The sequence below is a fragment of the Burkholderia sp. Bp8998 genome, from assembly GCF_003854235.1.
Lineage (GTDB): Bacteria > Pseudomonadota > Gammaproteobacteria > Burkholderiales > Burkholderiaceae > Burkholderia.
This window is the reverse complement of record NZ_QTQF01000005.1, coordinates 57672-113428: the sequence shown is the minus strand read 5'-3', so window position 1 is coordinate 113428 and position 55757 is coordinate 57672. Positions and strand designations below refer to the sequence as shown.

At 66.9% G+C, this 55757-nt stretch carries 53 protein-coding genes and 6 pseudogenes (2 of these 59 cut by a window edge); 28 read left to right on the top strand and 31 right to left on the bottom strand.

Annotated features, from left to right (window positions below; translation table 11 throughout):
- The 4 genes from DIE06_RS08105 to DIE06_RS08090 form a co-directional block, all read right to left on the bottom strand.
- A protein-coding gene (locus tag DIE06_RS08105; protein WP_124660948.1) for an ABC transporter permease crosses the window boundary here: on the bottom strand, window positions 1-337 show its beginning. The gene continues 551 nt to the left of window position 1, outside the view; 337 of the gene's 888 nt are visible here — the first part of the coding sequence; it begins with the start codon at window positions 335-337; its stop codon lies beyond the left edge, outside the window.
- Window positions 334-1350: an ABC transporter ATP-binding protein gene (locus DIE06_RS08100; RefSeq protein WP_124660947.1), complete on the bottom strand. Its 1017-nt coding sequence runs from the start codon at window positions 1348-1350 to the stop codon at window positions 334-336. Before DIE06_RS08100 ends, DIE06_RS08105 begins: the two co-directional genes overlap by 4 nt.
- A gap of 67 nt (window positions 1351-1417) precedes the next feature.
- Window positions 1418-2473 carry an ABC transporter substrate-binding protein gene (locus DIE06_RS08095; protein WP_124497661.1) on the bottom strand — a complete coding sequence of 352 codons (1056 nt, stop codon included), beginning with the start codon at window positions 2471-2473 and terminating at the stop codon, window positions 1418-1420.
- Between the two features lie 44 nt (window positions 2474-2517).
- Window positions 2518-3444 (bottom strand): TauD/TfdA family dioxygenase, encoded by a 927-nt coding sequence (locus tag DIE06_RS08090; RefSeq protein WP_124660946.1) that lies wholly within the window; start codon window positions 3442-3444, stop codon window positions 2518-2520.
- 393 nt (window positions 3445-3837) lie between these two features.
- Here DIE06_RS08090 and DIE06_RS08085 point away from each other — a divergent pair, with 393 nt between their 5' ends.
- Window positions 3838-6036: an ATP-binding protein gene (locus tag DIE06_RS08085; protein WP_124660945.1), complete on the top strand. Its 2199-nt coding sequence runs from the start codon at window positions 3838-3840 to the stop codon at window positions 6034-6036.
- A gap of 118 nt (window positions 6037-6154) precedes the next feature.
- Here the strand turns inward: DIE06_RS08085 and DIE06_RS08075 are convergent, their stop codons facing one another.
- A complete protein-coding gene (locus tag DIE06_RS08075; RefSeq protein WP_124660944.1) occupies window positions 6155-6865 on the bottom strand; it encodes an MgtC/SapB family protein in 711 nt (236 codons plus the stop codon).
- 310 nt (window positions 6866-7175) lie between these two features.
- Here DIE06_RS08075 and DIE06_RS08070 point away from each other — a divergent pair, with 310 nt between their 5' ends.
- The 3 genes from DIE06_RS08070 to DIE06_RS08060 all read left to right on the top strand — a co-directional run bounded on the left by DIE06_RS08070 (window position 7176) and on the right by DIE06_RS08060 (window position 10927).
- Window positions 7176-7460, top strand: coding sequence for a helix-turn-helix transcriptional regulator (locus DIE06_RS08070; RefSeq protein WP_124660943.1), 285 nt, complete (start codon window positions 7176-7178; stop codon window positions 7458-7460).
- Entirely contained in the window at window positions 7450-8766 is a 1317-nt protein-coding gene (locus DIE06_RS08065; protein ID WP_124660942.1) for a HipA domain-containing protein, read from the top strand. The genes DIE06_RS08070 and DIE06_RS08065 overlap by 11 nt, the downstream gene beginning before the upstream one ends.
- Window positions 8767-8986: 220 nt before the next feature.
- Window positions 8987-10927 carry an ATP-binding protein gene (locus DIE06_RS08060; RefSeq protein ID WP_124660941.1) on the top strand — a complete coding sequence of 647 codons (1941 nt, stop codon included), beginning with the start codon at window positions 8987-8989 and terminating at the stop codon, window positions 10925-10927.
- A gap of 281 nt (window positions 10928-11208) precedes the next feature.
- Here DIE06_RS08060 and DIE06_RS08055 read toward each other — a convergent pair whose 3' ends face one another.
- The 3 genes from DIE06_RS08055 to DIE06_RS08045 form a co-directional block, all read right to left on the bottom strand.
- Window positions 11209-11631, bottom strand: a complete 423-nt coding sequence (locus tag DIE06_RS08055) for an amino acid-binding protein (RefSeq protein WP_124660940.1) — start codon at window positions 11629-11631, stop codon at window positions 11209-11211.
- Window positions 11632-11726: 95 nt separating this feature from the next.
- The gene (locus DIE06_RS38925) at window positions 11727-12206 is read right to left on the bottom strand and encodes a GNAT family N-acetyltransferase (protein ID WP_260433555.1); all 480 of its coding nucleotides are present in this window, start codon (window positions 12204-12206) and stop codon (window positions 11727-11729) included.
- Window positions 12207-12404: 198 nt separating this feature from the next.
- Complete coding sequence (locus DIE06_RS08045) at window positions 12405-12851, bottom strand: hypothetical protein (protein WP_124660939.1); 447 nt, start codon at window positions 12849-12851, stop codon at window positions 12405-12407.
- Window positions 12852-13013: 162 nt separating this feature from the next.
- On the opposite strand from DIE06_RS08045, the pseudogene DIE06_RS39525 reads away from it, so the two are divergent.
- Window positions 13014-13103: pseudogene (locus tag DIE06_RS39525) on the top strand (spermidine synthase); the annotation flags it as partial.
- 123 nt (window positions 13104-13226) lie between these two features.
- On the opposite strand, the pseudogene DIE06_RS38920 reads toward DIE06_RS39525, so the two are convergent.
- Window positions 13227-13331, bottom strand: a pseudogene (locus DIE06_RS38920) (CopG family transcriptional regulator); the annotation flags it as partial.
- A 16-nt stretch (window positions 13332-13347) separates the two neighbouring features.
- Window positions 13348-14115 (bottom strand): YoaK family protein, encoded by a 768-nt coding sequence (locus DIE06_RS08025; RefSeq protein WP_124660937.1) that lies wholly within the window; start codon window positions 14113-14115, stop codon window positions 13348-13350.
- Between the two features lie 245 nt (window positions 14116-14360).
- Between DIE06_RS08025 and hyfB the strand changes: the two genes are divergently transcribed.
- The 7 genes from hyfB (at window position 14361) to DIE06_RS07990 (ending at window position 21900) form a co-directional block, all read left to right on the top strand.
- A complete protein-coding gene (gene hyfB, locus DIE06_RS08020; RefSeq protein ID WP_124660936.1) occupies window positions 14361-16367 on the top strand; it encodes a hydrogenase 4 subunit B in 2007 nt (668 codons plus the stop codon).
- Window positions 16361-17311: a respiratory chain complex I subunit 1 family protein gene (locus DIE06_RS08015; RefSeq protein ID WP_124660935.1), complete on the top strand. Its 951-nt coding sequence runs from the start codon at window positions 16361-16363 to the stop codon at window positions 17309-17311. Before hyfB ends, DIE06_RS08015 begins: the two co-directional genes overlap by 7 nt.
- Complete coding sequence (locus DIE06_RS08010) at window positions 17312-17971, top strand: formate hydrogenlyase (RefSeq protein WP_124612091.1); 660 nt, start codon at window positions 17312-17314, stop codon at window positions 17969-17971. It abuts the gene before it with no gap.
- Window positions 17964-19427 carry a hydrogenase 4 subunit F gene (locus DIE06_RS08005; protein WP_124660934.1) on the top strand — a complete coding sequence of 488 codons (1464 nt, stop codon included), beginning with the start codon at window positions 17964-17966 and terminating at the stop codon, window positions 19425-19427. Before DIE06_RS08010 ends, DIE06_RS08005 begins: the two co-directional genes overlap by 8 nt.
- A gap of 3 nt (window positions 19428-19430) precedes the next feature.
- Window positions 19431-20993, top strand: coding sequence for an NADH-quinone oxidoreductase subunit C (locus DIE06_RS08000; RefSeq protein WP_124660933.1), 1563 nt, complete (start codon window positions 19431-19433; stop codon window positions 20991-20993).
- A complete protein-coding gene (locus tag DIE06_RS07995; protein WP_124661067.1) occupies window positions 20993-21508 on the top strand; it encodes an NADH-quinone oxidoreductase subunit B family protein in 516 nt (171 codons plus the stop codon). Before DIE06_RS08000 ends, DIE06_RS07995 begins: the two co-directional genes overlap by 1 nt.
- Window positions 21509-21702: 194 nt before the next feature.
- Window positions 21703-21900 carry a DUF2970 domain-containing protein gene (locus DIE06_RS07990; RefSeq protein ID WP_124660932.1) on the top strand — a complete coding sequence of 66 codons (198 nt, stop codon included), beginning with the start codon at window positions 21703-21705 and terminating at the stop codon, window positions 21898-21900.
- 24 nt (window positions 21901-21924) lie between these two features.
- On the opposite strand, the gene DIE06_RS07985 is transcribed toward DIE06_RS07990, so the two are convergent.
- Both DIE06_RS07985 and DIE06_RS07980 read right to left on the bottom strand, forming a co-directional pair.
- On the bottom strand, window positions 21925-22137 hold the full coding sequence (locus DIE06_RS07985; protein ID WP_044843449.1) for a DUF2909 domain-containing protein: 213 nt from the start codon (window positions 22135-22137) through the stop codon (window positions 21925-21927).
- Window positions 22134-22484 (bottom strand): hypothetical protein, encoded by a 351-nt coding sequence (locus tag DIE06_RS07980; protein ID WP_124660931.1) that lies wholly within the window; start codon window positions 22482-22484, stop codon window positions 22134-22136. Before DIE06_RS07980 ends, DIE06_RS07985 begins: the two co-directional genes overlap by 4 nt.
- Window positions 22485-22872: 388 nt before the next feature.
- On the opposite strand from DIE06_RS07980, the gene DIE06_RS07975 reads away from it, so the two are divergent.
- Window positions 22873-23058, top strand: coding sequence for a ribbon-helix-helix protein, CopG family (locus DIE06_RS07975; RefSeq protein WP_057927010.1), 186 nt, complete (start codon window positions 22873-22875; stop codon window positions 23056-23058).
- A gap of 23 nt (window positions 23059-23081) precedes the next feature.
- On the opposite strand, the gene DIE06_RS07970 is transcribed toward DIE06_RS07975, so the two are convergent.
- Window positions 23082-23918: a spermidine synthase gene (locus DIE06_RS07970; RefSeq protein ID WP_124660930.1), complete on the bottom strand. Its 837-nt coding sequence runs from the start codon at window positions 23916-23918 to the stop codon at window positions 23082-23084.
- Between the two features lie 46 nt (window positions 23919-23964).
- A complete protein-coding gene (locus DIE06_RS07965) occupies window positions 23965-24309 on the bottom strand; it encodes a zinc ribbon domain-containing protein YjdM (protein WP_044843445.1) in 345 nt (114 codons plus the stop codon).
- Between the two features lie 308 nt (window positions 24310-24617).
- Between DIE06_RS07965 and DIE06_RS07960 the strand changes: the two genes are divergently transcribed.
- The 3 genes from DIE06_RS07960 (at window position 24618) to DIE06_RS07950 (ending at window position 25997) form a co-directional block, all read left to right on the top strand.
- Complete coding sequence (locus tag DIE06_RS07960) at window positions 24618-24938, top strand: HPr family phosphocarrier protein (protein ID WP_409364490.1); 321 nt, start codon at window positions 24618-24620, stop codon at window positions 24936-24938.
- Window positions 24939-25003: 65 nt separating this feature from the next.
- Window positions 25004-25225, top strand: coding sequence for a hypothetical protein (locus tag DIE06_RS07955; protein ID WP_124660929.1), 222 nt, complete (start codon window positions 25004-25006; stop codon window positions 25223-25225).
- Window positions 25226-25442: 217 nt separating this feature from the next.
- Window positions 25443-25997, top strand: a complete 555-nt coding sequence (locus DIE06_RS07950) for a GNAT family N-acetyltransferase (RefSeq protein ID WP_260433553.1) — start codon at window positions 25443-25445, stop codon at window positions 25995-25997.
- Between the two features lie 37 nt (window positions 25998-26034).
- Here DIE06_RS07950 and DIE06_RS38210 read toward each other — a convergent pair.
- A pseudogene (locus tag DIE06_RS38210) lies at window positions 26035-26361 on the bottom strand (RND transporter); the annotation flags it as partial.
- A gap of 615 nt (window positions 26362-26976) precedes the next feature.
- Between DIE06_RS38210 and DIE06_RS07940 the strand changes: the two are divergent.
- Complete coding sequence (locus DIE06_RS07940; RefSeq protein WP_124660927.1) at window positions 26977-27183, top strand: hypothetical protein; 207 nt, start codon at window positions 26977-26979, stop codon at window positions 27181-27183.
- Window positions 27184-27450: 267 nt separating this feature from the next.
- Here the strand turns inward: DIE06_RS07940 and DIE06_RS07935 are convergent, their stop codons facing one another.
- Together DIE06_RS07935 and DIE06_RS07930 are read right to left on the bottom strand one after the other, a co-directional pair.
- Entirely contained in the window at window positions 27451-27936 is a 486-nt protein-coding gene (locus DIE06_RS07935; protein ID WP_124660926.1) for a DUF1641 domain-containing protein, read from the bottom strand.
- A 113-nt stretch (window positions 27937-28049) separates the two neighbouring features.
- Window positions 28050-28532, bottom strand: a complete 483-nt coding sequence (locus tag DIE06_RS07930; protein WP_124660925.1) for a BON domain-containing protein — start codon at window positions 28530-28532, stop codon at window positions 28050-28052.
- A gap of 462 nt (window positions 28533-28994) precedes the next feature.
- Here DIE06_RS07930 and DIE06_RS07925 point away from each other — a divergent pair.
- A pseudogene (locus DIE06_RS07925) lies at window positions 28995-29563 on the top strand (thiamine pyrophosphate-dependent enzyme); the annotation flags it as partial.
- Window positions 29564-29647: 84 nt separating this feature from the next.
- Here DIE06_RS07925 and DIE06_RS07920 read toward each other — a convergent pair.
- Together DIE06_RS07920 and DIE06_RS07915 are read right to left on the bottom strand one after the other, a co-directional pair.
- The gene (locus tag DIE06_RS07920) at window positions 29648-31426 is read right to left on the bottom strand and encodes a glycoside hydrolase family 15 protein (protein WP_124660924.1); all 1779 of its coding nucleotides are present in this window, start codon (window positions 31424-31426) and stop codon (window positions 29648-29650) included.
- A gap of 41 nt (window positions 31427-31467) precedes the next feature.
- Window positions 31468-31554: pseudogene (locus tag DIE06_RS07915) on the bottom strand (short-chain dehydrogenase); the annotation flags it as partial.
- A gap of 256 nt (window positions 31555-31810) precedes the next feature.
- On the opposite strand from DIE06_RS07915, the gene coxB reads away from it, so the two are divergent.
- From coxB to DIE06_RS07895, 4 genes are read left to right on the top strand one after another with little or no spacing between them, the layout of a single operon-like run.
- A complete protein-coding gene (gene coxB, locus DIE06_RS07910) occupies window positions 31811-32854 on the top strand; it encodes a cytochrome c oxidase subunit II (RefSeq protein WP_409364489.1) in 1044 nt (347 codons plus the stop codon).
- A 13-nt stretch (window positions 32855-32867) separates the two neighbouring features.
- Window positions 32868-35507 (top strand): cytochrome c oxidase subunit I, encoded by a 2640-nt coding sequence (gene ctaD, locus DIE06_RS07905; protein WP_124661064.1) that lies wholly within the window; start codon window positions 32868-32870, stop codon window positions 35505-35507.
- Window positions 35504-35905, top strand: a complete 402-nt coding sequence (locus DIE06_RS07900) for a cytochrome C oxidase subunit I (RefSeq protein ID WP_124660922.1) — start codon at window positions 35504-35506, stop codon at window positions 35903-35905. Before ctaD ends, DIE06_RS07900 begins: the two co-directional genes overlap by 4 nt.
- Window positions 35896-37491: a cytochrome c gene (locus DIE06_RS07895; RefSeq protein ID WP_124660921.1), complete on the top strand. Its 1596-nt coding sequence runs from the start codon at window positions 35896-35898 to the stop codon at window positions 37489-37491. The genes DIE06_RS07900 and DIE06_RS07895 overlap by 10 nt, the downstream gene beginning before the upstream one ends.
- Window positions 37492-37625: 134 nt before the next feature.
- On the opposite strand, the gene DIE06_RS07890 is transcribed toward DIE06_RS07895, so the two are convergent.
- The 3 genes and pseudogenes from DIE06_RS07890 to DIE06_RS07880 form a co-directional block, all read right to left on the bottom strand.
- The gene (locus DIE06_RS07890) at window positions 37626-37994 is read right to left on the bottom strand and encodes an addiction module antidote protein (protein WP_124660920.1); all 369 of its coding nucleotides are present in this window, start codon (window positions 37992-37994) and stop codon (window positions 37626-37628) included.
- A 2-nt stretch (window positions 37995-37996) separates the two neighbouring features.
- Window positions 37997-38286 (bottom strand): annotated as a pseudogene (locus tag DIE06_RS07885) (type II toxin-antitoxin system RelE/ParE family toxin).
- Window positions 38287-38438: 152 nt separating this feature from the next.
- On the bottom strand, window positions 38439-39899 hold the full coding sequence (locus DIE06_RS07880; RefSeq protein ID WP_124660919.1) for an efflux transporter outer membrane subunit: 1461 nt from the start codon (window positions 39897-39899) through the stop codon (window positions 38439-38441).
- Window positions 39900-39976: 77 nt separating this feature from the next.
- On the opposite strand from DIE06_RS07880, the gene DIE06_RS07875 reads away from it, so the two are divergent.
- The 4 genes from DIE06_RS07875 (at window position 39977) to DIE06_RS07860 (ending at window position 45773) form a co-directional block, all read left to right on the top strand.
- Complete coding sequence (locus tag DIE06_RS07875) at window positions 39977-40594, top strand: TetR/AcrR family transcriptional regulator (RefSeq protein ID WP_124660918.1); 618 nt, start codon at window positions 39977-39979, stop codon at window positions 40592-40594.
- Between the two features lie 82 nt (window positions 40595-40676).
- The gene (locus tag DIE06_RS07870) at window positions 40677-41795 is read left to right on the top strand and encodes an efflux RND transporter periplasmic adaptor subunit (protein WP_124660917.1); all 1119 of its coding nucleotides are present in this window, start codon (window positions 40677-40679) and stop codon (window positions 41793-41795) included.
- Window positions 41792-44932, top strand: coding sequence for an efflux RND transporter permease subunit (locus DIE06_RS07865; RefSeq protein ID WP_124660916.1), 3141 nt, complete (start codon window positions 41792-41794; stop codon window positions 44930-44932). The genes DIE06_RS07870 and DIE06_RS07865 overlap by 4 nt, the downstream gene beginning before the upstream one ends.
- Window positions 44933-44966: 34 nt before the next feature.
- Complete coding sequence (locus DIE06_RS07860) at window positions 44967-45773, top strand: oxidoreductase (protein WP_124660915.1); 807 nt, start codon at window positions 44967-44969, stop codon at window positions 45771-45773.
- Between the two features lie 142 nt (window positions 45774-45915).
- Here DIE06_RS07860 and DIE06_RS07855 read toward each other — a convergent pair whose 3' ends face one another.
- The 9 genes from DIE06_RS07855 to DIE06_RS07815 form a co-directional block, all read right to left on the bottom strand.
- Window positions 45916-46314, bottom strand: coding sequence for a RidA family protein (locus DIE06_RS07855; RefSeq protein ID WP_124660914.1), 399 nt, complete (start codon window positions 46312-46314; stop codon window positions 45916-45918).
- 136 nt (window positions 46315-46450) lie between these two features.
- Window positions 46451-47227: a benzoate diol dehydrogenase BenD gene (gene benD / locus DIE06_RS07850; RefSeq protein ID WP_124660913.1), complete on the bottom strand. Its 777-nt coding sequence runs from the start codon at window positions 47225-47227 to the stop codon at window positions 46451-46453.
- Window positions 47224-48246, bottom strand: coding sequence for a benzoate 1,2-dioxygenase electron transfer component BenC (gene benC, locus DIE06_RS07845; RefSeq protein ID WP_124660912.1), 1023 nt, complete (start codon window positions 48244-48246; stop codon window positions 47224-47226). The genes benD and benC overlap by 4 nt, the downstream gene beginning before the upstream one ends.
- Before the next feature lie 38 nt (window positions 48247-48284).
- Window positions 48285-48773 (bottom strand): benzoate 1,2-dioxygenase small subunit, encoded by a 489-nt coding sequence (gene benB, locus DIE06_RS07840; protein ID WP_124497708.1) that lies wholly within the window; start codon window positions 48771-48773, stop codon window positions 48285-48287.
- The gene (locus tag DIE06_RS07835) at window positions 48770-50128 is read right to left on the bottom strand and encodes a Rieske 2Fe-2S domain-containing protein (RefSeq protein WP_124660911.1); all 1359 of its coding nucleotides are present in this window, start codon (window positions 50126-50128) and stop codon (window positions 48770-48772) included. Before DIE06_RS07835 ends, benB begins: the two co-directional genes overlap by 4 nt.
- Before the next feature lie 116 nt (window positions 50129-50244).
- Entirely contained in the window at window positions 50245-51189 is a 945-nt protein-coding gene (gene catA / locus DIE06_RS07830; protein WP_124660910.1) for a catechol 1,2-dioxygenase, read from the bottom strand.
- A 74-nt stretch (window positions 51190-51263) separates the two neighbouring features.
- Window positions 51264-51554 carry a muconolactone Delta-isomerase gene (gene catC / locus DIE06_RS07825; protein WP_059602461.1) on the bottom strand — a complete coding sequence of 97 codons (291 nt, stop codon included), beginning with the start codon at window positions 51552-51554 and terminating at the stop codon, window positions 51264-51266.
- A 35-nt stretch (window positions 51555-51589) separates the two neighbouring features.
- Complete coding sequence (locus tag DIE06_RS07820) at window positions 51590-52726, bottom strand: muconate/chloromuconate family cycloisomerase (protein WP_124660909.1); 1137 nt, start codon at window positions 52724-52726, stop codon at window positions 51590-51592.
- Window positions 52727-53070: 344 nt separating this feature from the next.
- Window positions 53071-53685 carry a c-type cytochrome gene (locus DIE06_RS07815; RefSeq protein ID WP_124660908.1) on the bottom strand — a complete coding sequence of 205 codons (615 nt, stop codon included), beginning with the start codon at window positions 53683-53685 and terminating at the stop codon, window positions 53071-53073.
- A 657-nt stretch (window positions 53686-54342) separates the two neighbouring features.
- On the opposite strand from DIE06_RS07815, the gene DIE06_RS07810 reads away from it, so the two are divergent.
- Together DIE06_RS07810 and DIE06_RS07805 are read left to right on the top strand one after the other, a co-directional pair.
- A complete protein-coding gene (locus DIE06_RS07810) occupies window positions 54343-55146 on the top strand; it encodes a hypothetical protein (protein WP_124660907.1) in 804 nt (267 codons plus the stop codon).
- A gap of 307 nt (window positions 55147-55453) precedes the next feature.
- Window positions 55454-55757, top strand: the 5' end (the start) of a protein-coding gene (locus DIE06_RS07805; protein ID WP_124660906.1) for a sensor histidine kinase. Its footprint extends 824 nt past the window's final position; the window shows 304 of its 1128 coding nt (coding positions 1-304); the start codon lies at window positions 55454-55456; its stop codon lies off the right edge, out of view.

The window sequence follows — 55757 nt, the reverse complement described above, 5'->3', positions numbered from 1 at the left end:
CGAACAGCACGCCGAGCGCATAGCCGCGCAGCAGCACCGACATCGAGATGCCCGTCTTCACCAGCAGTTCGCCCGACGCGATGCCCTGCACGAACGCGGCCAGCGTCGCGCCGAAGGTCGGCACGAGCAGGTCGTTCGCGACGATGCGCGCGACGATTTCCCATGCGGCGATCAGCACGAGCGCGATGACGGCGCGGCGAAACCCGCTCGCACCGGCGATGCGGCGCCACAGCGGCGCGGGTGCCGCACGGTCGGCGTCGGGGAGCGTGTCGAGCGTGCGCACGTATTCGGCGCGCACCGGCGGCAGCGGCGGCAGGGCCGGATCGATGGTGCTCATGATGCGGTTGCCTCCGTGGCCGGCGCGGCGTTCGTTTCGTGCGTCGCGTCGGTATCGAACAGCAGATGATGAATGCGCGCGACGCTGTCGCGGAAGTCACCGGTGCCGACACTGTCGAGCGAATGGTCGTGACTGTTGAGCTCCGCGCGCACGCGGCCCGGATGCGGCGACAGCAGCAGGATCCGGTTGCCGACGACGAGCGCCTCCTCGATCGAATGCGTGACGAACAGCAGCGTGAAGCGGAACTCGTCCCACAGGCGCAGCAGTTCCTCCTGCATCTTGCGGCGCGTGAGCGCGTCGAGCGCGGCGAACGGTTCGTCCATCAGCAGCACGCGCGGCTGCATCGCCAGCGCACGCGCGATCGCGACGCGCTGCTTCATGCCGCCGGACAGCGTATGCGGATACGCATCGGCGAACGCGCCGAGGCCGACCTTGTCGAGATAGTGCAGCGCGCGCTCGCGTGCTTCCGCGCGCGACAGCTTCGCGGCCGCCCGCAACGGAAACGCGACGTTCTCGACGACCGTCTTCCACGGCGGCAACTGGTCGAATTCCTGGAACACGACGATCCGATCGGGGCCCGGCCCCTGAACGGGCCGACCGTCGAGCGCGATCGAACCCGATACGGGCTCGATGAAGCCGGCGATCGCCTTCAGCAACGTGGACTTGCCGCACCCCGACGGGCCGAGCAGCACGAAGCGGTCGCTGCCGTATACGTCGAAGCTGACCTGATGGGTCGCGCGGACGATTCGCGCGCCGCTCCGGTATTCGAGGCTCACGCGATCGATCGCCAGCAGGCGCTCGCTCTGCGCACCGGCCGGTGCAAGCTGCGGTGCGGGCGCGGGCCCGCTCGCGGCGCGTGCGTCGGTGCCGGGTTGGGCGGCCGGCGCGGCGGCACCGCGCGCCGCATACGGCGGCAACCCGATTCGGGGAGAAGTGGCGTAAGTGGCGTTCACGATCGAAACTCTTGCGGGTAAAGCATCAACATACGGCGGCGCGGTGCGCGACCCAACCAACGATTGCGCATATCGAAACCGCGTCGACGCATAAGCGTCGATCGCGATGCCGCAGCGCCACCGCCGCTCAACTACCGCCGGCCGTCGCCGGATCGTCGAAGAAGTAGTCGCGCCACGACTTCGGCTCGTTGCGGATCGCGCCGGTGCGATACATGAACTGCGCGAGCTTCAGGGTGTTCTCCGGGGCCGTCTTGAACTGCACCTGCGGATTGCGCAGGATCTTCAGCAGCAACGCGCGATCGATCTTCGACCCGTTCACGCGGATATAGGTGTCGGCCGCGCGCTCGGGATCGGCCGCGATCTGGCGCGCGGCGTCGGCGAGCGCGGCGACGAACGCGCGGTACGTCTTCGGGTTGTCGTCGCGGAATTTCCCGGTCGCGTACAGCACCGTCGCGGAGCTCGGGCCGCCAAGCACGTCGTAGGAATTCAGCACGATGTGCGCATTCGGATTGCCCGCGAGTTCCTGCTCCTGGAACGGCGGATTGCCGAAGTGGCCGGTAATCACGTTGCTGTTCGCGAGAATCGCGGCCGTCGCGTCGGGATGCGGGATCGCCTGCGTCAGCGGATCGAGCTTGTCGAACTGCTTGTCGCCCCACTGCTTCGCGGCCGCGTACTGCAGCACGCGCGACTGCACCGACACGCCGACGGCCGGCACCGCGATGCGGTCCTTCGCGCCCAGGTCGGCAATCGTCTTCACGTTCGGGTTGCTGCTGACGAGGTAGTACGGAAAATTGCCGAGCGACGCGACGCCCTTCACGTTCTGCCGGCCGCGGGTGCGATCCCACACGGTCAGAAGCGGCCCGACGCCCGCGCCGGCGATGTCGACCGCGCCCGACAGCAGCGCGTCGTTCACGGCCGCGCCGCCCGACAAGCGCACCCAGTCGACCTTGATGTCGAGGCCGGCCTTGCGCCCTTCCTTCTCGATCAGTTGCTGGTCGCGCGCGACGTTCAGCATCAGGTAGACGACGCCGAACTGCTCGGCGATGCGGATGCGGCCTTCCGCGTGCGCGGCTTGCGGCGTGCCGGCGGCGGCGAACGCGAGCGCGGCGGTGAGCGTGGCGGCCAATGCGCGGCGCGCGGACAGGGTCGTGCGGCGCAGGGCCGGCGAAAGCGGAAACGACATCGGAACTCCGATGAGAATGAGGCGGCGGAACAAGGACGTGACGCTCAGAACGGCGCGTCGCCTTCGATCGTCGTGCGATACAGCTTGCGGCGCAGATGGTCGGGCGTGCCGGCCGCGAGATGCATCAGCGAGCGGTTGTCCCAGAACACGAGGTCGTGCTCGCGCCAGTGGTGACGATACAGATGCTCGGCACGCACGCTGTGCACGAACAGTTCGTCCAGCAGCGCGCGGCTTTCGTCTTCGGGTAAATCGACGATCCGCGTCGTGAAATGCTCGCTGACGAACAATGCGTTGCGGCCCGTTTCCGGATGCGTGCGCACGACCGGATGCACCACCGCCTCGACCTGCGCGATCTGCTCGGCCGACAGGTTCGGCCGCCACGGGCTGCGCGCCTGCAGTTCCGCATAACGGGCGAGATACGTATGCTCGGCGCGCCGACCCTCGATCGCGCGGCGCAGGTGCGCGGGCAGCGTGTCCCACGCGAGATGCATGTTCGCGAACAGCGTGTCGCCGCCCTCCGCCGGCAGTTCCTGAGCATGCAGCAGCGAGCCGAGGCTCGGCCTTTCCTTGTACGACAGGTCGGAGTGCCAGAAATGGCCGGCATCGCCGAGCCCGATCGGCTTGCCGTTCTCGACGATGTTCGACACGATCAGCACTTCCGGATGCCCGGCCAGCGCGAACTGATGCAGCACGTGGATCTGCAGCGGGCCGAAGCGGCGGCTGAACGCGATGTGTTCGTCGGGCGTGATGCGCTGGTCGCGAAACACCAGCACGTGATGGTCGAGATGCGCGCGATGAATCCGCGCGAAATCGGCGGCGCCGAGCGGTTGCGACAGGTCGATGCCGACGACTTCGGCGCCGAGCGGCGCATCGAACGGGACGATGTCGAATCGCTGCGCGCCGGCCTCCGGCGGCAAGGCAGGCCGATGGCCGGCGGACGTCGATGCGGTGCGGATGGCGGGTGTCGTCACGATACAGCTCTTGATTCGGTAAAAATGCGAATCTACGAGCGCGTGCCGAACTGCGTCAACGAAGCGATTCGGATACGTTTATCTGCTGTGGCGATAAAGATCGCTGCTCGGGCGGCGGGCCTGCCGGCCGGATCGCACACCCCGGTCCGCCCCGGATCGTCCGGCACGCTCCTGCGCGCCTCGTATCTGCAGAATTTACAAACCCGGCCTCACCCGGCACCGCCCGCACGGACCGCGGCCGTGCCGCAAGGCCGCCCGGCCTCGTCACGCGCGCGGCACGCAGCTTGCTCACGCCCGCCAGGATATGGCGGCGCCACGGAATCGACGACCGCCGTCGGTATTGCGTGGTCGTGAGCTATGAAAACTGCCTCTCCCCTGCTGGAATCGGCGCCAATGCGGGCCGATCACTTCGTCCAGTTCTACGAGAACGACACGCAACTCGTGTCGGAAGTCGCATCGTTCGCGGCCGATGCGCTGCGCGACGGCGGCAGCGCGATCGTGATCGCGCGGCCCGACCGGCTCGCCGCGGTGCACGAACGCCTGGACACGCTCGGCGCGTCGATCGGCGACGCGGTTCGCGACCGGATCTTCATGTCCGGCGCGCAGGCATTGCTCGACAGCTTCATGGACGGCGACTTGCCCGACCCCGCGCGCTTTCACCGCTCGATCGGCATGATCGTCGAAGCGGCGGTCCGCGCCGGCCGGCCCGTGCACGCGTTCGGCGAAATGGTCGCGCTGCTGTGCGCGCAGAACCGGTACGCCGGGGCGCTGCGGCTGGAAGCGCTGTGGAACGAGCTGATCGAGCGATACCACTTCTCGCTTTACTGCGGCTACCCGCACGATGCGTTTCCGAGCGCCGAGCAGTCGGAGATGTTCCGCCACGTGTGTGCGCTGCACCGCCGCATCCTGCCGGCCGCGTCGCTGCGCAACGACGCCAACGAGCTGCACCTCACGCTGGCGCTGTCGCAGCAGCGCTCGCGCGCGCTGAGCGACGAGATCCGCCGCCGCGAGGACGCCGAACAGCAACGCAACGGCGTCCTGATGCACGCGCCGTTGCCGATCGCGCTGCTGTCGGGCCCCGAGCACCGGATCGCGCTCGCGAATCACCGCTTCTCGGCGCTGTGCGGCCGGACCGACATCGTCGAGCAACCGCTGACGGCGGTGCTGCCCGGCGGCGATACGCCCGCGATCGTGCGGGCGCTCGAAGCCGCCCGCGCGCAGGGCCGTTCGACGACGATCGGCGAACACCGCGACCGGCCCGAACCGGAGGACGGCGCGCGCGTGTACCGGCTGCATTTCAATCCGCAGCCGCTCGCGGACGGGCTCGGCGTGATCGTCAGCGCGGTCGAGGTGACCGAGCACGTCGCCGCGCGCGAGAAGCTCGTCGCCGCGAACACCGAGCGCGACCGGCTGCTGGGCGAGCTGCGCGATGCGAATCAGGCGAAAGACCAGTTTCTCGCGGTGCTCGGCCATGAGCTGCGCAATCCGCTGACGCCGATCTCGCTCGCGCTGGAGCTGATCCGCAACCGCGACGGCCAAGCGACGCCGAACGAGATCGCGATCATCCAGCGGCAGCTCGATCACATGGTCCGGCTGATCGACGACCTGCTCGACGTGTCGCGCATCACGCGGGGCAAGATCACGCTGAAAAAGGAAACCGTGCGGCTCGCGGATATCGTCGACCGCGCGGTCGAGATCGCGAGCCCGCTGCTCGAGCAGCGCCGTCACCGCCTGCATGTCGACGCCGATCCGGACGCGTGCTGCCACGGCGACCCGGTGCGGCTGTCGCAGGCCGTCGCGAACCTGCTGACCAACGCGGCGAAATACACGCCGACGGGCGGCGACATCACCGTGCGCGCGGTGCACGGCGCGGACGGTACCGCGACCATCGAGGTCTGCGACAACGGCGCCGGCATTCCGCCCGACCGCCTCGACAGCATCTTCGAGCCGTTCTACCGGCTCGGCGGCGAGACGAAGCAGGCGCACGGCGGCCTCGGCATCGGCCTCGCGCTGGTGCGAAGCCTCGTGACCCTGCACGGCGGCACGGTGCGCGCGGACAGCGCCGGACCCGGCTGCGGCAGCGCATTCACGATCGCGCTGCCCGAGTCCCGGCCGAAAGCGGTCGCGGTTGCGGTGGTCGCGCCGCAGCCGCCGCCGGGCATCCGCGACATGGCGCCGGGCAGCATCGGCCGGCGCGTGATGCTGGTCGACGACAACGAGGATGCCGCGTCGACGCTCGCGCAATGGCTGCGCGAGGCCGGCCACGAGGTCGCCGTCGTGCACGACCCTGTGTCCGCGCTGGCCGCGTACCGCGCGTACCGCCCCGACGTCGCGATCCTCGATATCGGGCTGCCGGTGATGGACGGCTACGAGCTGCTGCGACGGCTGAAGGCGATCAACGAAGTCACGCCGTGCATCTTCCTCGCGCTGACCGGTTATGGCCGCAACGCGGATCGCGAACGCTGTCTCGCGACCGGGTTCCTGCAGCATTTCGTGAAACCGGTCGACCCGGCCGCGCTGCATCTCGCGATGAGCCGGCCGGGGACGAACGGCGATGCGCACGACGGCGCCGGCGCGGAAGCCGGACGCTGAACGCTGAACGCTGAACGCTGAACGCTGAACGCTGAACGCTGAACGCTGAACGCGGTACGGAGTGTGCAGCACGGTACGGGGCACGCAACCCGTCGACGATCGAGCGGCCGCCTTCGACTCAGTTCTCCGCCGAACAGCGGACCGACGTCAGGCCGGCCGATTCGACGATCCGGATCAGTTGAAGCAGCATCCCATCGGCGTTGACCGGTTCGCGCCACTGCACGAACAGTTCTTCCTCGCGCAGCGCACGCGCGGCCGTTTCGCGAACGCCGCGTGTGCGGCACGCGAAGCCCGCGGCGTGCAGCGCGGTCGTCAGGCGGTCCCGCGCCGTCGAGCCGGGTTCGTACTCGACGGTGATCAGTGCCGTCCTGACGCTCCGCACACGTTGCTCGACCAAGCGCAGCGGCCACACCACCAGGAGCCCGAGCACGAGCCCGAGCGCGCCGAGCGACAGCTGGCCGCCGCCGATGCACAGTCCGACGACCGTGACGAACCACAGCGTCGCGGCCGTGGTCACGCCGGATACGAGTCCGTCACGATGCAGGATCGCGCCGCCGCCGATGAAGCCCATCCCGGTCAGGATGCCGAGCGGCAGCCGCATCGGGTCGAGCACCGAGAACGCGCCTTCCGGCTTGCCGGCCTGCAGCAGCAGTGCATTGACCTGCAGCATCGACAGGCACGCGGCCAGACAGACGAGGATCGTCGTGCGCAGCCCGGCCGTCTTGCCGGATTCGCTGCGATCGAGGCCGATCAGTCCGCCCGCGACCAGCGCGAGCGCGATCCTGACGAGGACCGCATTCCACTGAAGTACGAGCGGCATCGGCTCCATGCGCGCCTCCCCTGCAAATCGTCGAGCGTGATACGCCGCGGCACGACCGCGGACGACGCTGGTGGGACGCAAGGTCCGGGCCCGGTTCGCGCGTGCGGTGCGCGGCGCCGGATAGCCTTCTTCCCCGTATCCGAGCGAATACGAAAACAACCTGTGCCACGATTTCGCGACTCCCGGTTCCCGATCGGGTACGGAGCGACGCATCCATCCCGACGATCACCACTCCGTTTCCGAACGGATACGAAATGATGCCCGGATCGGCGAGCTGTGCAATACTGTTCCCGATCAGATACGAAGCACGGAGAACGTCATGTCGGAATCCCAGTCCGTCGACACGATCGGCGCGCTCGCCCACCTCATCCGCGCGGCGCGGCTCCAGCAGGGGTTCACGCGCGACGAACTCGCGAACGCGACCGGGCTGTCGCCGAAATTCATCAGCCAGGTGGAAGCCGGGAAGCCGACCGCGCAGATCGGCAAGGTCATGCTGCTGCTCGGCGAACTGGGCGTGCGCCTGTACGCCGCGTCGTCGGTCGAGATTTCGGAAGCCACCGCGCTGAAGGCCGCGCAACGCCGCAGGAGCAGCCATGGCGGCTAGAACGCTGATCGCCTCCGCCAACGGCGTGCGCATGGGCACGCTGACCGACGACAAGGGCATCTGGTCGTTCGCATACGACCCGCAATGGCTCGCGTCCCCGACGGCCTATCCGCTGTCGCCGGCGTTCGCGCTGCGCGCCGGCACCTTCACCGACACGTCGACCGATCGCCCGGTCCAGTGGTTCTTCGACAACCTGCTGCCCGAGGAGGGCATGCGCACGTCGCTCGCACGCGAGGCGAAGGTCGACGCCGCCGACGCGTGGGGCCTGCTCGCGTACTTCGGGCGCGAATCGGCCGGCGCGCTGACGCTGCTGGCCGAAGGCGAACAGGAAGCGCCCGGCAGCCTGCAGCCGCTGCCGCTCGACGAGCTCGAGCGCCGGATCCAGGCGATGCCCGAGCGCGCGCTGACGGCCACGGCGCCCAAGCGCATGTCCGCGGCCGGCGCGCAGCAGAAGCTGCTGCTGGTGCTGCGCGGCGACGCGCCCGACTACGCGCTGTACGAGCCGGTCGGCAGCGAGCCGTCGATGCATCTGCTCAAGCCGGACATGCGCGCGGCCGGCTATCCGCACTCGGCGATCAACGAATTCTTCAGCATGAAGCTCGCGAGGAAGATGGGGCTCGACGTGCCCGACGTGCACTTCCTGCGCGCGCCGTCCGCGTGCTACGTGATCGACCGGTTCGACCGCGACGTCGCGTCGGCGCCGGCCGGGCGCGTGCATATGATCGACGCGATGCAGCTGCTCAACTACGACCGCGGCTTCAAGTACCAGCGCGCGAATGCGCAGGAGCTCGCCCGCGCAATCGACCGCACCAGCACGCGCGCGCTGGCGCGCCTGTCGGTGTTCCGCTGGACCGTGTTCAACGTGGTGGTCGGCAATGCCGACGCGCACCTGAAGAACCTGTCGTTCTTCGTCGACGCACGCGGCTACCGGCTCGCGCCGTTCTACGACATCGTCAGCACGGTCGTGTATCACACGCCGACGCACCGGCCCGACCATCGCGGCGATCATTGGCCGCACTGCGAGCTGACGATGCCGCTTGGCAACGCGACGCGGTTTGTCGATATCGATGCGGACGCGCTGATCGCGTTCGGACAGGCGCTCGGGCTCAGGGAGAAGGCCGCCGCGAGCGAACTGCAGCGCTTTCTCGAACCGCTCGATCGCCACGTCGCGCAGACGCTCGATGAAGTGCAGGTCATCGCGCGCCCGGACGCCGGGGAAATGCGGTTGCTCAATTCAATCGTCGCGATGCCGATCGCGGAGATGGGGCGCGCGCTGCGGCGCACGCGCGGCCGTACCGCATCCTGATCGATCGCAGTCAAGCGATTGAATATCAATCGAAGTTAATGTCGATATATCAATCGCTATTAGTTTAGCTTTACAACTTAATCACCCCTCACCCGGCACCGACACTCAAAATACAATATTCGCTATTACTATGCAGTCCATAGTGCCTTCTAGCCATTGATGCATTTTTTAATATCTGACATGCTCGAAACGTGTCGGCGGCGCATGGGATGTAATTGAAATGAACGAATTTGGTGTTGAAAATGAAACGAACCCCGCATGCAATACAGTCGACCCGGATCTTGCGGCTCCCAGGCGTTCGAACACAGGAGCTTCGGTTGTTTCGTCAGACAAGACTCGCCCCGCGAGCGCGGACGCGCTCGAGATCATCCGCCTGATCGATGTTCTTCAGACGCCGGCATGCCATTTCGACGGGAACGGGGAAATCATCGGCATCAACGACGCATGGCTTGCCTACGCGGATCGCCCGGTCGGAACCACGCATCGAGTCCAATGGATCGAGTTGATCCATGCACAGCACCGATACACGGCGCTATCCACACTTCGCGCTGCACACCCCGACTCGGACCATGCATCGCTGGAGTGCCGACTGGTAGGTTCCCGCGGCACCGACCAATGGTTCATCGTCAATCTTCATCGCGTTGGCGCCGGGTGGCTTTGCACGTGTACGAACATCCATGACCTGAAGGTCAAGGAAGGCGAGCTGAAGCAGCGCGCATCGATACAATCGGACATGCTCAACGTCAGCATCGATTGCATCAAGCTGATTTCGCCAGCAGGCAATTTGCTGCACATGAATCGCTCCGGATGCCTGGCATTAGGCGTCGATGAAGACTCCGGCTTCGGCATGCCCTGGCTGCCGTTGTTACCCGAAGACGTCTGGCCCGCGGGCAATAGCGCACTGGATTGCGCGAGGCGCGGTGTATTCGGCAGATTTGACGGGCGCAGCGAACTCCCGGGACGCGATATTCAATATTGGGACAATATGCTGACGCCGATATTGGATGCCGACGGAAAGACGACTGCGATTCTATGTGTTTCGAGAGACGTCACGCGCGAGCGCCTCGCGCTCGATCTGCTTCGGCGTAACGAGGAAAGGCTCGCGATCGCGACGCGTGTCGGAGGACTGGGCATCTGGGACTACGACATCGCATCGGACACACTGCAATGCGACGAGAACTGGTATCGAATCATGGGTCGTGCTCCGGGCAATCCGATCACCTCGATTGACCAGTTTCGCCCGTTTATTCACGTGGACGACGTCGACAAGGTCATTCAAGTCACGCAGACCGCGAAAGCGTTCATTTCGTCCGGCAGGGATTATCGGTTCGAGTATCGCGTGGTTCGGCCCAATGGTGAAATCCGGTGGGTTCAGTCCACGGTCTATCCGCAGAATGAAAGCGGAATCACCACACGAACGATCGGCTTCGTGCTCGACGTGACGGAGATGCGTTTGGCGGAGCGTCGCCGCGAGGCGTGGCTGCACTTCATTTCCCACGACATGCGCTCGCCGCAATCGTCGATTCTGGCGTTGATCGATCTTCATCGAACCGGCGCACAACACACCGCCACACAGAGCCTGCTCGATCGAATCGCGTCGTATGCGCACCGGACGCTGGCGCTGGCCGACGACTTCGTTCTGCTGGCCCGCGCCGAGGCGCCGACCTGGTCCCTGATGGAAACGGATATCGGCAGCGTCGTGCTCGATGCGATAGACGAATTGTGGGCACTGGCTCAAGCGCGAAGCATCCGGCTCGACGTGAACATCGGGGACGACGTCTGCGTCGCACACGTGGAGCCCTTCCTGCTGGTACGCGCGGTCGTCAATCTCGTCAGCAATGCGATCAAATTCAGTCCGAGCAACACCACGGTAACGGTCAGCCTGTCCTGTGTCGAACACGGCTATGCCATTACGGTTTCCGACCACGGTCCCGGCATTTCCGCTGAAGCGCAGCAACGCCTGTTCGAACCTTTTCAACGCTTTCAGGCGGAGCCTTCTCGTTGCCCGCCCGGCACGGGCCTCGGGCTGGCTTTTGTGAAGACGATTGCCAAGCGGTATGGCGGCAGCATCAAGTTGCACACTCGTCCGGGTAAAGGCTGCACATTCGTGCTGACGTTGCCGATAACTTCGTCGCGGATGTTGCCGCCCGAGGCGCGATGATCACGAACCTTGCCTCGCTGCGCTGTTGACGTCCCGAACATCGACGCTTGGGCCAACGAGGCCCGATTCGAGCAGCGCCAGACGATCCGCGCCCTGAAAAATCGCGATGAGACTGCCACGCATCAATCACGACAAGATAAGTATTCTTATCACAATGCCACTGTTTTCACACGAAACTCGACCGCGAGCAAATGTGCCGAGCAACCCGATCCCTCGCCCGCTACCCCGTGCTTGCCGCATACGGCGTGACGAAACGCGAAGGCGCGCAAAGACGCGGCGATTCAGGCCCTTTGCAAAAGGTCTGTCGCCTGCTCGGCGTCGGCCAGCGAATCGAGCGCGAGATAAGCAATGAACTGCGAGCCGAGCACGGCAGCGGATACGCCGCGCAGATTAATGCCGCCGTCCGACAGTTTCTGGGTCAGCTCCGCGATGATCCCTAGCTGGTCCAGTCCCATCACACGGATGGAGTGCAGGCTTGCGGTCGTATTGAATCCCGCCTGGGTGGCTGCACGGATCTCCTTGTCTCCCTGCAGCGGCGCGACAAATACGACCCCTTTGCCAGGGGTTTCCGGTGTGCGCCGGGCGACGACGAATTGCAGATCTGCGCCGGCCGCCCGCAACGCGTTCAACACGCGCGCAAGACCGCCCGGCTTGTCCTCGATGGTGGCCGCCCAGACATCAACGCGTTCGACGAGCAGTTCCATGGCCCCTCCAGAGAATCGGACCTCGATGAACCAAATCTACGTCGCACATGACCCGCGAGCAAGTCCGCTTGCGCGAGGAGTGACATGCAGGCTGCCTAGGAATCCGATGATTTCGCCGACGGGGGGCTCAAGCCGAGCATGACCGCCTGCCGATGCTGCCATTGAACCAGTTCGTCGCGGAACTCATCGGATGATTGCACGGACGTCACCCGCAATGCTCCGGATTGAAAGGTTCTCGCAGCGTGCCAGAACGGTCGGACATCCGGTACGTCGCCGATGGCGGTAATCGGCAACTGGTACGTTCGATGCAGATGCGAAAGGAAGGCGAAACCATAGCCGCGGCGCCGCATCGACGGGCGAATCTCCAGTCGGTGGACGTATACCCGATCGGTTCGAGGCGCCAGGCTGTATGTTGCCGCGCCAACGGTGCCGCCGGACGCCGCCAGGATCGCGACTTCCCAGCCCGAATGCAGGGCCCCGTCGATGCCCGGATCGATCGGCCTGGATTGAAAGCGAATCATGGGAAGCCGGCGAAATTTGCGTCGCGCAAACAGAGACCGCAGATAGGAAAGCACGCTCAGCCTTTTGTCACGTCCGCAGCGGTACGCGCCCTCATGTTCGCGAGCGACTGCGATCCGCAGCCGCACGCTTCCGCGTTGACGGTTCCCCTATCAGACGCGATCGCTCACGACATGAACGACCCCGCATGGACGTCCGGATCAACGCGACCGTTCGTCGGATGGTGCACGCATCCTGCGCCGATGCACGCTCGTTCAGTGGGATGGCGCGATCCGGCAGGCCATCAGAAACGCCTGGAACTCGATTTCCCATGCCGCGTCGCGCACGTCGATTTCGAAACCGGCGAGACGTTTCATTTCAACACTCAGATACACGGCGCTGAGCAATCGAGGCGGCACGCCCTGCGCGAAACAGCAGCCATCTGCATCGAGAAGCAGGCGCGGGTGGTGTCGGAACCGCACACTGGCCACCGAGATCGGATCCATCACATGCCTGGCCGATTCCCGCGGATACACGAAGGCCAGATGGATACCGGCTGCCGCCAGCCGTTCGCCCGCATCATGGAAGCGGTGGACCATCTGGAAACCGCGCTCGCCGCCACGCCCGACACCGACGACGATCAGCCCCCGGTTTCCCGCGACCTCCGGCAAGGATACGGGCCGCCGATCAGGCAGCAATAGCATCCCATCCAGATCGAACATGTCGACTACCTCCGCGAATCCGCCCTCAATTCCGGCGATCGGCGGCAAGAAGATATTATAAGACAGCGTTAACCAAATGTGTATTTCATTATAATGATATGCGCATCAGTCCTTGATGCTTGGCCCGTCCGAATCGGCCACGCTGGCGGCCAGGGACGCGAACGGCAGCGGCCCGGCGTGACGATCGACGCGGTCGAAATCGATCCGGAAGTGATCGCACTGCGCGACGTGTTCAGGATTCCTGCGGAAAATGTGCCCGGTTCGAGCCGACCGCCCGGCGCATGAAGGAGGGAGAGCACCGCGGCCCAAAGCGGCTGATCCAGCACGCGCAAGGACACGCACACCGGGAAATCGACGTCCGGACGTCTTGCGAACTCAGCCCGCGCGACGCTTCATCCGCTTGCCGAGCGCGCTTTTCGTCTTGTAGCGCACGCCGTGTTGCTCGAGATACTCGCGAATCAACTGCCGCAGGTATTTCGCTCCACCTGATGCGGGCTCATGCCCCGCGGTCAGGCCGATAGAGATAGTCGAGCACGTCGTCGACAACGGGCACGATCGCCAGCGTGACGAGCGCCGCGGCAAGCGGCACGGTCGACACGTAGCCGACATGCTTGAAGCCGATTGCGCCGGCCAGCCCCCCGACGAAGAACGACGCCAGCATCGTTCCGTGAATCCCGAGCTTCGTGCGGTTTGCGATCACCGCATGCGCGTGCACGTCCGCATTCGAGCGATTCCAGTAAAAGAGCTTGCCGAGTTCGATGCCGAGGTCCGTCACGATGCCCGTCATGTGCGTCGTGCGGATTTCCGCCCCCGACAGCTTGGTGATCATCGCGTTTTGCAGCCCCATGATGAAGCACAGCAGGATGACCGTGACCGGCATGAAGAACGCCTCCCACAGCGCGAGATGGCTGCCGAGCAGCCCGAACAGGAGCAGCAGCGCGGCTTCGACCAGCAGCGGCAACACATACTGACTCTGCAGGCCGCGGCGCCGCCCCCAGTTGACGAGCACCGCCGAGCAGCCGGCGCCCACCAGGAACGACGCGAGCGAACCCACACCGGCCAGCACGAGCCGGATGTCGCCCAGCGCCGTCTGATCCGCAATCGCCGACACGATCCCGCTCATGTGGGACGTGTACTGCTTGACCGCGAGGAAACCACCGGCATTGGTTGCGCCGGCGACAAAGGCAAGCGAAAACCCGAGCTGGCGGTTCGCGGCCGCGCTGCGGTGTTTTCCCGTCAGGCTTCGGAAGTACTGCGCTGGCATAGGATCTTCCCTTATTCGCCCGGCTCGGGGGCAACGACGCGCCGAGCGGAGCCCGGAGCGCCGCGACAAACCGCCACGGTCACCCGTTCCACCCGGGGAGCCATGAGACTTTCATGATAACCACATTATCATACCTTGTTATCCTGGTTCGTCTTTCGGTGTCATAATGCGAGCAGGGATACGTCGCGGGACATGCGGCCATTCCAACCACCTCGTCCAACCCGAGCGTACTGGAGACATTCCGGATGGCACCCGTGCCGGTCGTCCATTTCGTCCTGCTGGCCGTGGCCGCGTGGCTCGTGGTCGGCACGCTGGGGTTCGGGGCGCTGCGTCGCACGCGACTGGTGGCCCATGCCCTTTTCCCGCTCGGTGCGCTGGTCGGACTGCTCGTCGGCGCGGCGGGCCTCGCCGGCATCTTTGCCGAGCCGTCGGCCGCGGTGCTGCCGATCGGACTTCCCGGTTTGCCCTTTCATCTTCGTCTCGACCGCTTGTCCGGCTATTTCCTGTTCGTGCTCGGCCTCGTCAGCACGGGGATCGGCGCCTTTTCAGCCGGCTACTTCCGCAAGGGTGAAGGATCCCCGCCGGGGCTGATCTGCTTCGAATACCACACCTGCCTCGCAAGCATCGCACTGGTGTTGATCGCGGACGACGCCTACGTGTTCATGGTCGCCTGGGAGACGCTGACGCTGTCCGCGACGTTTCTCGTCATGACCAACCACCGGATCGGCGAGATCCGCCGGGCCGGTTATCTGTATTTCCTGATCTCGCACGTCGGCGCGCTCGCGCTGCTGCTCTGCTTCGGCATTCTGCAGGCGCGCACCGGCGACTACACCTTCGCCAACCTGCGCGCGCAGTCGCTGGATACCCTCCCCGCGTCGTTCGCCTTCCTGTTCGCGCTCGTCGGGTTCGGTGCGAAGGCCGGGATCTTCCCGCTGCATGTGTGGCTGCCGGAGGCCCACCCCGCGGCGCCGTCGCCGGTCTCGGCGCTCCTCAGCGGATTCGTGCTGAAAGTCGGCCTGTACGGCCTGCTGCGCGTCCTGTTCGACCTGTTGCACGTGCAGATCGCGTGGTGGGGCGTGCTGCTGATCATGATCGGCGTCGGCACCGCGTTGCTCGGCGTCGTGTTCAGCACCATCCAGGTCGACATGAAGCGCCTGCTCGCCTATTCGTCGATCGACAACGTCGGCCTGATGATCGTCGCGCTGGGTCTCGCGGTGCTGTTTCGCGCGTACGGGATGACGAGCCTGTCCGCGCTCGCGCTGACCGCGATGCTCTACCAGGTCGTCGCGCATGCGGCATTCAAGAGCTTGCTGTTCCTGGGCACGGGCGCCGTGCTCCACGCCACCGGCGAGCGCAATCTCGGCAGGCTCGGCGGACTGATTCGCTTCATGCCGTGGACCGCGTGGGCCGTGCTCGCGGGCGTCGCGGCCAGCGCGGGCCTGCCGCCGCTCAGCGGTTTCGTGGCCGAGTGGCTGCTGCTGCAGGGCTTTCTGTTCGCCCCGCAGTTGCCGGATTCGGTGCTCGCCATGACGGTGCCGATCGCCGCCGCGCTGATCGCCATGTCGGCGGCGCTGGCCGGCTATACGATGGTCAAGTTCTTCGGGATCGTGTTCCTCGGGCAGCCGAGAGAAGCGAAGCTGAACCGCGCCCGCGACGCGAACACGTGGGAACGGCTCGCGTTCTGCTGGTTCGCGGCCGCCAGCGTGCTGCTCGGGCTGATGCCCGCGCAGTTCGTCAAATTGCTGGATCGCGTCACGCACGCGCTGGTCGGCGCCGGCGTCGGCGCGGACAATCATGGCTGGCTGCTGTTCGCGCCCGTGTCGGCCGCTCGCGCGAGCTACATGCCGGCGGCGTTCATGCTGTTCTTCATTGCATGCTGCGGGCTCGCATGGGTGCTGGTGCGGCGTTTCTATCACGGCCGGCTGCGACGCGCGGCGCCGTGGGGGTGCGGCTTCCCGTTCACGACCGCGCGCATGCAGGATACGGCGGAAGGATTCGGGCAGCCGATCCGCGAAATCTTCGCGCCGCTGCTGCGCATCGAACGGCACTTGCCGTCGCCATTCGACGCACAACCGGCCTACCGGGTGTCGGTGACCGATCGCACCTGGTCCGCACTCTACGCGCGCATCGCGGCGCTCACGCAACGCGCCGCCGACTGGGCGGGTCGCCTGCAGACGGGCAAGATCGCGGTATACCTCACATACAGTTTCGTCGTGCTGATCGTGCTTCTGATGTTGGTGAGACGATGGTAACCCTGTCCGGCGTCATCTCGCAGACTCTCGAAATCGTGATAGCGATCGCGGCCGCGCCATTGCTCACGGGCTGGGTCAACCAATGCCGCGCGTGGCTGCAGAATCGGCGCGCGCCGTCCATCTGGCAGCCCTACCGGATGCTCCACAAGCTGTTCAACAAGGAATCGGTCATCGCGTACGGCGCGAGCCCCGTGTTCCGCGGCGCGCCCTATGTCGTCTGGGCCGCCATGACGCTCGCGTGCGCGATCGTGCCGACACTGTCGACCGAGTTGCCGCTGTCGCCCGCCGCCGATGCGATCGCGCTCGTCGGCCTGTTTGCGCTCGCGCGCGTCACGCTGTCGCTCGCGGCAATGGACGTCGGCACGGCGTTCGGCACGCTCGGCGCCCGCCGCGAAATGCTGATCGGCTTCCTCGCGGAGCCGGCACTGCTGATGGTGCTCCTGTCGGCGTCGCTGATCACGCAGTCGACGCTGCTCACGAGCATCGTCGCGACGCTCGGCCGCGGCGAGCTCACGATCTATCCGAGCCTGGCATTCGCCGGCATCGCATTCACGCTGGTCGCGCTCGCCGAAAACGCCCGGCTGCCTGTCGACAATCCGACCACTCACCTCGAGCTCACGATGATCCACGAGGCGCTGATCCTCGAATACTCGGGGCGGCACCTTGCGTTGATGGAGTGGGCGGCGAGCCTCAAGCTGTTCGCGTATTCGTGCATCGGCCTCGCGTTGTTCGTACCCTGGGGCATCGCGAATGCGGGCGATCCGGTTGCGCTGCTGCTGGCGGTGCCGGTACTCTTCATCAAACTGACGGCAGGCGGTGTCGCGCTCGCCGTGGTCGAGACGGCCAACGCGAAGATGCGCATCTTCCGGGTACCGGAATTCCTGGCGACCGCCTTCCTGCTGGCGGTGATCGGCATGCTCGTCCACCTGCTGCTGGGGGCATGAATGCACGCCTACGCGACCCAACTGATCAATTTCCTCGCGGCCGTGCTGCTGATGCTGTCGTTCGCGATGCTGAGCCAGCGCCGGATCCTGTCGCTGATCCATCTGTATACGCTGCAGGGCGTCGCGCTCGTGTCGGCGAACCTGATCCTCGGCTTCGTCACGAACGACGTGCACCTGTATGTGTCCGCCGGGCTGACGCTCGTGCTGAAGGTCGGCGTGATCCCGTGGTTCCTGTATCGGCTCGTTCGCCGGCTCGACGTCAAGACCGACGTCGAGCCGCTCATCAATATTCCGACCACGCTGCTGATCGGCATCGTCCTCGTGATCGTCGCGTTCAATGTCGCCGCGCCGATCAGCCAGCTCGCGACATCGGTCGCACGCGGAACGCTCGGCATCGCGCTCGCGTGCGTGCTGCTGTCGTTCATGGCGATGATCACGCGCGCAAAGGCCATTCCGCAGGTGATCGGCTTCCTGTCGATGGAAAACGGGTTGTTCTTCGCGGCGGCGGCCGCGACCAACGGCATGCCGATGATCGTCGAGCTCGGCATCGGGCTCGACGTGCTGATCGGCATCCTGATTCTGGGCGTCTTCATGTTCCAGATTCGCGAGCAGTTCGACAGCCTGGACATTCATCACCTCGAGAAACTCAAAGATGAATGACGCCCACGTCGTGCTCGCCGTGCTCGGCCTGCCGCTCGCGGGCGCTGCATGCCTCGCCTGCGTGCGATCGAGCCGGGTCGCGCGCCATCTGAACGTCGGCTTCAGCTTCCTGACGTTCGCGGCAACATGCGTGCTGGCCGCGCGCACCGTCGAGCAGGGCCCGTCGTTCGCATTCGGACGCGCGTTCTTCGTCGATCCGCTCAATGTCTATCTCGTTGCGCTCACGGCGTTCGTCGGCTGGACGACATCGCTGTTTTCCCGGCCCTACATGCAGATCGAGGAGGCGCGCGGCCGGATGACGGCCGCGCGGATGCGGCTCTATCACAGCATGTATCAACTCTTCATGTTCGCGATGCTGCTCGCGCTGCTGACCGACAACGTCGGCGTGCTCTGGGTTGCCATGGAAGCCGCCACGCTCGCCACCGTGTTGCTCGTCAGCGTGTACCGTACCGCCGCGAGCCTCGAAGCCGCATGGAAGTACTTCATCCTGTGCGGCGTGGGCATCGCCCAGGCGCTGTTCGGCACGATCCTGTTGTACCTCGCCGCGAGCCGGCAACTGACCGACGGCGACGCGTTGCTGTGGACGAGCCTGGCCGCGGTCAGGACGCAGCTCGACCCGACGATCGTGTCGATCGCCTTCGTGTTCCTGCTGGTCGGCTATGGGACCAAGGTCGGGCTCGTGCCGATGCATAGCTGGCTGCCGGACGCGCATGCCGAAGGTCCGACGCCGATTTCGGCGGTGCTGTCCGGCCTGCTGCTGAACGTCGCGCTGTATGCGGTGCTGCGCTGCAAGGTGCTGGCCGACGGCGCGCTCGGCAATGGCCTGCCGGGACGGTTGCTGATCGGGTTCGGGCTCGTGTCGGTCCTGGTCGCGTCGTTCTCGCTGTTCCGGCAGAAGGACGTGAAGCGCCTGTTCTCGTACTCGTCGATCGAGCATATGGGCTTGATGACGTTCGCGTTCGGGCTCGGCGGCCCGATCGCGACGTTCGCCGGGCTGCTGCACATGACGGTCCATTCCCTCGTCAAGTCGGCGATCTTCTTCGCGGTCGGCCATGCTGCGCAGAAGGCCGGCACGCAGGCGATCGACGGCATCCGCGGGCTGCTGCAGGTCAGCCCGACGGTCGGCTGGGCAATGATGCTCGGCGCGCTGGCGATTCTCGGCCTGCCGCCGTTCGGCGTGTTCGCGAGCGAATTCCTGATCCTGACGACGGCCATGAACACGCTCCCGTGGACCGCGCCGTTGCTGCTGCTCGGGCTCGCCGTCGCGTTCGCGGCGATCTTCGCGCGCGTGCAGCGGATGGTGTTCGGCGAAACGACGACGGCGACGGTGCTCGAGCACCGGCCGGCGCTGCTGCCGGTGTTCGTGCACCTGGGACTCGGCCTGATGCTGGGTCTGTACGTGCCGCCCTATCTGGCAATCTGGTATCGCCAGGCTGCAACGATGCTGGCAGGATAAACGATGCGACTCGACTCGATTCAGGCGAACGGCGCGACTCGCCTCCGGCACGAGGCAGGCCAGGTTCCGGCTACGGTGGTTGATGTCGACGAACCGCGCTGGCTCGACATCGCGCATGCGGCCCGGATGGAGGGAAGCCGGCTCGTGGCGATGTGGGGCGGCGAGACGCCCGGGTGCGCATGTTCGGTCAACGCGGCGTACGAATGCGACGACGGCGTCCTGTGGGTCCGTCTCGCGACCGGGCAGGAACCGCGCGCCGACGGCGACTATCCCGATCTCGCGGGCGTGTTTCCCGCCGCAGCGCGCATGCAGCGCGCCATTTTCGACCTGACCGGCCTGCGCGAGCGCGATGCGCGCGACACGCGCCCGTGGCTCAATCACGGCAACTGGCCCCGCGACTACTTTCCGCTGCGGAAGCAGGCAACCGGAATCGAGCGATTCGAATCGAGCGAAGCGGATTATCCGTTCGTGCAGGTTGCCGGCGACGGCGTGCACGAAATCGCGGTCGGGCCGATTCACGCCGGCACCATCGAGCCGGGCCATTTCCGGTTCTCCGTCGTCGGCGAGAAGGTGCTGCGGCTCGAGGAACGGCTCGGCTATGTGCATCGCGGCGTGGAGCGGCTGTTCGAACGGACGGCCGCCTCGAACGGCCATCGCGTGGCGGGCCGGATCGCCGGCGACTCGACCGTTGCGTTCTCGTGGGCCTATTGCATGGCGCTCGAGCAGGCATGCGGCACGTCCGTGCCCGCGCGCGCGCTGGTGCTGCGCGCGCTCCTGCTCGAGCGCGAGCGCATCGCCAATCACCTCGGCGACCTCGGCGCGCTCGGCAACGATGCCGGATTCGCGTTCGGTCTCGCGCAGTTCTCGCGGCTCAAGGAGAACTGGATACGGACCAACGGCGGCGTCTTCGGGCATCGCTACCTGATGGACCGGATCGTGCCGGGCGGGCTGGCCGTCGACATGGATCCGGAGGACGCGGCGGTCCTCACCGAACAGTGCGAACGCATCGCGCGCGACGTGCACGTGATGCGGAAGATCTACGAGGACCAGTCCGGGCTGCAGGACCGGTTTCTCGGCACCGGCCGATTGAATGCCGACGTGGTCGCGCATTTCGGCGTGCGCGGCCTGGCCGCCCGCGCCAGCGGCCAGACATTCGACGTGCGCGCGAACCTGCGGCCGGCCCCTTACCACGACCTGGCCGTCAAGGCGGCAAGCGATGCGCGCGGTGACGTCGCCGCGCGGGTCGCCGTGCGATTCGCCGAAATCGACGAATCGCTGCGCCTGATCGCCGAGCTGCTGGCGAATCTTCCGGAAGGGCCGATCGCCGCCGGCGTCGCGCCCGCGGCGGCGCCATCCATCGGAGTCGGCTGGGTCGAGGGCTGGCGTGGCGATGTATTCGTCGCGCTCGAAACCGCCGCGGGCGATGCCATCGCGCGCTGCCATTGCCACGATCCGTCGTGGCAGAACTGGCCGGCACTCGAGCACGCGATCATCGGCAACATCGTTCCCGATTTCCCGCTGATCAACAAATCGTTCAACCTGAACTACGCGGGGCACGATCTCTGATGTGGCAACTCATCCGTCAATTCGCGCGCACTGATTTTCCCGACGAACCCGTGCCGGCCATCGAAGCCGCCTGGCGACACGAGGCGCAGCAGATTCGTCAGGACATTCTCGACCTCCTCGGCCGCGCGATGTGCATCCGGCAGATCGACGCGGGTTCGTGCAACGGTTGCGAACTGGAGATCCACGCGCTGAACAACCCGTACTACAACATCGAAGGGCTCGGGATCAAATTCGTCGCCAGCCCGCGCCATGCGGACCTGCTGCTCGTGACCGGCCCCGTCACGCTGAACATGAAGGCCGCCGTGCTCGCCGCGTACGACGCGACGCCGGCGCCGAAACTCGTCGTCGCAGCCGGCGAGTGCGCGTGCACGGGCGGCATCTTTGCCGACAGCTATGCGGTGTGCGGTCCGGTTTCGTCGGTCCTGCCGGTCGATGTGACCATCCCCGGATGCCCGCCCCCTCCGATCGATCTGCTGCGCGGCATTTTGACCGCCTGCCGATCACGCGAAGTTTGAAGCGGATGCCCGTGGCAATCCTTCAGTCGGGCGATGCGGTCCGGATCTCCGCAGCCATGACGTCGTTTCGTTCGAACGCACGCCGATCCCGGCGCAAAGCGACAGAACGAACCGCGCGCGAACGGAAACAGGATGCCCACGCGCTTCGCGCCGCACGATATCCCTGAAACTTTTATTGAGACGAAGGAAACTGTATGGCTGAAAAAGGTAAAGACCAGATCGTTCGTGCGTTCCGCGCCGTCTTCCTGGCATTTCTCGGCGTCAACAAACGAAAAAATCTCGAAGCGGATGCCGCGCAGCTCAACCCCTTCGCTGTCGTCATTGCCGCGTTCGTCGCGCTTGGCGCATTCATTGCGCTGCTGTTGTTAGTCGTTCATTGGGTCGTGGGTTGACGACGCTCGCGGGAATGTCCCGCATCACCGCCCGATCGGCAGCCCCGTCGGTTCGATCCACCCGAGCCGGTACGCGATCAGCAGCGACAGGAACAGCGTGATCGACAACCCGACGCGCGCCGCCAGCGACCATGCCATCCGCTTGCTTCCGCCGCGGTCGTGATTCATGAAATACAACGCGAAAACCAGGCTTCCGATAATCATCACGAAAGCCGCCGAAACCAGCGCAATCTTCATTGTTTGTGTTCCTCCAGACCCGAATCGGCCTTCAGCAGTTCGTCCAGTCGTTGCCGCTCGGCAGCGACGTCGGCGACGCCCGACGCCGGCCAGTCCAGCGCCACGCCATTCCCCAGCGAATCGCGCACGAGCGTCTGGTAACGCCGGTCGCTGATCCGGCCCTGCTCCATCGCTTCCGATATCTCATGCCTGAACGGTAGCGGAAAGCTCGCGTATCCGCGCGACAGCGCCGCATATTGCCGCGCGTCGATCTCTTTCGACGACGGCACGACGGCCCACACCACGACGGCCACGATGGCTGCGAAGGGAATCGCCGTGTAGCGAAGAACGAACTTGATCGGGGTCATGAGGCGGATATCGAAGTAGCGGCGAAGTAGCAGCGAAGTGGCTGCGCACGCGGCCCGTGCGGAACCGGAAGCAGGACAACCGGTCGCGCGGACGACGGCGCCGCCCGGACAAGCCGGGGCCGGGAGTGCCGGCCGATATTGTACTTAAAGCGACTAACAGAGCATGATAATCTCGTTATCACATTGTGCAGATGAGGCGAGCAACCGGCGCCTTGGGCGGGCGGACCGCGCGGCGTGACGCTCGCGGCCATGCCCGTGATCGACGACCTGTTCGCGCGCCACGAACGCCGGTGTTGAACCCGCGCGCACGCCCATGGCGCATTCGGACACGACACCGAAAGCGGATGGATTATAATTTGATTAACATATCGACCACTCCTGCCTCACGATGGAAACGAAAACCGCCCGCCTGACCGTCCTGATCGACCCCGCCAAGAAAGAAGCGTTCGACATGCTCTGCGCGGAGCAGGATCTGACGCCGTCGCAAGTCGTGCGTCAGTTGATCCGCGAGTATCTCGACAAACACGGCGTCACGTACAAGACCAAGAGCGCGCTCGGCAAGCGGGTGAAGTAAGCACGGTCGAACCCACCGCGCCGTCAGGCGCAGATTTCCCATCGTGCATGTTCACGCGCGCGCCAGACGAGCCGCTCGGGATCGATGCATTCCCCTGCCTTCATGCGCCGGGCGGTGGACGACAGCTTGAGCTCGCCGGCCGATCCGAACGCCAGCGCGCGCTCGAGCAGGATCCGCAGCGACGGCAGCGGGTTGCCGTTCTTCCATGCGAACGCGATGAAGTTGTTGTCGTCGCCGCACGGCACCAGGGCGTACGAATCGTCGAACACCGCGCGCAGTTGCGCGAGATGTCGCGGCAACGCCGGATCGTCGTCCATGAAATTGATCGCGAGCACGCCCGTTTCGCTCAAGCGTGCACGGCACGTATCGAAAAAGGCGGTGCCCGTGCAGCGGCCCGGCATGCCGTCGGCGACGAACGCGTCGTGCAGGATCACGTCCGCCTGGACCTCCGGCCTTGCCACGTAGTCGGCGCCGTCCGCGCAGACCACCGCGAAGCGCGCGTCGTCTTGCGGAATCCTGAACACGTCGCGCAGCGCGATCACTTCCGGGTTGATCTCGACCGCGTCGATCGCCGTGTCGGGCAGGTGCCGATAGCAGTATTTTGCGAGCGATCCGCCGCCAAGCCCGATCATGCAGATGCGCGCAGGCACCGGCTGCAGCAGCAGGAAACCCATCATCACGCGCGTATAGCCAAGTTCGAGCCTGACCGGATCCTTCAGCGACATGAAGCTCTGCGTGCCGAAGTGGTCGAAGTGCAGCGACACCGCATGTTTCGTCTCGAGCACGAACGGACGGCCGTCGTTCAACGGCATCGCCAGGAACCGCAGGAACGCGTCATAGGAAATTCGATCCTCGCTCATGCTCGGCAGGCCCGGTTGATCGGAGCGTCGCTCGTACGGTGTGCGGTCATACCTTCTTCAGATAGCAGGCCTTCAGCATGAAGCCGCCCATGTCGGTCTTGCAATCGACTTCGTGATCGCCGCCGACGAGACGGATGCTCTTGACCTTGGTGCCCATCTTCAGCGTGATCGACGAACCCTTCACGCGCAAGTCCTTGATCAGCACGACCGAATCGCCGTCCGACAGCACGTTGCCGTTCGCGTCCTTGACGACGTCGCCCGCCGGTTCGTCGCCCGCTTCGGCGCCGGCGCCGGCCGACCATTCATGACCGCAGTCCGCGCACACGTACAGCGTGCCGTCCGGGTAGGTGTTTTCCATCGCGCATTGCGGGCAGGCGGGGGCGGCGTTCATTGCAGCTTCCATTCAGTGGGAGTTCGGGTCAATCGATAAAAAATGCCGGGCATGCAAGCACACGGCCCGGCTGCACGTGTCGCGCAGCCGTCGACAGACCGACAGGCCGGGCATCACGCACACAACATTATAATGCAATACACATAAACCGGTTGCCGTATTATAATCCTCCACTTTCGATCATTCGCCGGACTTGATGGCGGTTTCGCTGAGGATGTCGACATGTTCGAGATGAATGATGCCCCGGCACCGGGTGCACAACGCCCGGCGCCCCGTCGGGAAGCCGCGCGCCGCGCGGTCCCGCCGTGCTGCCGGCCGGCCATTGCACGCCGTTCCGGCAACTTTCCCCGAGGCTGATCCGCACCGTGGCAACCGTCGTCTACGTTGAAATCGGCCCCGCATGGAACCGCAGCCGTGCGATCGCGTCCCGTGACGCGATCGTCGCGGCGGCACACCGCTTCGAAAGCGACATCCTGCTGCTCGCCAACGGGCTCAGCGGCAGCGCGAAAGATGCGACGGCCATCGCGACGCTGCAGATGCATGGCGGCACGTCCGCGCAGGTGCTCGCCACCGGCCCCGACGAGGACGCCGCGCTCCAGGCGCTGCTGCCCTTGCTGCAGGCGGGTTGACGCTGCGTCGCCCGATCCCACGGCCTCGTGCCGTTCACCCTGAATCACCACTCTCCGAGGAAGCGATGAACGACAACGTCACGTCCAACACCCCCAACCTGTCCGCGTCCGCGCTCTGGGCGCTCGAGCGCCTCGCCGACGTGCGCTATGGCCGCGATGCGCCGGCGCTCGGCTGGTCGGTCGCGCAGGAACTCGTCGGCGCGGGCTTCGTCAGCCATGCCACGAATGGCCGCTCCGGCGCATCGATCACGGCGCACGGGCGGAACTTCCTGAAGAGCCGCAAGTAGGCATCACCGGCACGGGTGCGATGCCGCTTCATGGGAAGCACGTGGGCGTGTCGACGTCCTCCATGAAGCAATCCGCAGCCGGCCATCCGGGCGATGCGATCGCATTCCCCGCTGCACGCGGGGATTTGCGGCCGCGCCGAAGTTTCCGCGGTATCGTACGGGGCACGAACGCGGCGCACGACGCCGCCTTCGCCTTCCTTTCCCCATGGAACGCCCGATGACATCCCGCGCCCTGCCGCCCGTCACGTCCCCGCCGGTGCTCGACACCCCCCGCCTGATCCTCGAAGGCCATCCGCTCGGCGACTTCGACGCGCTCGCCGCGATGTGGGCCGAGCCGACCGTCGTCGCACACATCTTCAACGGCAAGCCGTCGGCGCCGCGCGACTCGTGGATGCGGCTGCTCGCGTATCGCGGGCTGTGGCCGCTGCTCGGCTACGGCTACTGGGCGATTCGCGAGAAGGCATCGGGCCGCTACGTCGGCGATCTCGGCTTCGCCGACTTCCATCGCGCGGTCGAGCCGTCGATTCGCGGCGTGCCGGAAGCCGGCTGGGCGCTCGCGAGCTGGGCGCACGGCAAGGGCTATGCGACCGAGGCGCTGTCGCACGCGCTCGGCTGGCTCGATGCGCAGATCCGGTTCGAACGCAGCGTATGCCTGATCGCGCCGACCAACATCGCGTCGATCCGCGTCGCCGAGAAGGCCGGGTATGCCGATCCGGTGCGGATCCGCTTCAACGACGCCGATTCGCTGCTGTTTTCGCGGGCGCGCCGGTAGGTAACCTCGATGCCGGACGCCGGTCGCTGCGGCGCGGCTATCGCGCGCGGGCCGTATCGGCTTGTTGCGGCGACGTCGTACCAACCGTAGCCCGCCCCATCGCCGAGCCGGTTGCCTGCCATCCGCCGCCCAGCGCCTTGTACGGCGCGCCGGGATCGGTCGTCGTCTGCAACGCGCCCTGCACCGCCTGCTGCCGCCCCTCGGACCATTGCCGCCCGGCGTCGGGCACGTCGGGAAACGGCGACAGCCCCTTCCGGTGACGATCGCGCGCGAGTTCCAGCGCGCCCTGCTCGGCCTTCACCACGTCATCGAGCGCAGGCCCGCGCGTCGGGTCGGTGCGGTAGACGGCCAGCACGTTGCCGACGGTAGACGCATAGCCGGCGCCTTCCTGGTCGCGCGTCGCGAGCCACCACGCGAGTCCCGCGGTCACCAGCAAGAACACCACCGCGCAGAGGATGATCAACGGTTTCCTGCCCGGCCACCAGCGTTCGCGCTTGCCTCTCCCGCCGTCGCCGTCGCCATCGCCGCCGGTGCGGCCGCCGCGATCGTCGTGCGGATGGCCGTCACCTCCGCCGCCGCCCGGCGCGTCCGTGCCGAGTGCGTCGTGCCAACCTTCCCCGGTGCGCCCGCCGTTGCCGCCGTCACCGGCACGGTAGACGGTCACGGGTGCAAGCCCGCTCGATGGCCCGTGCAGCAACGACGCAGCGTCCGCGCAGGGCTCGGGGAAGCCTGCCGACCGCCCCGGCGTGAACGCGCCGCGGAACACGACGCGAGATCGCTCACGAACGGACAAGGGAAACAGGATCGCAGCAGGCATGAGATATCGCTCGAGGCGGCAGTCGCGTTCGGTATTGCACTCGACTTCTTCAGGCCTGCAGGCGAGCAAACGGCGCACCCGGCCGGCGTGTCGTACGACGGATGCGGCGCGCACGCGCGATGCGCGCGATTCGCGATCCGATCATCGCGACAGGAGGCCACGATGACGCGATCGACCTCGCTCGACACCGACCCGCAAGGGCGAGACCACGGCGACAGCGCGCGCGGCCCCGAAGGCAAGCGCGACGGCACGGACACGCCGCCGCCACGCAGCGCGCACGAACCTGCCGAAGGCAAGCCGGAACCCTCCGACGACGGCGCGTCGGCACCTCGCCCCGACGAGCAATCGCACCGTACGCCGGCCCGCTGACGCGACGACACGCGCCAGGCCGCGGATCGTCCCTGTCGGCAGATGAATCGACATCACCGACGTGCGGCACAAACGACAATGCGTTGAAAAATCGCGGACGGCGCGTCTGACGCGCTGGTCTGATGCGCTGTGCAGGCGCATCCGCGTTTGTTCCGACGGGTAACCGGCTCACCTGAACATTGCGCCGCGCGAGCCCGCCGACGCAGCGCATCGTGCATCGGCTCGCGGCGCTGTGCGGGCTGCCCGGCCTGCCGCCGCTCGCCGCCGTCACGCGTCGGTCGGCCGCTCGCCGAGCGACGGGCTCGCCGGCTTGTTCGATTCGCGCGCGAGACCTTGCGCGAACACCTTCAACCCTTCGAGCAGCGGCGTCAGCGCATCCCACAGCGCTTCGTCGTGCAGCAACCGGTACGCGCCGCGCACGCCGGGCGCGACATGTTCGTGCTCGGCGGGCTTCCACGCGCCGATGTGATGCAGCGCCTCGGCGGCCGCGAATACCGCCTTGCCGAACTGCTCCGGCGGAATACGCGACAGCGCCATCACCAGCGCCGCAAGGTTCTGCGCGCCGCTTTGCATACCGGGCTTGTCGAACGCGCCGATGAACGTCTCGGCCATCTGCGCATTCGCGCTGACGACCTCGTTCGCGAAACGCAGGAAGCCGTGCCGATGCAGGCTGCCGAGCAGGCTTTCGAGCGCGTGGTGCGCATCGGGCTCCGGTGCGGGAGGCTTCGTGTCGGGGGATGGGCGATCGGTCATCAGCTGTTCTCCGGATGGGGCGCCGCGCGGCCGTCGCTGCGGCAGCCGCGTGTGCGCCGGATTCGTGTCGTGCTTCGTGCACCGCGCCCGCCCGCGCGCGACCGATGCCGGCGTCACTGCATCGGGCCGCCGGGCGGCGCCTTGTATTCGCTGCGCGCGCCCATCGTGTCCTCGACGGTCTGCACGCCGCGCAGCGCGGCCACGCCGTCGACGACGGCATGCCGTTCCGCTTCTTCCACCTGCCCGCTCAGGCGCACGTGCCCGTGCTCGACGGTCACGTCGACGTCGCGCGGACGCCCGACCAGATGGCCCAGCGCCGCACGCACGCGTTCGGTAACGAGCGCGTCGTCCGCGTCGCCGGCGAACCAGTCGGCGCGCAGCCCCGCGATCTTGCCGCGCGCATGGTCGGCCGCGCGCTTCGCCTGAGTATGCGCGTAGTCGGCCACGCCATGGCGGCCCGCGGCGGCCTTGTCGCGCACGTATGCGCGCCGCCGCCGGCCTGATGCCGGATCGAGGAAGTACATCGCCGCCGCGCCGCACGCAATGGCCACCGCGAGGGTCAACAACGGGTTGTTCGAACGTGTTCTGGAAGTCATGGGAGCACCGTAGTCGATACCCGGAACCGCCGGGCTTCGTCGTCATGGGCAGCACATGCCGTGCCGCGTGCGGATGCGGCGGCGACAGCGCCACGCGCCCGGCTGTGCGGCATCCGGAGCGCCTTGCTCGCGCTGCAACGGCGCGATCGAAATGACAAGCGCTTGAAAATTCCGCGAGCGGCGCACGCCGTCGGCAACGAACGGCACCGCGCGTGAAAGCCGACGCGTGCCTCGCCGACACGACGCGAACAGCGCGGTACGGGATCCAGCTCGCCGCCTGCAAGCCGGTTCATACATTGGCGTCGGGCGGCGTGAGTGACCGTCGCGCATGCGTGTCCGTATCGCGGGCGGGAGCGCGATTGACCGTTAGTTGCGATTTCAAGATCGCACCGACATCCGGAATGCCGGCCGGGAATGCCCGCGCCGCTTGCGCGGACGCGGCCCCCGCACCGTAACCGCCAGCTGCGCGCGCTGCTGCCGCTGCTGAAGGAACGCAGCGACACCGGCTGGCGCGACCGGATCGCGAGATGGAATGCCGACTGGCGCGACACGCTGGCGGCACGCGCGGCCGCGAAGTCGCGAAGTACTGGCGCCAATGGCCCGATCCGCGCTGGATCTGCATGGTGCTGAACAACGAGGACCTGAACCAGGTCACGTGGGAGCAGCGCGTGATGGAAGGCGACCCGAAGTTCGACGCGTCGCAGCAGATTCCGAACGTGCCGTACTACCGTTTCGCGACGCTGCTCGGCCTGAAGGGCATCTACGTCGACGATCCGGAACAGCTCGGCGCCGCGTGGGACGAGGCGCTCGCGTCCGACCGTCCGGCCGTGCTGGAAGTCAAGAGCGATCCGGAGGTGCCGCCGCTGCCGCCGCACGTGACGCTGCAGCAGGCGAAGCACTTCGCCGAAACGCTGGTGAAGGGCGACCCGCGCGAAGCGAACGTGATCATCGAAACCGCGCGGCAGGTGCTGTCGGCCGTGCTGCCGGGCAACGGCGAACACGGCGGCAAGGGCGGCAAGCGCGAGTCGTAGCGGATGACGGGCGGGACGGCACGGCAGGTTCGTGGTGCCGGCCCGTCTCGCGCGATGCGATGAGGTGCGTTGCCGTGCGATGCGTCAGCCGACATCGACGTCGTCGGCGCCGTCGCCCTGCAGCGCGAGCGCCGCGTTGATCAACCCGACCTGCGCGAGCGCGAACGGAAAATTCCCGCACATGCGCCGCGCCTTCACGTCGTATTCCTCGGCCAGCAGCCCGACGTCGTTGCGCAAGTCCAGCAGCCGCTTGAACAGCGCATGCGCATCATCGTCGCGCCGCTGCATCCGGTACACCTGGGCGAGCCAGAACCCGGCCGCGACGAATGCGCCCTCGGTGCCCTCGCAACCATCGCGGAAACGCGGCGGGTGATAACGGAACGGCAAGCCGTCCACGACCAGTTCGCGCTCGATCGCGGCGACCGTCGCCGCGACGCGCGGGTCCGACGCATCGAGCATCCCCGTCAGCGGAATCAGCAGCAGGCTCACGTCGAGCCCGTCGCCATCGTAGCGGTCGACGAAGCGGCCGAGTTTCTCGTGATAGCCGCGCGAGAGCACGTTCGCGTGCACGGTGTCGGCCCAGCGCCGCCATTCGTCGAGCGGCGCATGATGGCCGAACGCGTGCGCGGAACGGCACGCGCTTTCGACGGCCGCCCACACCATCACCTTCGACGACGTGAACTGGTGCCGGCCGCTGCGCACTTCCCAGATCCCTTCGTCCGGCTCACGCCAGATCGTCGCGAGATGCTCGAGCAGCCGCCGCTCGAGCATCCATGCGTCGTCGTCGGGCGGCAGCCCGTGCCGGCGGGCCTGATACAGCGCGGCCAGCACTTCGCCGTACACGTCGAGCTGCAGCTGTTCGGCCGCCGCGTTGCCGAAGCGCACCGGCCGCGCGCCCTCGTAGCCGGCCAGGTGCGCGGCCTCCCATTCGTCCGCTCGCCGGCCGCCGTCGGCCGCGTACAGCACCTGCAATTGCGCCGGGTGATCGGCGATCGCGCGCACCAGCCAGTCGCGCCAGCGCGCGGCTTCCTCGCGGTAGCCGCAGCGCACCAGCGCGCGCAGCGTGAAGCTCGCGTCGCGCAGCCAGCAGAACCGGTAATCCCAGTTGCGCGCGCCGCCGAAGCGTTCGGGCAGCGAGCTGGTCGGCGCCGCGACGATGCCGCCGGTGCGCACGCTCGACAGCAGCTTCACCGTGATCAGCGCACGCTCGATCGCGTCGCAATACGGGCCTTGCGCCGCGTTGCACGTCGACCAGACGCGCCAGAACGCCTGCGTGTCGCGCAGCGACGCGTACGGATCCGGCACGCACGGCGGCCGGTCGTACGAACGCGCATAGCTGACGCAGAAATCCGCGCGCTCGCCCGCCGCGATGCGCTGCGTGCCGACGAGCCGGTCGTCCTGCACGTCGAGGTGCATGTCGGCGTCGAGCCACATCGCGTCGCCGCCCGTCATCATCCGCCAGCGCCGGCCCAGGCGGCGGCACCACGGCAGCGCATGGCCGTAGTCGAAACGCACGCCCAGATCGACGTCGAGGTCCACCGTGCCCTGCTCGCCCCGCACGCTGCGGATCAGGCACGGATCGGGTGCGGCCCAGCTCATCCAGTCGATCATGACGACACAGCCCGATGGCGTCTCGAACGTCGTTTCGAGCACCGCGGTCCCGGGCAGATAGCGGCGGGTCGCGCGGGCGCCCGGTTCGTGCGGCGCGATGCGGAAACGGCCGTTGTCGGGCGTGCCGACCAGCGCGGCGAAGCATGGCGGCGAGTCGAAGTCCGGCCAGCACAGCCAGTCGATGCTGCCGTCGCGCGCGACGAGCGCGGCGCTGCGGCCGTCGCCGATCAATGCATAGTCCTCGATTCGCATCGCGCTCACCGGTTCAGCTTGCGCGCGGCGACGAAGCCCGCCGCAAGCACCGCGAACACCGCGCCGAACGCATGGGCGGTCGCACGGCCGACGCCGGCGCTCGCGCCGGTGATCGCGACGGTCTTCACGGTTGATCCCTCCCGTTTTTCAGGTTGGCCGTCAATCGGCGTAGCAAGCGACGTGCCGCGCACCGCGGGGGCCATGCGATCCGGGCGCGCAGGGTGAACCGTCGCCAAATTTACAAGCTGGCTGTAACGCACCGGACGTTACGTACGCAACGCCAGCGCCGTGCGCGTTCGCACGGCGCACGCACGGGAATTGCTCCGCGGCGAAAGGCTGTGGCCAGCCCGCTGCATCGTCCGTCGAATCCGTCAAGGAGTCGCGTTGCTCGACCCGCTGTTCATGAAAGCGCACCGTGTCGCCTGCATCGCCGCCGCGTGCGTCGTCGCACCGGCGGCCGCGCGCGCGGGCACGGAGCCCGCCGGACCCGCCGGGCCGCTGCCGCTTGCCTACGTCGCGCATGCGGCGGGCCCGGCCGCACGGCCGGTGTTCGTGCTCGGCTGGGCGCTGCTCGCGCTGTGCACGTTCGTATGCATCGCGATCGCGGTGCTGCTGCTGCTCGCGATGTTCCGCCGCCGCGCCCAGGCAACTGGCGGTCACGACAACGGGCTGGCGATCGTGACGGCCGGCTCCGCGATCTCGATCGTGCTGCTGTTCGGCGCGCTCGTATACATGCTGCGCGTGCTCGGCGCGGTCGCATCGCCGCCGCGTCCGCCCGCGCTCACGATCGTCGTGACCGCGCACGACTGGTGGTGGGCCGTCCGTTATCCGGACGACGCGGGCGGCGCCGCATTCGTCACCGCGAACGAGATCCACATCCCGGTCGGCGAACCGGTCGCCATCGAACTGAAAAGCGCGGACGTGATCCATGCGTTCTGGGTCCCGCAACTGGCCGGCAAGACGCAGACGATCCCCGGCCAGACGAATCACCAGTGGCTGCAGGCCGACCGGCCCGGCGTCTATCGCGGCCAGTGCTCGCAATACTGCGGCGCGCAGCACGCGCACATGGCCTTCGAGGTCGTCGCCGAGCCGCCCGACGCGTTTCGCGCGTGGCTCGCCGCGCAGCGGCAGCCGGCGCCCGCTCCCGCGGCCGGCGCCGAGCAGCGCGGCCGGCACGTGTTCTCCGCCCGCTGCGCGGGCTGCCATGCGGTGCGCGGCACCGACGCGGCGGGCGACGCCGGCCCCGACCTGTCGCATTTCGGGTCGCGCCGGCTGCTCGCGGCCGGCATGCTCGACAACACGCCCGACAACCTGCGGCGCTGGATCGCGCATGCGCAGCAGGTCAAGCCGCAGACGCTGATGCCGTCGTTCGCGCTCGCGCCGCGCGACGCCGACGATCTCGCCGCGTATCTCGCGACGCTGCACTGAACGGAGGATGACGATGGCCGTTGCGCGCGACATGCCCACCCCGCTCAGCCGCGTGCCCGACGTCGGCGACGCGCCGCCGGGCTCCGCGCACGAGCGCGAGTTGGCCGCGCTGTGGGAATCCGAACCCGGCTGGCACGGCTGGCTCGGTACGGTCGACCACAAGCGCATCGGGCTGCGCTACATCGTCACCGCGTTCGCGTTCCTGCTGCTCGGCGGTGTCGAGGCGCTCGTGATGCGGATCCAGCTCGCGCGGCCGAACGCGACGGTGCTCTCGCCCGCGCAGTACGACGCGCTGTTCACGATGCACGGCGTCACGATGATCTTCCTGTACGCGCTGCCGGTGCTGTCGGGCTTCGCGAACTACCTGTGGCCGCTGATGCTCGGCTCGCGCGACATGGCGTTCCCGCGGCTCAACGCGTTCTCGTACTGGGCGTTCCTGTTCGCCGGGGTGTTCCTGTATGCGAGCTTCCCGCTCGGCGCGGTGCCGGACGGCGGCTGGTTCAACTATGTGCCGCTCACGTCGCTCGACTACAGCGCCGGCGCGAACATCGACATCTATGCGCTCGGGATGATCCTGCTCGGCATCTCGACGACCGGCGGCGCCGCGAACTTCGTCGTCACGCTGCTGCGCATGCGCGCGCACGGGATGTCGATCGACCGGCTGCCGATCATCGTATGGGGCACGCTGACCGCATCGGTCGCGAACCTCGTCGCGGTGCCGTCGGTGAGCCTCGCGTTCCTGCTGCTGTGGCTCGACCGCAATGCCGGTACGCATTTCTTCGACGTCGCGAACGGCGGGCGGCCGCTGCTGTGGCAGCACCTGTTCTGGATGTTCGCGCACCCGTGGGTGTACGTGGTCGTGCTGCCCGCGATGGGGATCGTGTCGGACGCGCTGCCGACCTTCTGCCGTCGGCCGCTCGTCGCGTACGAGGCCGTCGCGGTATCGACGGTCGCGACGATGCTGATCGGCTTCGAGGTATGGGTCCATCACATGTTCGCGACCGGCATCGCGCCGCTCGCGCTCGCGTTCTTCGGCGCCGCGAGCATGCTGATCTCGATCCCGAGCGCGGTCGCGGTGTTCGCGTGGCTCGCGACGATCTGGACCGGCCGCCCGGTGTTCCGCACGCCGTTCCTGTATTTCGCGGGCTTCGTGCTGATGTTCGTGATCGGCGGCGTGTCCGGCGTGATGACGGCCGCGGTGCCGCTCGACTGGCAGCTGACCGACACGTATTTCGTCGTCGCGCACCTGCATTACGTGCTGCTCGGCATCAACGTGTTCCCGGTGCTCGGCGGCGTCACGTACTGGTTCCCCAAATTCACCGGGCGGATGATGAACGAGAGACTCGGCCGCTGGACCTTCTGGGTCGTGCTGGTCGGCTTCAACCTCGGCTTCTTCCCGATGCACGTCTCCGGATTGCTCGGGATGCCGCGCCGCATCTATACCTATCCGTCCGGGATGGGCTGGGACACGTCGAACCTGCTGACCACGCTCGGCTCATTCGTGTTCGGCATCGGGATCGTGATGTTCGTCGTCAACGCGCTCGTTAGCGCGCGGCGCGGGGCGCGCGCCGGCGAGAATCCATGGGGCGCGGCCGGGCTCGAATGGTCGGTCGCGTCGCCGACGCCCGTGTACAACTTCGCGGTGCTGCCGCTGGTCGCATCGCGGCACCCGCTGTGGGAAGCGCGCGACGACGCGAAGCGCACCAGCGCGCGGGTCGGCTACCGGCTCGCGGACGGGCGCGAGGCGCTCGCGGTCACGCCGCTCGCGGCGACGCCGAACGCGATCCTGAAGATGCCCGAGGACAGCTGCGTGCCGTTCGTGCTCGCGCTCCTCGCGACCGCCGTGTTCGCCGCGATGCTGGCGCGCTCGCCGACACTCGTCTGCGTGGCCGTGGCCGGGTGCGCGATCGGGACCGCCGTGTGGCTGTGGCCGCGCGGCACGCTCGGGCAGCGCGCGCGCCTGCCGGCCCGCGACGCCACGCAGGCGCCGTCGGCGGCCGCCGGGCTGGATCCGGAAGCGCCGCCGTCGGCAACGATGCCGCCCGGCGCACCGGCCCCGTGCGTCGAGCCGTTGCCGGTCGGCAGTTGCGGCGAACGCGCGGGCGGCTGGTGGGGTGTCATCACGCTGATCGTGACCGAGGCCGGACTGTTCGGCTACCTGCTGTTCTGCTACTTCTACCTGCAGTCGCAATCGACCGCGCCGTGGCCGCCCGAAGGGATGCCGAAGATCGGGCTCGCGGCCGGCAACACGGTCGTGCTGCTGTCGAGCAGCGTGTTCGTTTGGCTTGCCGAACGCGCGGTGCGGGCCGGCTGGCGGCTACGCGCGGTGGCCGCGCTCGCCGTCGCGGTGGGGCTCGGCATCGCGTTCGCGCTCGTTCAACTGCACGAGTGGCACGGGCATCCATATGGACCGACCGCGCATCTGTACGGCAGCCTGTACTTCACCATCACCGGCTTCCACCTCGCGCACGTGGTGGCCGGCCTCGTGATTCTCGCGCTGCTCGCCGGGTGGACCGCCGCGGGTTTCTTCGGCCGCGAGCGACGCGTCGCGCTGACCGTCGGCGGGCTCTACTGGCACTTCGTCGACATCGTGTGGCTGTTCATCTTCACCGCGTTGTACGTGTCGCCGTACTGGCTCAGGAGGTCGGGATGAACGGTGTGCGACGCTCGCGGACCCCGTTGCTCGCGATCGCGGCCGGCCTGGTCGGCGCGCCCGCGCTGTGGTTCGCGCAGATGCTCGCGTCCGAGACGCTCGCGTCGACCGCGTGCTATCCGCTCGGCGTCGCGCAGGCCGTGCCGCGCTGGGCGCACGTCGGCGTGTGGCTCGCGCTGATCGCCGCGTGCGCGTTCGCGCTGGCGGCCGTCTTCGCCACGTGGCTCGTGCGCACGTGGCAACGCAGGCATGACGCCGATGTGCAGGCCGCGACGCGCGACGACAGCACGCGATTCCTCGCGCGCTGCGGGATGCTCGCCGCGCTCGGGTTCGTGATCGGTCTCGTGTTCACCGGGATCGTGACCGCTTTCGTGGGGCCGTGCAGTCCATGGCGCTGATCTCGTTCGCTTCGCTCCCGGCGTTTCTCGTTCCCGGGCGCCGCGCGTGTGTCGCGCTGGCCGTGTGCGCCATGTGCGCCGCGCTCGCCGCATGCGACATGCGGCAGGACGAACATGCGATGTCCGCCGGCGAGACGGCCGACGCCGCGTCGGGGGCGGAAGCAGCCGAGCCCGCATCGGGCTGGCGTTTCGTGAAGATTCGCGCGCCGGCGGCCGATGCCGGCGCGTCGATGTCGGCCCGGGTGGAAAGCGATCGGCGGCTGTCACGGTCGCGCGATGCGACGGCGTCGAACTCGGCATCGTCGCTAGTATCCGCTACACCGCCGGATGCGGCTTCCGCGTCGGCGGCACGGCGTCCGGTGGTGGCCGCTGCCGCCGCGAGCGCCGATGCCGCGACGATCGCGCGCGGCCGCTATCTCGCGCTCGCCGGCGACTGCGCCGCGTGCCACGACGCGGCCGACCATACGCCGTACGCGGGCGGCCAGCCGGTGAATTCGCCGTTCGGGCCTATCTATGCGCCGAACATCACGCCGGACCCGACGCACGGGATCGGCAACGACACGCTGCGACAATTCGACGACGCATTGCGGCGCGGCGTGCGCGCGGACAGCAGCCGGCTCTATCCGGCGATGCCCTACCCATCGTTCGCACACCTGACCGACGACGACGTGCGCGCGCTGTATGCGTATTTCATGCGCGGCGTCGCGCCGTCCGCGAACGCGGCAAAGCGCACGCAACTGCCGTTTCCGTTCAACCAGCGCTGGGCACTCGGGCTGTGGAGCCTGGCATTCGCGAACCGCGACCGCTTCGTGCCGCAGCCGTCGCAATCGTCGGAATGGAATCGCGGCGCGTATCTCGTGCAGGGGCTCGGTCACTGCGGCGCGTGCCATACGCCGCGCGGGCCGGCGTACAACGAGCGCGGCTACGACGAACGCAGCCCCGCGTTCCTGACCGGCGGCATCAACGATCACTGGTTCGCGCCGAACCTGACCGGTGCGGACGCGGACGGCCTCGGCCGCTGGTCGGCCGACGACATCGTCGCGTTCCTGCGGAGCGGCCATGCGGTGCGCGGCGCGGTGTTCGGCGCGATGGCGCCCGTCGTCGGGGAAAGCACCGCGCTGCTGACGGACGCCGATCGTCGTGCGATCGCCGTGTACCTGAAGTCGTTGCCGGCGCAACCGACTGCCGCGACGAATCCGCTCGGTGTCGGCGTGCCGCGGCTGACGGCGGCCGGCCCGCGTCCGGAGGGCGGCCAGCAGGCGCCGGGGGCTGGCGTGTATGCGGGGTTCTGCGCGCGTTGCCACGGTGCGGACGGCACGGGCGTGCGCGATCACGGGCCCCCGCTAGCAGGCAATTCGATCGTGCTGGCCGCCGATCCGACGAGCACGATCCGGATCGTCGTCGAAGGCGCGCGGCCGGCGCCGGGCGAGAACGGCCCCGTGCAGCGGATGCCGGCGATGCGCGGCGCGCTGACGAGCGGAGAAATCGCGGCGGTGGTCAGCTACGTGCGCGGCGCGTGGGGCAATCGCGCGGCGCCGGTGTCGGAGCAGGATGTGCGGCGGTTGCGCGGGGCGATACATCGGTAGTGGTGTGCTGCGTTCCGCTCCTTGCGCAATGCCGTCGGCGGTTGAACCTGTCGCATTCCGACGAGCTTCGACCCGTACGCCATTCCACCAGCGACGCAGGCCGGAACGATATTCGTAGCCGGGCGCGGACAACGTTATGCGTGTGCCGCCGCGCGTGCACGCGAACGCGCGCGCTTTGGTGTCGGCGCAGGCACGGGTGCCGCTTCAGCGGCCTGCACCGTCGGCGCAACGGTCAGGTGCAATCCCAAGGCACCGACAACCTTCATGATCGTTGCAAACTCCGCGTTCCCCCCTTCCGACAGCGCACGGTAGAGCGCTTCACGCTTCACACCGGACTCGCGCGCCAGCGCCGTCATGCCACGCGCTTTCGCGACGTTCCCGAGCGCAGCCTGGATCAGTCGAGGATCCCCCTCTTCGAACGCCTGCGCCAGGTAGTGACGAATCGCGTCCTCGTCCTTCAGGTACTTGGAGCCATCGAATTCGGCCAGTTCGCTGATTTTCATATTCAATCCTCCAGTTCGGCGGCGATTTGCTTCGCCGTCTTGATGTCCTTGTTCTGCGTCGACTTGTCCCCGCCGCACAACACCACGACGATGATTTTTCCGCGCCGCACGAAGTAGGCCCGGTACCCGGGCCCTACATCGATCTTCATTTCGTTGACGCCGTCGCCGATCGCGCGCCACTGACCAAGGTTGCCGAGCTTCGCCCGCTCGATGCGATCGCGGCGCTGCCGACCGGATCGCGAAGGCCGTCAAGCCATTTGTCGAATTGGGGGGTGGTCAGGACTTTGAACATGAGACGATTGTAACCCATGAGGGACATCATAGCTACGTCCCCGGGGTGCTCGTTCGATGCGCAGGCGCCGCGACCGAACTCAGGTCGCAGCGCCAGAAACGTCGATCATTCGGCACACACTCGGCCCGGCCGCCCACATTCCGACGACACCGCTACCGGCTCGCAACGGCCTCGGCCCCCGGCGCCTGCCATCCCCCACCGAGCGCCTTGAACGCCGCGACCGCCGCGCGCGCGGATTCGGTTTGCGCCTGCACGCGTTCGTCGGACGCATGCAGCAGGCTTTCGTCGGCCTGCAACACTTCGATCAGGCTGACGACGCCTTTCTGGTACGCCGCGAACGACGCGGCCCGCGCGCGGCCGAGCGAATCCACGCCGTCGGCGAGCACGGCCGCCTGTTCGTCGCGCTTGACGAGTGCGGAGAACGCGTTTTCGACATCCTCGGTCGCGTGCAGCGCCGCGAGCCGATACGCGGCCAGCATTTCGGCATCCTTCCCTTTGGCCTCGGCGATCTGTGCATTGATCCGCCCGAAGTCGAACAGGCGCCAGCGCAAGCCGAGCACGCCGGCCGCCTGGTTTGCGCCGCCGGCAAACAGGTTGCCCGCGCCCATCGTCGTCGCGCTGCCGATCAATCCGCTCAGCGAGAACTTCGGGTAATACTCGGCGATCGCCACGCCGATGCGCGCGTTCGACGCCGCAAGGCGCCGCTCGGCGACGATCAGGTCGGGTCGCCGCCTGAGCAGTTCGCCGGGCGTGCCCGTCGCCGCGATCCGCGGGGCCACCGGCACGTCGCCGCCGTCGAGCAATTCCGCGCGATGCGTGCCGGGCTGCGAGCCGAGCATCACGTCGAGTGCATTCATCGCCGTGTCCAGCGCCGCTTCGAGCACCGGCACCGTGGCGCGAACCTGCGCGAGCGCGCCTTCGGCCTGCCTGACCTGAAGCTCCGCCGCGAGCCCCTTTCCATATAGCAGGTTGATGGTCGACAACAGATCCTGCTCGGTCTGCACCTGATGCCGCGCCACCTTCAGCCGGCCCTGCAACCCGCGAATCGTGATGTAGATGTCCGCCGTCTGCGCGGCGACGGCCAGGCGCGTGGCGACCGCCGCCGCTTCGGAGGCCTGATAGTCGGCGAGCGCGGCTTGCCGCCCGCGGCGCAACCCGCCGAACACATCCAGCTCCCAGCTCGCGTTGAAATCGGCCTCGTAGTCGTTGCCGTGACGGTCGAAACCGGGCGTCGAACCCAGCACGCGCCCCAACGGCGTTTCGACCGACTGGTACGCGCGCGCGGCCTGGCCGGTCACATTGCCCGAAGGCAGCAGCGCCGCATTGGCCGCACCGAGCCCGGCACGCGCTTGCGCGACGCGTGCCGCGGCCTGCGCGAGATCGAGGTTCTGCGCGAGCGCGAGCGTGACGAACCGGGTCAACTGCGGATCGCCGAAGCCTGCCCACCACGTCGCGAGTTCGGCGTCGGCCGCCGCGCGCCGCTGCTCCACGGCGCCCTGGCCCTGGAAGCGCTGCGGCATGGCGACGTCCGGCCGCACGTAGTCGGGACCGACGGCGCATCCCGTCGACAGGAGCGCGGCAAGCACCGCGGCAACGATGGGTTTCGGTAGCATGACGGCTTTAGCAAAGATCAGGTAGTGACTATAATACCAAATAGTCACTCGTTGTCCACTCCTGTCAGCCGCAACTCATGAAAGAAAACGCCCCCTCCCCGACTCCCACGCGCGGCCCGGCCGACCACGACGTGCGGGATCAGATCGTCGCCGCCGCCACCGAGCACTTCAGCCGGTACGGCTATGAAAAGACGACCGTGTCCGATCTCGCCAAGGCCATCGGTTTCTCGAAGGCCTATATCTACAAGTTCTTCGAGTCGAAACAGGCGATCGGCGAGATGATCTGCGCGAACTGCCTGCGCGAAATCGAAGCCGACGTGAACGCCGCCGTCGCCGAGGCGGAACTGCCCACCGAAAAGCTGCGGCGCATGTTCAAGGTCTTTACCGAAGCGAGCCTGCGGCTGTTCTTCCGCGACCGCAAGCTGTACGACATTGCCGCATCGGCCGCGACCGGCAACTGGCAGTCGGTGCAGGCCTATGAGGCGCGCGTGCAGAAGCTGCTGCAGGAGGTGCTGCAGGCGGGCCGGCAAAGCGGCGAGTTCGAGCGCAAGACGCCGCTGGACGAAACCGCGTCGGCGATCTACCTCGTGATGCGGCCGTACCTGAATCCGCTGCTGCTGCAGTACAACCTCGACACGACCGACGCCGCGCCCGCGCAGTTGTCGAGCCTGGTCCTCCGCAGCCTCGCCCCGTGAACCGACACCATTCGTGACCATTGACTATTTTGGTCACTAGATACACAATGAAAGCCCCGATCACTTCGTCAGTGGGTCTTTCATGGTCCGGCGTCGCCTCGCTCTCCTCGCAGTCGCTTCCGCACTGCCCCTCGCGCTAGCCGCCTGCAGCGGAAAAGCGCCTTCCGATCCGCGCACGGAGGCGCCGCTCGTGCGAACCGCCATCGTGCAGGCAGCCGCGCCAGCGTCCCGCTCGTTTACCGGAACCGTCGCCGCACGCGTGCAGAGCGACCTCGGGTTCCGGGTGTCCGGCAAGGTGCTGGAGCGGCTCGTCGATACCGGACAAACCGTCCGGCGCGGCCAGCCGCTGATGCGGATCGATCCCGTCGACCTGAAGCTCGCGGCGCGCGCACGCGAAGAAGCCGTGGCCGCCGCACGGGCACGCGCGCGGCAGACCGCCGAGGACGAAGCCCGCTACCGCGACCTGCGCGGCACCGGCGCGATATCGGCATCGGCCTATGATCAGGTCAAGGCAGCGGCCGATGCCGCGAAAGCCCAGCTGAGCGCCGCCGAGGCCGACGCCGACGTCGCGCGCAACGCGACCGGCTATGCGGAACTCGTCGCGGACGGCGACGGCGTCGTGATGGACACGCTCGCGGAACCCGGCCAGGTCGTCAGCGCCGGCCAGCCGGTGGTGCGGCTCGCGCACGCCGGCAGCCGCGAAGCCGTGATCCAGTTGCCCGAAACGCTGCGCCCTTCGTCCGGCTCGGTCGCGCAGGCCGAGCTGTTCGGCAAACAAGGCGTGACCGTTCCCGCGACGCTGCGCCAGCTCTCCGATACTGCCGATGCGCGAACGCGCACGTTCGAGGCGCGCTACGTGCTGCAGGGTGCGCTCGCCGACGCGCCGCTGGGCGCGACCGTCACGATCCGCATACCGGACGATGCGCGCGCGGCGCCGCAAGCGGGCCTGCAGGTGCCGATCGGCGCGCTGCTCGACGCCGGCAAAGGGCCCGGCGTATGGGTGGTCGCAGGCAGCCCGGCCAGGGTGGGATGGCGGCCGGTCACGGTCGAGCATCTGGACGACGACAGCGCCCGCGTATCCGGCGCGCTGAAGCCGGGCGAGCAGGTCGTCGCGCTTGGCGCGCAGCTGCTGCGTGACGGCGAATCGGTTCGCGTGCTGGCGCCGGCCGCCAAGGTCGCGAGCGAAGGAGCACGATCGTGAGCGAACGCCGCTTCAACCTGTCGGCGCTCGCGGTGCGCGAGCGCGCGATCACGCTGTTCCTGATCTGCCTGATCTCGCTCGCGGGGCTCGTGTCGTTCTTCAAGCTGGGCCGCGCGGAAGACCCGGCATTCACGGTCAAGGTGATGACCATCGTCACCGCATGGCCGGGCGCGACCGCGCAGGAAATGCACGACCAGGTCGCCGAAAAGATCGAAAAGCGCATGCAGGAGCTGCGCTGGTACGACCGCACCGAAACCTACACGCGCCCCGGCCTCGCGTTCACGACGCTGACGTTGCTCGACAGCACGCCGCCGTCCGAGGTGCAGGAGCAGTTCTATCAGGCGCGCAAGAAGATCGGCGACGTGGCGAACGATCTGCCGGCCGGCGTGATCGGTCCGATGGTCAACGACGAATACGCGGACGTCACGTTCGCGCTGTTCGCGCTGAAGGCCAGGGGCGAACCGCAGCGCCTGCTGGTGCGCGATGCCGAGGCGCAGCGCCAGCGGCTGCTGCATGTGCCGGGCGTGAAGAAGGTGGACATCATCGGCGAGCAGGCGGAGCGCATCTACGTGCAGCTGTCGCACGACCGGCTCGCGACGCTCGGCGTGAGCCCGCAGGACGTGTTCGCCGCGCTCAACGGCCAGAACGCGCTGACGCCGGCCGGCTCCGTCGAGACGCGCGGGCCGGAGATCTTCATTCGCGTGGACGGCGCGTTCGACCAGCTGCAGAAGATTCGCGACACGCCGATCGTCGCGCAGGGCCGCACGCTGAAACTGTCGGACATCGCCACCGTCGAGCGCGGCTACGAAGACCCGTCGACGTTCATGATCCGCAACAACGGCGAACCCGCGCTGCTGCTCGGGGTCGTGATGCGCGACGGCTGGAACGGGCTCGACCTCGGCCGTGCGCTGGATCACGAAGTCGGCGAGATCAATGCCGGGCTGCCGCTCGGCATGAGCCTGACCAAGGTCACCGACCAGTCCGTGAACATCAGCTCGGCCGTCGACGAGTTCATGGTCAAGTTCTTCGCCGCGCTGCTCGTCGTGATGCTGGTGAGCTTCGTCAGCATGGGCTGGCGCGTGGGCCTCGTCGTCGCCGCGGCCGTGCCGCTGACGCTGGCCGTGGTATTCGTCGTGATGGCCGCCACCGGCAAGAACTTCGACCGCATCACGCTCGGCTCGCTGATCCTCGCGCTCGGGCTGCTGGTCGACGATGCCATCATCGCGATCGAGATGATGGTCGTGAAAATGGAGGAAGGCTACGACCGCGTGGCCGCGTCGGCGTATGCGTGGAGCCATACGGCCGCGCCGATGCTGGCCGGCACGCTGGTCACCGCGGTCGGCTTCATGCCGAACGGCTTCGCGCGCTCCACCGCGGGCGAATACACCAGCAACATGTTCTGGATCGTCGGGATCGCGCTGATCGCATCGTGGGTCGTTGCAGTGGCCTTCACGCCGTACCTCGGCGTGAAGATGCTGCCGGACTTCAAGAAGTTCGAAGGCGGTCATGATGCGATCTACGACACGCCCCGCTACAACCGCTTCCGGCAATTGCTGACGCGCGTGATCGCCCGCAAATGGCTCGTCGCCGGTTCGGTCATCGCGCTGTTCGTGCTCGCGATTCTCGGCATGGCGATCGTGAAGAAGCAGTTTTTCCCCATCTCCGACCGCCCCGAGGTGCTGATCGAGGTGCAGATGCCGTACGGCACGTCGATTTCGCAAACCAGCGCCACCACGTCGAAGGTCGAAGGGTGGCTCGCGAAGCAGAAGGAAGCGAGGATCGTCACCGCGTACGTCGGCCAGGGCGCGCCGCGCTTCTATCTGGCGATGGGGCCGGAGCTGCCCGATCCGTCGTTCGCGAAGATCGTGGTGCGCACCGACAGCCAGGACGAGCGCGACGCGTTGAAGGCGCGCCTGCGGCGGGCCATCGCCGACGGCCTCGCGCCCGAAGCGCGCGTACGCGTGACGCAGCTCGTGTTCGGTCCGTATTCGCCGTTCCCGGTGGCCTACCGGATCACGGGCCCCGATCCGGACAAGCTGCGCGGCATCGCGGCCGACGTCGAGCGCGCGATGACCGGCAGCACGATGATGCGCACGGTCAATGCGGACTGGGGCACGCGGGCGCCGACGCTGCATTTCACGTTGCAGCAGGATCGCCTGCAGGCAGTCGGGTTGACGTCCAGCGCGGTCGCGCAGCAGCTGCAGTTCCTGCTGACCGGGGTGCCCGTCACCGCGGTGCGCGAGGATATCCGGACCGTGCAGGTCATCGCGCGCTCGGGCGGCGATGCACGGCTCGACCCGGCACGGCTCGACGACTTCACGCTCGCCGGCGCGAACGGGCAGCGCATCCCGCTGTCGCAGGTCGGCAAGGTCGACGTGCGGATGGAAGAGCCGATCATGCGCTGGCGCGATCGCGTGCCGACGCTCACGGTGCGCGGCGACATCGCCGACGGCCTGCAGCCGCCGGACGTGTCGGCCGCGATCACGAAGCAGCTTCAGCCGATCGTCGCCGCGCTGCCGAGCGGTTATCGAATCGAGGAGGCCGGCTCCATCGAGGAATCCGGCAAGGCCACGACGGCGATGCTGCCGCTCTTCCCGATCATGCTGGCGGTCACGCTCGTGATCATCATCTTCCAGGTGCGCTCGATCTCCGCGATGGTGATGGTGTTCATGACGAGCCCGCTCGGCTTGATCGGCGTGGTGCCGACGCTGATCCTGTTCGGGCAGCCGTTCGGCATCAATGCGCTGGTCGGCCTCATCGCGCTGTCGGGGATCCTGATGCGCAACACGCTGATCCTGATCGGCCAGATTCACCAGAACGAACACGCGGGACTCGATCCGTTCCACGCGGTCGTCGAAGCAACCGTGCAGCGGGCGCGCCCGGTGATCCTGACCGCCATGGCGGCGGTGCTCGCGTTCATTCCGCTCACGCATTCGGTGTTCTGGGGCACGCTCGCGTACACGCTGATCGGCGGCACGTTCGCCGGGACGATCCTCACGCTGATGTTCCTGCCGGCGATGTACGCGATCTGGTTCAGGATCCGGCCCGGCCATTCCGCCGCCGCCCGCCACGGCGGCCATGAACCGGCGACGCCCGGCGAGACCGCACTTCAGCCCGCGCTGGACGCGCGCGATTGATTACCCCCCATTCACCGTATCGAAGGAAACAGCCATGTCGAACTCCACCGTTGTCGTCGTGACCGGCGTGTCGTCGGGCATCGGGCGCGTCGCCGCAGAACGATTCGCCAAACGCGGCTGCCGCGTGTTCGGCACCGTGCGCAGCATTGAAAAAACGAAGTCGTTGGCCGGCGTCGAGCTGATCGAGATGGACGTGCGTGACGACGCGTCCGTTCGATCCGGAATCCAGACGATCATCGACCGCGCCGCGCGTATCGACGTGCTCGTCAACAATGCGGGCATGAGCCTGATCGGCGCGGTGGAGGAAACGTCGGTGGACGAAGCAACGGCCCTGTTCGACACCAACGTGTTCAGCATCCTGCGTACGACCCATGCGGTGCTTCCGCACATGCGGGCGCAACGGCGCGGCCGGATCGTCAATGTCAGCTCGGTGCTCGGCTTCCTGCCGGCGCCGTACATGGGACTCTATTCGGCATCCAAACATGCGGTGGAAGGCCTGACCGAAACGCTCGATCACGAGCTGCGCCAGTTCGGCGTTCGCGCGACGCTGGTCGAGCCGTCGTTTACGCGGACCAACCTGGACGTCAACGCGCCGCAGGCAAGCGCGCCGATCGCCGCTTACGACCGCGAGCGCACGCTTGCGTCGCGCGCGGTCGTCGACGGCGTGAAAACCGCGCCGCACCCCGAGGGCGTGGCCGCCACCCTCGTCGACGCGGCGCTCGGCGCGTGGCGGATGCGGCATACGCCGAACGGCGAGGCGTCGCTGTTGCGCAAGTTGCGACGCTTCATGCCGGCCGGCCCGGTCGATGCGAGCCTGCGGAAAAAATTCCGGCTCGCGTGACACGGCCCCGCTCCGCGCCATGTCGATGGCGTCAGGATGAATCGCACGACGAATGCGGTCGACGGGTTCGCTCCGCGCCCAGCCGTACCGGCGGTACGCACGCGCGCCGCCGGCCCCGCGCATCGCTAACCGCGATGCGCGATCACCGCTGCAGCACCGCCACCGCCTTGATCTCGACGATATAGCCGGGCGAACCGCCCAGCATGTGCGCGCCGACCGCCGTCCACGCCGGCCTCGGATGCGCGCTGAGGTAGCGGTCGCGCACCTCCATGAACAGCGGCAGGTCGCGCATGTCGGTATGGAAGGTCGTCAGGTCGACCACGTCGTCGAGCGACGCGCCGCCCGCTTCCAGCACGCGCTTCAGGTTCTCGAACGCCTGCACGATCTGCGCTTCGCGGTCTTCCACCAGTTGCATCGCGGCGTCGCGGCCGATCTGGCCGGACACGTACAGGGTATCGCCGACCTTGACCGCCGGCGCATAGCCGATTTTTTCGTACACGGCTTCCATTCCGGCGGGGATGATGGCTTCGCGCTTGGGCATGAGTGTCTCCGTGGCCGGGCTCGCGGCGCCGGCCGGTCATATGATTGTTCGAAAGCGTGCACGCGCGGCCGCGGCAGGTGCACGCGCACGTCTGCGGCACGAGGTTCGGCAAGCCGCCGCCGCGCAACCCAGCCGTTCAACCCGTATCGCCACCCGCGACCGGCAGCACCGTGCCGGTGATGTAGCTCGCCTCGTCCGACGCGAGGAACAGGATCGGCGCGATCTGTTCGTCGAGGGTTCCATAGCGCTTCAAGAACGTCGAGTCGGTCACCTGCCGCACCGCCTCGGCCATCCACGCCTGTTCCTGTTCGTTGTCGCCGGCCGCATTGCGCGGCACGCGGCGCGGCGGCGCGCTCGTGCCGCCCGGCGCGGTGGCCACGACCCGGATGTCGTGCTCCGCGTATTCCATCGCGAGCGCGGCCGTCAGCGCATTCACACCGCCTTTCGCGGCCGAATACGGCACGCGGCGAATCCCGCGCGTCGCGTTCGACGACACGTTGACGATCGTGCCGCCGCCGCGCGCGATCAGATGCGGCAGCACGGCATGACAGGTATAGAGCGTCGGCATCAGCGAACGGCGGATTTCGGCATCGATCTGTGCCGGTTCGAATTCGGCGAACGGCCGCATCCGGATCGCGCCGCCCACGCCGTTGATCAGGACGTCGATGCCGCCGAACGTGTGCACCGCGTACGCGATCGCCGCATGCGCGCCTTCGTACGTTTCGAGATCGGCGACGAACCCGGCCGTATTACCGCCCGGCGCCTCCGCGGCCACCTCGGCCACGAAGTCCGCGCGATCGACGAACAGCACCTTGCCGCCCTCGGCCGCCGCGCGCAGCGCGACGCCGCGGCCGATGCCCTGCGCCGCGCCGGTGACGACGACCACCTTTCCGGAGAATCGTTGCATGGTCATGCCGCCTTTGCCGTCACGTTCGGGGTGAACTTCTCGTAGTGGAAGCTGTTGGGCTTCACGCCTTGATCGTCGAAGTACTGGCGCACCGCGTCGACCATCGGCGGCGGTCCGCACAGGTAGACGTCCACGTCGCCGTCGTTCAGTGCATCGGCCGGAATGTGCTGCGTGACCCAGCCCCTGCGTTCGTGGCTCGACGCCGCATCGGCGACGACCGTCGCAAAGCTGAAGTTCGGCAGCTTCGCCGCATACGCTTCGATCGCGTCGACCAGCACCAGGTCGAGATCGCGCGTGACGCCATAGATCAGGTGCACCTTCTGCTGCGAGCCGCTGCGCGCGAGCACCTCGAGCATCGCCAGGAACGGCGCGAGGCCCGTGCCGCCCGCGAGGAACAGCAGTGGCCGCTGCACGTCGCGCAGGTAGAAGCTGCCGAGCGGCCCGTTCAGTTCGAGCGTGTCGCCGGGCTTGGCCGATTCGAGCCACGTGCTCATCACGCCGCCCGGAATCTTCTTGATCAGGAAGCCGACCTTCGCGTCGCCGGGCGCGGACGAGAACGAGTACGACCGGTGCTGGCCGCTGCCCGGCACGCCGATGTTCACGTACTGGCCCGGCAGGAACACCGGAGCGGCCGCGTCGACGTCGAGCTCGAGCACGATCGCCGCGTCATTGTGTGGCTCGACCTTCGTCACGGTCGCGGCAAACGCGCTGTGCCCGGTCTTGCACGCAACCGACGACGTCGGCACCGCGATCACGCAATCGCTTTGCGGCACCATCTGGCAGGTCAGCACGAGGCCGCCGTCCTTCTCGTCCTCGGTGAGCGCGTCGTCGATGTAGTCGTCGCCGAGGTCGTAGCTGCCGCTTTCCGCGCGGCACTTGCAGGTGCCGCACACGCCGTCGGAGCAGTCCATCGGCAGGTTGATCTTGGCGCGAAACGCGGCGTCGAGCACCTTCTCGCCGGCCTTGCAGTCGATGAAGCGGGTGACCCCGTCCTCGAAGTTCAGTGCAATCTTGTAGGTGGACATGACCTCGTCTCCCTCTGTTACTGTCGAAACAATCGGCGTCAGACGTGGTACACGTCGAGCACCTGCCGGATGTAGTCGTTCTTCAGCACGATCTTCTTGTTCGAGATCAGCAGCGCGTCGCCCGAGCGGCGCAACGTGACGAACATCGTGCCGAAGAAGTGATCGGTCACGCGGTAGCGGTGGTTCAGCGTGTGGAAGTTGTAGCGCACGTCCACCTCGCCGTCGCGCTCGGCCAGCACCTCGACGTTCGTCACGTTGTGGCTGGTGCGCGGCTCGGGCGTCGACGCGCCACTGCGCTCGGTCTTGATCCGGAACACGCGATCCTCGAGGCCGCCGCGATCCGCGTAGTACATCAGCGAGATCTGGCTGTGCGGATCGTCGGTCGGCCGGTCGTCGTCGTCCCACGCGGGCATCCAGTACGTGACGTCCTCCGTGTAGCAGGTGAGCCACGCGTCCCACTCGCGATCGTCGAGCAGGCGCGCTTCGCGGTACAGCGCCGCGCAAATGGTCCGGTAATCGATGTTCATGCCGCCACCTCCCCGCGTTCCTGCTTCAGTGCATCGCGCATCACGTGCACCCAGTGTTCGTGCTGGCACACGAACAGCCCTTCATCCTCGCTGCGCTCGCCCGACATGCGCGGGTTCAGCCCCATCCTTTTCGCGTTCTCGTCCGGCCCGTCGATCCACAGCGGCGCGCCGCGCGACAGGTCGTTCCACATCGCCGTGATGCCCGCGTAGCCGGCCTGGCATGCGCGGAATTCCTCGAGGTCGTCGGCCGTGCCCATCCCGGTCACGTTGAAGAAATCCTCGTACTGGCGAATCCGCGTCGTGCGGTCGGCTTCGCTCTCGCCCTTCGGCGCGAAGCAGAAGATGCTGACTTCGGTCTTGTCGACGCCGAGCGGACGCACCACGCGGATCTGCGTGCTGAACTGGTCCATCAGGAACACGTTCGGGTACACGCACAGGTTGCGCGTCTGGTTCACGATGAAGTCGGCCTGCACTTCGCCGACGCGCGCCTTGATTTCTTCACGGTGCTGATACACGGGCCGCACTTCCGGGTTCATCGTCTTGGTCCACAGCAGGATGTGGCCGTTGTCGAAGCCGTACACGCCCGCGACCGACTTGCTCCAGCTGTTCGCGTCGACGGCCTTGGTGCCGTCTTCCTTGCGGCGGCCCATCGTCGCCGCGTAGTTCCAGTGCACGGTGCTCACGTGGTAGCCGTCGCAGCCGTTCTCCATCTGCATCTTCCAGTTGCCTTCATAGATGTAGGAGGAGTTGCCGCGCAGCACTTCGAGCCCGTCCGGCGCCTGGTCGACGATCTGGTCGATGATCACGCGCGCCTCGCCGAGGTAGTCCTCCAGCGGCAGCACGTCATCGCTGAGGCTGCCGAACAGGAAGCCGCGATAGTTCTGGAAGCGCGCGACCTTCTTCAGGTCGTGCGAGCCGTGCGTGTTGAACTGCACCGGATACTCGGTCGTCTTCTCGTCCTTCACCTTCAGCAGCTTGCCGGTGTTCGAGAAGGTCCAGCCGTGGAACGGGCACGTGAAGCTGCCCTTGTTGCCGTGCTTGCGGCGGCACAGCATCGCGCCCTTGTGCGCGCAGGCATTGATCACCGCGTGCAGCTCGCCGGTCTTGTCGCGCGTGATGACGACCGGCTGGCGGCCGATCCACGTCGTGTAGTAATCGTTGTTGTTCGGGATCTGGCTCTCGTGCGCGAGGTACACCCAGTTGCGCTCGAAGATGTGCTTCATCTCGAGCTCGTACAGCGCCTCGTTCGTGAAGATGTCGCGGCGGCAGCGGAAAACGCCGGCCTCCTTGTCGTCCTGCACCGCGGTGGCGAGCAGGTGGTCCAGTTCGGTGGTGGGGTCGATCGTGGCGGACATGTTGGTTCCTCCTGTGCGCGTGCCGGGTCCTGCAAGCACGCTCGCATCGGTATCGATTGAATCTTGCGGGGACCCGGCCGGCGGCGGCGCAGGCGCGCCGCCGTGCCGTCGGGTGGTTATGCCGTGGCGGAAGCGCGCAGGCGTTCGACGATCTGGTTGTCCTTGCCCTCGACGCGCGGCGTCAGGACGAAGTTGAACTCGATGTCCTGGTACGCGTCGGCCTTCAGCCCGAGCGCGGCGCCGCCGGTCTTGCCGGTGACGGGCGGAATCAGCTCCTCGCGCGTCGCATACGCGAAGTCATCCCAGATCAGCGGGTCGCCGTCGATGTTGAACTGCGTCGTCAGCTTGCGGTGGCCGTCGCTGGTCACGAAGAAGTGCACGTGCGCCGGGCGGTTGCCGTGACGGCCGAGGCGGTCGAGCAGCTGCTGCGTCGCGCCCTGCGGCGGGCAGCCGTAGCCGACCGGCATCAGCGTGCGGAATTCGTACTTGCCGTCCGCGCCCGTCTTCACCGCGCCGCGCAGGTTGAAGTCGCTCTGCGCGCCGGTCGGGTCGAAGTGCGAATAGAAGCCGTGCGAGTTCGCGTGCCAGCACTCGACCAGCGCGCCGGCCACCGGCTTGCCGTCGAGCCCCGTGACCGTGCCGTGGATCACCAGCGGGCCCGCGCCTTCGTCCGCGTCGAGGTCGATCTTCGCGACGCCGTCGCGCACCGGCGCGCCGCCGACGTACAGCGGGCCTTCGATCGTGCGCGGCGTGCCGCCTTCGAGGCCGATCGCCTCGTCCTCGGCATCCATCCGGATGTCGAGATACTTCTCGAGGCCGAGGCCGGCCGCGAGCAGCGCCGCTTCGCCGTCCTGGCCGAGCTTGTTCAGGTAGTTCACGCCGGCCCACACTTCGTCGGGCGTGATGTCGAGATCGTCGATCGCCTTGAACAGGTCGCCGAGCAGCCGCAGCACGACCTGCTGCGTGCGCGCGTCGCCGCCGCTGGTGCCATTGGCGTTCGCGTTCGACGCGGCCTTCAGCAGATCCTGCACTTCTTTCGTATCGAAAACTTTGACGCTCATGATGGTGTCTCCACGTGTATTAGGGGAAAAGTGACCCGGGGTGCTCGCTGTCGCGGACGAAGCGGCTCCGTGGCTCAAACGTCGCCGTCGTGAATCGACGACGGGTGGCGACACAACGGCGTCACCGAAATCTTCATGTACGGGAACAGCGGCAGGCCGGTCAGGATCTCGTGCAGCTCGGCGTTGCCCGACACGTCGAACACGCTGTAGTTCGCGTACTCGCCGGCGATGCGCCAGATATGGCGCCACTTGCCGCTGCGCTGCAGGTCCTGCGAATACGCCTTCTCGCGGGTCTTGATCTCGTCGGCCACCCCGGCCGGCATGTCGGCCGGGAGGTTGACGTCCATGCGTACGTGGAAAAGCATCGTGATGTCCTGATACGTAATCGAGTTGGCGCGGGTCAGCGGGAGACTTTCGTCAGCCCGTCGCGAGTGAAGCGTGCGACCTTCGCTTCGTCGAGCTCGATGCCGAGGCCCGGGCCGCTCGGCACGGTCAGCTCGAAATCGCTGTAGTCGAGCGGGGTCGCGAGGATTTCCTCGGTGATCAGTAGCGGTCCGAACAGTTCGGTGCCCCACTGCAGGTTCGCGAAGCTCGCGAACAGATGCGCGGACGCGACCGTGCTGAACGCGCCTTCGAGCATCGTGCCGCCGTACAGCTCGATGCCGGCCGCATCGGCGATCGCCGCGACGCGCTGCGCGGCAAAGAGGCCGCCGCTCTGCTCGATCTTGATCGCGAACACGTCCGCGCCGTGATGCTTCGCGATCTCGAACGCGCTGTCCGGGCCCTGCAGGATTTCATCGGCCATCAGCGCGACCGGGAAGCGGCGCATCAGCCGCGCGAGCGCCGCGGCCGATGCGACCGGCTGCTCGACCAGCTCGCAGCCGGCATCGGCCAGTGCCGGAATCGCGCGCGCCGCCTGCGTTTCGCTCCATGCCATGTTCACGTCGACGCGCACCGACGCGCGCTCGCCGACCGCCCGCTTGATCTCGGCCACGTGCCGGATGTCCGCGTCGAGCGCCTTCGCGCCGATCTTCAGCTTGAACACGTTGTGGCGGCGCAGGTCGAGCATCCGTTCAGCTTCGGCGATATCGGTCGCCGTGTTGCCCGATGCGAGCGTCCAGGCAACCGGCAGGCGATCACGCCGGCGACCGCCGAGCAGTTCACTGACCGGCACGCCGAGGCGCTTGCCGTGCGCGTCGAGCAGCGCGGTTTCGAGCGCGCTCTTCGCGAAGTGATTGACCTTCGCGAGCTTGCCGAGGAACGCCATCAGCGCCTGGATGCGCGTGGCGTCACGGCCGATGATCGCCGGCGCGAGATACGCGTCGATCGCGAGCTTCATCGCTTCCGGGCTTTCCGGGCCGTAGGCCATCCCGGCGATCGTCGTGCCTTCGCCGAGGCCCGTCACGCCGTCGCTGCAGGTCACCTTCACCAGCATCAGCGTCTGGCCGTGCATCGTGGCGACCGACAGCTTGTGCGGACGGATCGTCGGCAGGTCGACGAGGCGGGTTTCAATGCGTTCGATGGTGACTGGAGACATGGGGCACGCTGCGTGTGGGAAGTTCATGGAACGGATTTATACGCGGCGGGGAAATGGACCGTCCAATACTTTTGGTCTCGTTTTTTGATACCTGGGAGGTATTGAAATTCCGGTCTGGACGCGGAATATTGCGGTGCGCCATACCTTTTTTGGCTAGATATGCGGGCGGAGAGGCTTGCTGGAGCGCGGTCGCGCGGGTTCGGGGCATCGCTTGGGCGGGCGTGCGATGCGGCTGCTTTCAGCGGTGGGGAATCTGGCTGAAACCGGCGGTCTGCCTGAGTCGATCAGGGTTTTCCTTATGGCGGGGTTGGCCGTCCGGCCAACCCCGCCATGCGCGGAAAATCCTACTTGGATTGCAGATAGACCGCGACGGCCTTGGCCTGCTCGTCATTCAAGGTATGCGCCACTGCGCTCATCACCGGCGCATTGCCACGCGTACCATTCTTGAAAACCGCGATCTGATGCAATAGATACTCTTGATGTTGCCCGGCCAGCCGCGGGAATGTGCCGGCCCCCTGAGCCTCTGCGCCGTGACAGGATGCGCAAGCTGGCACGCCCTTATCCGGCACGCCGCGTTCGAAGATCTCCTGCCCTCTGGCCATCAAGGTGGCATCGCCAGTCGCGCCGCGCGTTGCCGGCTGGTGCGAGAAATAGTCGGCCAGCGATTTGACGGCGCCGGCGTCCAGCAGCGCGGCCATACCCCACATGTAATCGCGGGCGGTGTTTTCGCCGCGCGCGTGATCGCGGAATCCCTTCAACTGGGATTCGATGTATTCGGGTGTCTGCGCATTGAGCTTCGGAAACATCGGCGATTCGCTACGCCCGCCTACACCGTGGCAGCCGGAACAAATCTGCATGGCGATGCGGGCGCCATCCTGGCTTTGTGCGACGGCTGGCGTCGAGGTGAGGCCAGCGGCGGCAAGCAATGCGATCAAGGGGATTCGTGGACCGAGCATCATTTTTATCAGCCTTGTCCTCAAGTCGAGCGGACGGAAGATATCAACCCTACTGGGCAGAATATGTTCTTTCCGAACTCAACGCATAGGGAAAGTTGAAGGCGGACGTGTTCTGCCGCATATGTGGACGGTATGCGTTGGTTGCCGCGAGCAGCGGGGCTTGAGTGGCAGGTCTCGAGTGTCGAGATCGCGGGCGAGCCGGTTCGTGGAGCGCTCCGGCATGGCTCTTTCCGCCACAGGTTCGGCTTGTTCATTTTGGCGGTGCAGCAAAAATTGCCCCGCCGTCGCATGTGTGCTCAACGGACGGCCGTGAACCCCGGCTGAGTCGCCCCCGTGGGTCCGACCACTGGCATAGCGCTTTCACGGAAGCAGTCATTCGCGAATGGGTGGCATCAAATACCACGCGATTGACCGCAACGGCCGAGCATTAGCCGGCTAGTTGAGGGATGCAAATGAGCGTTGTTCCTTTGGAACTGGCCGGTGGAACTTCTCCCGGTCGAAGGGCAGTTTTGGGTCGCGTAGGCACGGGGCCACTGATATCCGGTTAAACAGCCGTCGCGGCTGCGCGGGTTCCAACGGCGGTAGCGGATCGATTGATCGCCATGTCCTCCACGAAACAATCGACAACTTGGAACTATACTGGGCAACCCGGAGGCTTCCATGACCGATCACGACAGACTGCATCCACTACGTCCGCTCCTGAAAAATTGGGTATGGGAGCATGGTCGAATCGGCACTCGCTATCTGGACTGCGTTGATGGCGAAATCAGGTTTGACGAGGGCAAGAAGTCGCATTTCGCGGCCGAGAAATATATCTATGTGCCCCTTGGCAAGGGCGCTGAAGACGATGCATCTGCGGAGGGTCCTGCGATCCAGGAGGCTGGACTTGCCCGGTTTTTGCGGGCCGCGCAGTTGGGTACGCCGGAGGAAGCCGGTTCTGTAGCGGATGTCCAGCGCGCAGTGCAGGACTGCGTGGAGATTGGCCTGTTCAGCGCATATCAATGGGAGGCTCGAAAGGCGTTTGCCCGATACGCGCAGGAACCCATGTTCGATGACGAGATCCGCGCGGCGGTTGTCGACGACATCCGGCGTATTTACGCCGGCATGCGGGAGCAACTGGCGCTGTACGATTTCAGTGTGCTCCACGGCTTGCCCATGCCGCTGCTTATCGGCGACACGCCCTTCATCGACTGGCGCGTGCGTGCCAGTCCGGCACTTCCGTTTGTATCGCTCCCGCTGGGACCTTACTGCCTGCTGGTCGGCGCGCCGTCAGGCAGGAAAAGCCGAATCGCCCCGGTGGTCTGGAAGGCCGCTGCCGCGATGGGCCCGTTGAAGGACCACAACCGCCAAATCGAGGAGCAGGCACGTCTGTGGCTGGTGGCGACCACGGATGACCAACTCGTCGCTGCGCAAAGCCGCATTGCTGCGGCCATCGGCTCCAGGCAAGGGAATGTGAAGCCCTGACCGAAGTTGACCTTGAGCAGATCGTCAGCCGTGGCTGAGTTATGAGCGATGGCCCGTTGCCTCGTCGGGCGGTTACTGCCTGCAAATATCGTCGGATCACCGGCTTTCCCTGTTTTGCCGTACGTTGCAATGCGGTAACGGCGCCATGCGGCCAATTTGAGACGTTCGGCTGCGCCGCGAGAACGGCCGCTCCTGGTTAGCCCTGCCCCGAAATTGGCGCCTCCTCCGGTCGATGTTCGTCCATGATTTGCGCGTAACATAGGGTGGCGATTGGATTCTAAGCCCCGTTTCGCCCGGAGACGCGCACATGCGACTTGCTGACTTTATCTTGCGGCACACGGAAGCGATTCTGGCGCAATGGGAGGTGTTCGCCGGTTCCCTCGTGCCGGTGGCGGCAAATTTGGAACCGTCGGCGTTACGCGATCATGCGCCGCAGATCCTGCGCGCCATTGCAAAAGATTTGGGGACTGCGCAGACCAGGGAAGCCCAGTACGAAAAATCAATAGGGCGAGCCCCCGCTCCGATCGATGCGACCGAAACAGCCGCGCAAACGCACGCCCTTCTGAGGGCTCGGGCTGGCTTCAATATCAACCAGCTCGCCGCCGAATATC

Excerpts from the sequence above, each read along its gene's own strand:
- DIE06_RS08095 (WP_124497661.1), bottom strand. The coding sequence starts at position 2,473 with ATGTCGTTTCCGCTTTCGCCGGCCCTGCGCCGCACGACCCTGTCCGCG.
- DIE06_RS08085 (WP_124660945.1), top strand. The coding sequence starts at position 3,838 with ATGCGGGCCGATCACTTCGTCCAGTTCTACGAGAACGACACGCAACTC.
- DIE06_RS08075 (WP_124660944.1), bottom strand. The coding sequence starts at position 6,865 with ATGGAGCCGATGCCGCTCGTACTTCAGTGGAATGCGGTCCTCGTCAGG.
- DIE06_RS08070 (WP_124660943.1), top strand. The coding sequence starts at position 7,176 with ATGTCGGAATCCCAGTCCGTCGACACGATCGGCGCGCTCGCCCACCTC.
- DIE06_RS08065 (WP_124660942.1), top strand. The coding sequence starts at position 7,450 with ATGGCGGCTAGAACGCTGATCGCCTCCGCCAACGGCGTGCGCATGGGC.
- DIE06_RS08060 (WP_124660941.1), top strand. The coding sequence starts at position 8,987 with ATGAACGAATTTGGTGTTGAAAATGAAACGAACCCCGCATGCAATACA.
- DIE06_RS08055 (WP_124660940.1), bottom strand. The coding sequence starts at position 11,631 with ATGGAACTGCTCGTCGAACGCGTTGATGTCTGGGCGGCCACCATCGAG.
- DIE06_RS08045 (WP_124660939.1), bottom strand. The coding sequence starts at position 12,851 with ATGTTCGATCTGGATGGGATGCTATTGCTGCCTGATCGGCGGCCCGTA.
- DIE06_RS08025 (WP_124660937.1), bottom strand. The coding sequence starts at position 14,115 with ATGCCAGCGCAGTACTTCCGAAGCCTGACGGGAAAACACCGCAGCGCG.
- hyfB (WP_124660936.1), top strand. The coding sequence starts at position 14,361 with ATGGCACCCGTGCCGGTCGTCCATTTCGTCCTGCTGGCCGTGGCCGCG.
- DIE06_RS08015 (WP_124660935.1), top strand. The coding sequence starts at position 16,361 with ATGGTAACCCTGTCCGGCGTCATCTCGCAGACTCTCGAAATCGTGATA.
- DIE06_RS08010 (WP_124612091.1), top strand. The coding sequence starts at position 17,312 with ATGCACGCCTACGCGACCCAACTGATCAATTTCCTCGCGGCCGTGCTG.
- DIE06_RS08005 (WP_124660934.1), top strand. The coding sequence starts at position 17,964 with ATGAATGACGCCCACGTCGTGCTCGCCGTGCTCGGCCTGCCGCTCGCG.
- DIE06_RS08000 (WP_124660933.1), top strand. The coding sequence starts at position 19,431 with ATGCGACTCGACTCGATTCAGGCGAACGGCGCGACTCGCCTCCGGCAC.
- DIE06_RS07995 (WP_124661067.1), top strand. The coding sequence starts at position 20,993 with ATGTGGCAACTCATCCGTCAATTCGCGCGCACTGATTTTCCCGACGAA.
- DIE06_RS07990 (WP_124660932.1), top strand. The coding sequence starts at position 21,703 with ATGGCTGAAAAAGGTAAAGACCAGATCGTTCGTGCGTTCCGCGCCGTC.
- DIE06_RS07985 (WP_044843449.1), bottom strand. The coding sequence starts at position 22,137 with ATGAAGATTGCGCTGGTTTCGGCGGCTTTCGTGATGATTATCGGAAGC.
- DIE06_RS07980 (WP_124660931.1), bottom strand. The coding sequence starts at position 22,484 with ATGACCCCGATCAAGTTCGTTCTTCGCTACACGGCGATTCCCTTCGCA.
- DIE06_RS07975 (WP_057927010.1), top strand. The coding sequence starts at position 22,873 with ATGGAAACGAAAACCGCCCGCCTGACCGTCCTGATCGACCCCGCCAAG.
- DIE06_RS07970 (WP_124660930.1), bottom strand. The coding sequence starts at position 23,918 with ATGAGCGAGGATCGAATTTCCTATGACGCGTTCCTGCGGTTCCTGGCG.
- DIE06_RS07965 (WP_044843445.1), bottom strand. The coding sequence starts at position 24,309 with ATGAACGCCGCCCCCGCCTGCCCGCAATGCGCGATGGAAAACACCTAC.
- DIE06_RS07955 (WP_124660929.1), top strand. The coding sequence starts at position 25,004 with ATGAACGACAACGTCACGTCCAACACCCCCAACCTGTCCGCGTCCGCG.
- DIE06_RS07950 (WP_260433553.1), top strand. The coding sequence starts at position 25,443 with ATGACATCCCGCGCCCTGCCGCCCGTCACGTCCCCGCCGGTGCTCGAC.
- DIE06_RS07940 (WP_124660927.1), top strand. The coding sequence starts at position 26,977 with ATGACGCGATCGACCTCGCTCGACACCGACCCGCAAGGGCGAGACCAC.
- DIE06_RS07935 (WP_124660926.1), bottom strand. The coding sequence starts at position 27,936 with ATGACCGATCGCCCATCCCCCGACACGAAGCCTCCCGCACCGGAGCCC.
- DIE06_RS07930 (WP_124660925.1), bottom strand. The coding sequence starts at position 28,532 with ATGACTTCCAGAACACGTTCGAACAACCCGTTGTTGACCCTCGCGGTG.
- DIE06_RS07920 (WP_124660924.1), bottom strand. The coding sequence starts at position 31,426 with ATGCGAATCGAGGACTATGCATTGATCGGCGACGGCCGCAGCGCCGCG.
- ctaD (WP_124661064.1), top strand. The coding sequence starts at position 32,868 with ATGGCCGTTGCGCGCGACATGCCCACCCCGCTCAGCCGCGTGCCCGAC.
- DIE06_RS07900 (WP_124660922.1), top strand. The coding sequence starts at position 35,504 with ATGAACGGTGTGCGACGCTCGCGGACCCCGTTGCTCGCGATCGCGGCC.
- DIE06_RS07895 (WP_124660921.1), top strand. The coding sequence starts at position 35,896 with ATGGCGCTGATCTCGTTCGCTTCGCTCCCGGCGTTTCTCGTTCCCGGG.
- DIE06_RS07890 (WP_124660920.1), bottom strand. The coding sequence starts at position 37,994 with ATGAAAATCAGCGAACTGGCCGAATTCGATGGCTCCAAGTACCTGAAG.
- DIE06_RS07880 (WP_124660919.1), bottom strand. The coding sequence starts at position 39,899 with ATGCTACCGAAACCCATCGTTGCCGCGGTGCTTGCCGCGCTCCTGTCG.
- DIE06_RS07875 (WP_124660918.1), top strand. The coding sequence starts at position 39,977 with ATGAAAGAAAACGCCCCCTCCCCGACTCCCACGCGCGGCCCGGCCGAC.
- DIE06_RS07870 (WP_124660917.1), top strand. The coding sequence starts at position 40,677 with ATGGTCCGGCGTCGCCTCGCTCTCCTCGCAGTCGCTTCCGCACTGCCC.
- DIE06_RS07860 (WP_124660915.1), top strand. The coding sequence starts at position 44,967 with ATGTCGAACTCCACCGTTGTCGTCGTGACCGGCGTGTCGTCGGGCATC.
- DIE06_RS07855 (WP_124660914.1), bottom strand. The coding sequence starts at position 46,314 with ATGCCCAAGCGCGAAGCCATCATCCCCGCCGGAATGGAAGCCGTGTAC.
- benD (WP_124660913.1), bottom strand. The coding sequence starts at position 47,227 with ATGACCATGCAACGATTCTCCGGAAAGGTGGTCGTCGTCACCGGCGCG.
- benC (WP_124660912.1), bottom strand. The coding sequence starts at position 48,246 with ATGTCCACCTACAAGATTGCACTGAACTTCGAGGACGGGGTCACCCGC.
- benB (WP_124497708.1), bottom strand. The coding sequence starts at position 48,773 with ATGAACATCGATTACCGGACCATTTGCGCGGCGCTGTACCGCGAAGCG.
- DIE06_RS07835 (WP_124660911.1), bottom strand. The coding sequence starts at position 50,128 with ATGTCCGCCACGATCGACCCCACCACCGAACTGGACCACCTGCTCGCC.
- catA (WP_124660910.1), bottom strand. The coding sequence starts at position 51,189 with ATGAGCGTCAAAGTTTTCGATACGAAAGAAGTGCAGGATCTGCTGAAG.
- catC (WP_059602461.1), bottom strand. The coding sequence starts at position 51,554 with ATGCTTTTCCACGTACGCATGGACGTCAACCTCCCGGCCGACATGCCG.
- DIE06_RS07820 (WP_124660909.1), bottom strand. The coding sequence starts at position 52,726 with ATGTCTCCAGTCACCATCGAACGCATTGAAACCCGCCTCGTCGACCTG.
- DIE06_RS07815 (WP_124660908.1), bottom strand. The coding sequence starts at position 53,685 with ATGATGCTCGGTCCACGAATCCCCTTGATCGCATTGCTTGCCGCCGCT.
- DIE06_RS07810 (WP_124660907.1), top strand. The coding sequence starts at position 54,343 with ATGACCGATCACGACAGACTGCATCCACTACGTCCGCTCCTGAAAAAT.